Below are 57,671 nucleotides of genomic sequence, written 5' to 3' on the forward strand. Positions count from 1 at the left end.
CATGGCTGGCGGCACCTTCGAGAAGCAGGACGCCCTGAACGCGACCGACCGCAAGTGGGCGCTGCAATCGGTGGTCTATGATCCGGTCGCGAACACGGTCTCGGGTCCCGACCTGTCGACCTACACCCCCGGCGGCCGCTTCCGCACCAACGCCTTCTATTACGACGAAGGCGGCCTGAAGCAGAACTTCGTCACCGCGGTGAACGGCTACGAGACCCGCACCAACGGCACGCTGATCACCCCGGCCAAGCGCTCGTCCGGCGCGCTGAAGGTCGCCTACGACGTCACGCCCGACCTCAAGATCTGGGCCCAGTTCCAGGCCTCGCGCGTGACCACCAACTCGGTTCGCGAGCCCTACGGCCTCTACAATTCGACCACCTACGGCGTGAACGACGAGTTCACGATCGGCAACATCTCGCGGACCAATCCGTACGTCCCGGCCGCGATCTATTCTGCGGCGACCACCACGATCAACTTCCGCCGTCGTATGACGGAAGTCGGCGAGCTGGAAATCTACAACCGCCGCACCACGCTGCGTGGCTGGGCCGGCGCCGAAGGCAAGGCGTTCGGCGACTGGGACTGGGGCCTGACCTACGGCTACGGCGAGTACGACGGCTATCAGGTCCGCCGCAACGGCCTGAACATGGCCAACGTCAAGAACGCCCTGAACGCCGAGCGCACCTCGGCCGGCGTGATCCAGTGCCGGGACGCCGCCGCGCGCGCCGACGGCTGCGTGGCGCTGAACCTGTTCGGCATCGGCTCGATCACGCCGGAAATGGCCAGCTATATCCGCGCCAACGTCTGGTACCGGCCGCAGAACCGCCAGGACACCGTCGAAGGTCACATGACCGGCGAGCTGTTCCAGCTGCCGGCCGGCCCGATCCAGACCGCGTTCGGCTTCGAACTGCGTCGTGACAAGACCCGCACGACCACCGACGAGCTGACCCAGAACGGCCTGACCAACTTCGCCTACATCCCCGAATACAGCGGCGTGGTGAAGACCAAGGAAGCCTTCGTCGAGGCCTCCGCGCCACTGCTGAAGGATCTGCCGTTCGCCTACCGGCTGGAGATCGACGGCGCCGTGCGCGTCGCCGACTACAATCTGCAGAACGTCGGCACGACGCTCAGCTATCGCGGCGGTCTGCAATGGGCCCCGGTCAAGAGCCTGCGCTTCCGCACGGCCTGGAGCCGGGCCCAGCGCGCGCCCGACACGACCGAGCTCTACTCGCCGCCCCGCGACGACTTCGACGCGATCGTCGACATCTGTTCGGGCGTGACGGCCAGCTCCACCGGCCAAGTGGCGCAGAACTGCCGCTCTAACGCGGGCATCGCCGCGACCATCGCGGCCAATGGCGTGTTCGTCTCGGACGTCACGAGCGTCAACGCGCCCAACGGCGGCAATGTCGACCTGAAGGAAGAGACCGCCGACACCCTGACGCTGGGCTTCGTGCTCCAGCCGTCGTTCCTGCGCGGCTTCGACCTCAGTGTCGACTACTACGACATCAAGGTCACCGACGCGATCTCGTCGCTGTCGAACGCCCAGCTGATGGCAGAGTGCTACGGCTCGACCGGCGGCATGGACAACCGGTTCTGCAACGTCATCACCCGTGACGCCGAGGGTCAGATCACCAGGATCCTGAACCTCGAGGAGAACCTCGACGACCTGCGCGCCAGCGGCGTCGATGTGGCCCTGCGCTATCGCTTCGACCTTGACCGCTGGAATGTGCCGGGCGACTTCACCTTCCGCGCCAACTACAGCCGCCGCCTGAAGCTGGAGACACGCTACTCGGGCATCAACGGCACGAGCGTCGCCGACGACCTCGGCGAAGTCGGCTCGTCCGAGCACGAGGGCAAGGCCAGCCTTGCCTGGCGCAATCGCCAGTGGAACCTGCAGTGGACGGCGACCTACACCGGTGAAGCCGTGGACGACAACGACTCGCCCGCCGCCAACCTCGCCAATCCGCTGTACTTCAACGTCGACGCCTTCTGGCGCCACGACCTGTCGGTGCGGTTCTACCCGGACCCGAAGAACAAGGACCTGCGCGTGTTCGGCACCGTGCGGAACGTGTTCGACAACGAAGGCCCGTTCCTGCCCAGCGGCACGGAGTCGGGCAACGACTACAACTACAGCGCCGTCTACGGCGTCACTGGCCGGACCTTCACCATGGGTCTGCAACTGGCGTTCTGACGCATCTCGCCGGCGCCTTCGGGCGCCGGCGAACCTATTTCCCGGAGCTTCCCATGACCCTTTCCCGCCTGGCGGCCCTGGCCGCCGGAGGCCTGCTCGCGCTCGCCGCACCGATCGCCTGGTCCGCCCCGCGCGTCATGACCGCCGTCGATCTGGTGGGCCTGGAGAAGCTTTCCGATCCGCAGGTTTCGCCCGACGGTCGGTTCGTCCTCTATTCGGTCGGCCGCGTCGACTGGAAGGCCAACGCCATGCAGAGCGACCTGTGGCGCATCGGTCTCGATGGCTCGGACGCCCGCCGCATGATCGAGGGACCGGTCTCCGGCGCGGCCTGGGGTCCAGACGGGAAGGGCTTCGCCTTCGTGGCCAAGCGCGACGGCGACGGTCTGCGCCAGATCTACCTTTCGCCAATCGACGGCGGCGAGCCGCGTCGCCTGGGCAAGCTGCGCACCAGCCCCTCGTCGTTGCGCTGGTCGCCCGATGGCTCGGCGATCTATTTCCTGGCCGCCGCGCCCGACGGCAAGGCGATGGCCAAGCGCAAGCGCGAGAAGGACGACATGCTGTCGTTCGAGACCCCGCAGGGCCGCGGCCGGCTGTGGCGCATCACCCTCGCCGATGGCAAGGCAGAGCCGGTGATCGAGGGCGAGTTCGAGGTCGAGGCCTATGACCTTTCCGCCGATGGTGAAACGATCCTCTATCGCCGCGCTCCATCCGACCTGCTGGACGATAATCCCAAGTCCGAGCTTTGGCTGAAGGACGGGAAGGGCGCCGACCGCCGCCTGACCGACAACGACTTCCAGGAAAGCAGTCCGCGCCTGTCGCCCGACGGTCGCTCGGCGCTGTTCCTGGCCACGGCCGAGAACGGTCGCTACGGCACGGTCAATCCCAACCTCTTCGTAATGCCGGCCGCCGGCGGCGCGCCGCGCGAACTGGCCCACGGCCTGCCCTACGAGATCGAGGACGCCGTCTGGTCGGCCGACGGCCGCGAGATCTACATCACCGCCACCACCGGCGTCCGCCGCGAGCTGTTCGCCGTCGACGTCAAGAGCGAGGCCGTGCGGCCACTGGCCCGCGGCGACCACGCGGCAGGCGACGTCAGCTTGACCCGCAATGGCAAGACCATGGTGTTCTTCAAGGCTTCGGCAACCTCGCCGGGCGAGGTGTTCCGGATCGATCCGGCGCGGCCTGCGCCGGTGCAGGTGACCCATCTGAACGACGACATCGCCGAGCGCTTCCGCCTGCCGCGCCAGGAGGCGATCCAGTGGACCGCGCCCGACGGCCAGGCGCTGGAAGGCTTGGTGACCTATCCCCTCGACTTTCAGCCGGGCCGCCGCTACCCGCTGATCGTCCAGAGCCATGGCGGGCCGCGCTCGTCCGACGTGTTCAACATCTTCGCCTACAGCCGGTTCAATCCGCTGCTGGCGGCCAAGGGCGTGATGACGCTCAGCGTCAACTACCGGGGCGGCACCGGCTATGGCGACGAATTCCTGCAGGGCATGAACGCCGGCTACTTCCGCCATGCCGACAAGGACGTGCTGTCGGGCGTCGACAACCTGATCGCCAAGGGGCTGGTCGATCCGGACAGGCTGGGAGTCATGGGCTGGAGCGCCGGCGGCCACATGACCAACCGCCTGATCACCGTCACTGACCGTTTCAAGGCTGCGTCGTCGGGCGCTGGCGCAGTCGATTGGCCGTCGATGTACCTGACGTCCGACACCCGCTGGCAGCGCAGCGAGTGGTTCGTGACCCCGCCCTATGGCTCGGCGGCGCGACGCGACCTCTATGTCGATAATTCTCCGCTCAGCCAGCTCGACAAGGTCAGGACGCCGACCCTGATCCTGGCCGGCGCCGAGGACGAGCGCGTACCCTGGACCCAGTCGGTCATGCTGCACCGGGCGCTGAAGGCGCTAGGCGTTGAGACCGAGCTCTACCTGGCTCCGCGCGAGCCGCATAACTTCCGCGAACTGCGCCACCGTCTGTTCCAGGTGAACGTGCAGATGGACTGGTTCAGCAAGCGCGTCCTTGGCCGGGACTACGACTGGAGCCGAGCTCCCGACGCCAAGGACGACATCGACTGACGAGCTACTGCAGCGGCGGCTTGTCATAGGGGCGAGGATCGCCCGGATCGAGGGGCGGCGGTTGCGGCGGGTCGACGAAGGGCACGACCGGCTCTTCAATCTCCGGCGGCGGGCCGTCGGGCGGAATCTCGAGAGGCGGCGAGCCGGGCGTGGGGTCGGGTTGCGGCGGCGCGATCGGGTCGGTCATGAACATTTGCATGATCGACCAACGCGTGGACCCATGGCCCAGGTCCGCCGAAATCTATTGGCAAGGCGCGGTTTCGCCGCTCTCGAAGTCGACGCGGAAGCAGTGCTCGACGCCGGTTTCGACGTCGCGGACCACGACCGACGCCTGGCCGTAGGAATCCACCTCCGGATGCCAGGCCTCCATGAAGGCCACAGCGGCCTCCTCGAACGTCTCCGCATCGACGCCATGGGCGTGGTCGCAGCCGTCGTGCAAGGCGTGGACGCGAAAGGTGCGGGTCTCGATCATGGCGTTTCCTCCAGACATTCAACGCATGGCGAGCGCGGAGGATTCAACGCTCTTCCACGCGCGGCGTCCAGACCTCGCCCGGAACGTCCGCGGCTAGTCGTCGTCCCGGCGTCGGCCGCTGAGGTCGGCGCCGGCGTCGGGCGCGAACCGCCGGTTCCAGATCGTCGCCGAGGCCGAGATCGCCGTGACGATCAGGAAGGCCAGGGTGAAGTCCGCCAGCCGTGGGCCCGAATGGCCGCGTGCCAGCATGCCCAAGTGCAGGGCCAGCGCCCCGGCGCACACTCCCAGCGACAGCATCAGCTGCTGGAAGGTGGCGTAGAAGCTGGTCGCCGCGCTCATCCGCTCGGGCGGGATCTCGTCATAGGCGATGGTGTTGTAGGCGGTGAACTGGAACGACATGCAGAAGCCGCTGATCATCAGTGTCAGAAAGATCAGCCAGGTCGGCCAACTGGGCCGGAATAGGCCGCAGACCGCATAGCCGGCGCTGGCCGCCAGCCCGCCGACGATCATGCTGTTGCGGAAACCAAAGCGGCGCAGGACGCGCGGGGCCAGGCTCTTCATCGCCAGCGAACCGATGGCGCCGGCGATTGTGATCGTGCCGCTGGCCGCCGCGGTCATGCCAAAGCCCAGCTGCAGCATCAGCGGCAGCAGGAACGGCTGGGCGCCCTGGGTGATGCGGGTCAGCGAGCCGCCGATCACCGAAAGTCTGAAGGACGGCACGGCCATCAGCGACAGATCGAGGATCGGGTCGGCCCTTCGCTTGGCATGACGCAGGTAGAGACCGCCGGCGACCAGGCCCACGGCGATCAGCGCAAGGGCCATGGGCAGCTCGCCGTCGCGACTGGTCATTTCGAAGCCGAACAGCAGGCATCCCAGCGATACGCCCGACAACAGGAAGCCGACTGGATCTGCGCGCACCGGTGTCTCGCCTCGCACCTCGTCGATGAACAGGGTGACCAGCGCGATGCCCAGGATCCCGATCGGGATGTTCAGGTAGAAGATCCAGCGCCAGTCCAGATAGGTGACGATGAAGCCGCCTATCGGCGGTCCCAGTATCGGGCCGATCAGGGCCGGGATGATCAGCCACGACATCGCCGAGACCATGTCCTGCTTGGCCACCGATCGCAGCAGCACCAGGCGTCCGATCGGGATCATCATCGCTCCGCCGACGCCCTGCAGGAAGCGGGCGAAGATCAGGAAGGGCAGGCTGGTCGCCTGGCCGCACAGCACCGAGCCGCCGACGAAGATGGCGATGGCCAGGCGGAACACGGTCTTGGAGCCGAAGCGGTCGGCCAGGCGTCCGCTGGCGGGAATGAAGATCGCCAGGGCCAGCAGATAGGCGGTGAGGGCCGAGCTCAGGCTAGTGGCGGGCACGCCGAAGTCGCGGGCCATGGTCGGCAAGGCCGTGGCCAGCACCGTGGCGTCCATCTGCTCCATGAACAGCGCGCAGGCGATGATAACGGCGACCAGGCGATAGGGCGGCCGCTTGGCGGTGTCGATCTCGGGCGCGGCGGGCGCCCGGGTGACGCCGTCGGCGGCGGGCAGGATGCCGTCGCGGACCTCGGAATTGATCGAGGCCAGGCCGCGCCGTCTCAGCCTCGTCACGCACACGTCTCCTGAAGGACAGTCGTGGGCATCGCGGCGAGGAGGGGAAGGCTTGTGGGCACAGGCGGTCCTGGACGGTCGAACGGGCGGCCGCAAACTCGTGCGTAACGACGAGCCCGGTCAAGTCGTCAGGCGGTGTCGGGCGAGGGAAGGGGGTTCTACGCCCCCAGCATGTTGCCGTAGCCGATGACGACGGTGGCGCCGACCAGCAGGGCCACGCCGGTCCAGACCATGTTGCGCACGGCGGGGCGGGCGTCCCTCCACTCCTTGAAGGCGAAGCCCCACAAGGTGCCGAAGATGATGATGCTGGCCATGTGCAGGGTCCAGCTGGAGAAGCCGAACTTGCCCATCTGGCTCTCGCCCATGGTGTAGAAGAAGAACTGGAAGTACCACGCCACGCCCGCCAGGGCGCTGAGCAGGTAGTTGGCCAGCAGCGGCGGCCGGTCCTCGGACTCCTTGCCGACGGTGCGGCCGATCCACTGTCCGGCGCTGCGGTTCTTGACGATCAGCATGGCGCACCAGACGCCGTTGGTGATCAGGCCGCCGAACATGACCAGGCACAGCACCGGCAGGCCGGTCCACAGCGGGCCGGTGCCCGCCGCCGCCGAGATCGCCTTGATCGGCTCGCCGGCCGCCAGGCCGAAGGCGAAGCAGGCCGACATGATCCCGGAGAAGATCGCCACGGCCAGGCCCTTCTTGAAGTCGAACTCGGCGACGGCCGCGCGCTTCGCCTCCGGCGACAGGTCGCCATCCTTCTTGGCGCCGGCCCAGGCCACGACGACGATGCCAGCGACGGTCATCAGCAGACCCAGCAGGATGATGCGGCCAGAAGTGGTGGTCAGCAGTGCGTCGGCGAAGGTCCCTCGCACGAGCGGCGGGATCAGCGTGCCGAAGACGGTGCAGAGGCCCAGCACCACGGCCATGCCCAATGAGAGGCCCAGATAGCGCATGGTCAGGCCGTAGGTCAGGCCGCCGAAGCCCCACAGCACGCCGAACAGGATGCACAGACCGGCGATGTGCGGGGGAACCTGACCCATCACGCCCAGAAGGTCGCGGGTCTGGAGCGAGGCGAAGAACCAGGGCGCAAACAGCCAGGAGAACACGCCCCCGGTCAGCCAGTAGATTTCCCACGACCAGCGGCGCACGCCGCGGAAGGGCACATAGAAACTGGCGGAGGCCAGGCCGCCTAGCCAATGGAAGAAAACGCCCATAAGCGGATTCATTGGCGTCAACTCCCATATATCAGAATGATTTTCTAATTATTGGGATCATCGCGACCGAGCGCGGCTTTGTCAACGAACCGGCCCGAGCGTCGCCGCAAGGACACGGTTCAGGACGTTTCTTTCCGGAAACACTGTGTGGCGCTCGACATGCGCACGATTTCGCGGTTATCGTCCCGATTATAGGGAATTAATCCCATAATATGAAATTTGTCGACCTTGGCGTCACCGGATGGCCCTGAGCAACGACAAGTCGCAACTGGAGAGGAAACATGAAGACCACCATCAGCGCCCAGCTGCGGGCCAGCGCCTCGCGCCTTGCCGTCGCGGCCGTCCTGCTTTCGGCCCCCGCCATCGCCCACGCCCAGGCCGCGCCGGCCGCCGGCCAGACCGTCGAGCCCGACGCCGTCGAGGAAATCGTCGTCACCGGCATCCGCGCCTCGCTGCGCAGCGCCATGGACGTCAAGCGCAACTCGCTGCAGGTGGTCGACACCATCTCGGCCGAGGACATCGGCGACTTCCCCGACAAGAACCTCTCCGAAGCCCTGCAACGGGTGACCGGCGTGCAGATCAGCCGCCAGGACGGCGAAGGCCGCGGCGTCAGCATCCGCGGCGCCGATCCCAGCCTCAACCGCGTCGAGATCAACGGCTCGTCGGCCCTCTCGCTGACGGTCGGCGGCGGCGACCGCGCAGTCGACTTCCGCGATATTCCCGTCGAGTTCGTCTCGCGCCTGGACGTGGTCAAGTCGCCGACGGCCGACATGGCCGAAGGCGGCATCGGCGGCACCGTGCGGGTCATCACCCGCCGGCCGTTCGACAGCAAGAAGCCCTTCGTCGCCGGCTCGGTGCAGGGCGTCTACTCGAACCTCGCCAAGGAATACGACCCCAAGCTGGCCCTGATCGGCAGCCGCACCTTCTTCGGCGACACCCTGGGCGTCCTGCTGTCGGGCACCTGGGAGAACCGTCACCTCAACAGCAACAACGCCCGCACCACCGGCTGGATTCGCCGGGCCGCCACGGCCACCGGCGCCGGCGCGACCCCGGGACGCAGCACCGACGTCAATGGCGACGGCACGCTGGACTGGATCCCCGAGATCCCGCGCCTGATCATCGACCGCCGCGAGACCGAGCGCAAAGCGTTGAGCAGCGTCGTGGAATGGCGTCCGAACGATAGCTTCAAGGCCTATTTCGACGCCACCTACGCCACCGCCAAGGAAGAGGTGAACAGCTCGTTCCTGCAACTGGGGGCATCGGGCGGCCTGATCGACTACAGCAAGACCACGCTAGGCGCCGACAACACGGTCAATCACATCGAGCTGACCAGCAGCACGGCCTTCCCGATGGACCTGGCCTACCGCAACATCCTGGGCGATCTGGAGCGCACCCAGTACACCACGGCCCTGGGCGGTGAGTGGAAGGTCGGCCAGTGGGTGTTCGACGCCCGCCTCGACTACTCCAACGCCGAGGTCCAGAACAACGAGATCAACTCGACCGCCACGGTGTTCGGCGTGCCGCGCGCCGTCGTCGACTACACCGGCGGCCAGCGGGCTCCGAACTTCTCGTTCCCGGGCCTGGACGTCACCACCGGCCAGGGCGTCAACCGCATCGATGCGCTGTTCAATCCCCGGAACAACACCTCCGAGGAGACGGCCCAGCAGTTCAACGTCACCTACAAGCCGAACATCGCCTGGCTGACCTCGATCAAGGCCGGCATCCAGGGCCGTCAGTTCGAGACCGACCAGATCCTCTACCAGCGCACCACGCGCCTGACCTGCCGCGGCGACACCAGCAGCGGCGCGATCATCGCCGTGGCCGCCCCGTGCGCGACCCTCGAGACGATCGTCAACACCAACTCGGTGGTCAACAGCATCCCGTTCTTCAAGACCGGCGACCTGGGCTATTCGGGCGGCATCCGCCAGTGGAACGACAACACCATGGCCACCTACGCCGCCACCCTGGCGACGGCGGGCCTGGTCAACGACGTCTACGCGGTCAACCCGAACGCCAATACTGCCCAGAATGCAGGCGGCCCGGGCAGCTTCCAGGCCTTCCTCGATACCTGGTCGGTCGAGGAGAAGACCAAGAGCGGCTACGTCCAGGCCAATTTCGACTTCCAGGATCTGCCCGTCCGCGTCAGCGGCTCGCTCGGCGTGCGCGTCGTCGACACCCAGACCACCTCGACGGGCTACAACCGCGTCCAGAGCGGCAGCACGGTGAACTTCGTGCAGGCCTCGCAGGACGGCGGCTACACCAAGACCCTGCCGTCACTGAATCTGCGCTTCGAGCTGATCCCCGGCACGCTGATCGGCCGCGCCGCCGCCAGCAAGGTGATGGCCCGCGCCGCGCCGGCCCAGCTGGCCCTGCGCCGCAGCATCGACGTCGTCGGCCTGACGGGCTCGCGCGGCAATCCCGACCTGCAGCCCTTCGAGGCCACGGCCTACGACGCAGGCCTGGAATGGTACTTCGCCAAGGACAGCTTCATCTCGGCGACCTACTTCCGGAAGGAGATTTCGTCCTTCATCATCAACCAGGCCTCGGCCGAGGTGATCGACGGCACGACCTACAACATCACCCGTCCCGTCAACGGCACCGACGCGGTGACGATCAACGGCCTGGAAATCGGCGGCCAGTACGCCTTCGACTTCCTGCCCGCGCCGTTCGACGGCTTCGGCGTCCTGGCCAACTACACCTACCAGAAGGACCAGGGCTTCAAGGGCACGAACCTTTTGACCGGCGAGATCCTGCCGTTCCCGGGCCTGTCTCGTAAGAGCTACAACGTCTCGCTCTACTATGAGAACGAGAAGTTCAGCGCCCGCGCCTCGTACAACTGGCGCGACCAGTGGCTGATCACGGCCGCCGGCCGCGGCAGCCTGCCGGAATTCAACGAGGCCTACGGCTCGCTGGACGCCTCAGCCAGCTACAACATCAACGACAACTTCACGGTCTTCCTCGAGGGCGTGAACCTGACCGACGAAGTGCGGATCGAGAACAACAACGCCGTTCGCCGCATCGGCAACGAGACCTTCGGCTCGCGCGTGTTCTTCGGCGTCCGCGCGAAGTTCTAGGGCAAAGCGACGATCAGCCCGGCTCGGTCAGCTTCAGGAAGTTGGCCAGGGTCGGGCTGATCTCGCCCTTGCGCCAGGCCAGGCCCGTCTCCAGCTCGGGGGCGGCGCCGGCCAGCGGCACATAGGTGACGCCCGTGCGCGCCAGGTTGCGCAGCGAGGCGGGAACGAGCGCCACGCCCAGTCCGCTCGACACCAGGCTGATGATTGTCTGCATCTGGATGGCTTCCTGGGCGATGCGCGCTTCGCCGCCCAGCAGACGGTAGTGGCCGGTGACCAGGTCGTGGAAGTTGGGTGCCACATGCTTTGGAAACAGGATCAGCGGCGAGGCCAGCAGTTCGTCGGCCGACAGCACCGCGTCGCTGGCGATGCGTCCCTCGTCGATCCAGGCGGTGGGCACGGCCGCCACCAGCGGCTCGCGCAGCAGCCGTCGGTAGGAGAGGGCGGCGGGCAGGGGCTGGTCGGTCGGCGGGATGATGATGCCCGCGTGCCGCTCGCCCTCGACCAGGGCCGGCAACTGCACGTCGCTGGTGGCTTCGAACAGGCGGATCTCCACCTCCGGATAGGCCTGCGAATAGCGCCGCACCAGCGAGGGCAGCACGCTGTAGTCGGCGGTGCTGACGAACGACAGCGCCAGGAAGCCGCTCTGGCCGTCGCGCATGCGCCGCGCCGCGCCCGGCAGGGCGTCCAGCGCTGCCAGCGCCTCTTGGACCTGCGGCAGCCACTGCTCGCCCAGCGGCGTCAGCCGCACGTTGCGCTTGGTGCGCACGAACAGCGCCGCGCCCAGTTCCTTCTCCAGCGCCATGATCGACTGGCTGAGCGGCGGCTGGGTCATGCGCAGCCGCTCGGCGGCCCGGCCGAAATGCAGCGTCTCGGCCACGGCGGCGAAATGACGAAATTGCCGGACGTCCATCTAATATCTCGTGCGACTTAATGATCGCCTTTTAATATATTTTGCTCGCGCGGTCAGCGGCGGTAATAACCCCACAGCCGACACTGAGATTTTCCCATGCCTCCTTATCGTTCACGCACCTCCACCCATGGCCGCAACATGGCCGGCGCCCGCGGCCTGTGGCGCGCCACCGGCATGAAGGACAGCGACTTCGGCAAGCCGATCATCGCCGTGGCCAACAGCTTCACCCAGTTCGTTCCGGGCCACGTGCACCTGAAGGACCTGGGCCAGCTTGTCGCCCGTGAGATCGAGGCCGCCGGGGGCGTGGCCAAGGAATTCAACACCATCGCCGTCGACGACGGCATCGCCATGGGCCACGGCGGCATGCTGTATTCGCTGCCCAGCCGCGAGCTGATCGCCGACGCGGTCGAATACATGGTCAACGCCCACTGCGCCGACGCGATCGTCTGCATCTCCAACTGCGACAAGATCACGCCGGGCATGCTGATGGCCGCCATGCGCCTGAACATCCCGGTGGTCTTTGTCTCGGGCGGTCCGATGGAGGCCGGCAAGGTGCAGATCAAGGGCGCGATCCGCTCGCTCGACCTGGTCGACGCCATGGTCGTCGCCGCTGACGACAAATATACCGACGAAGAAGTCGAGGCGATCGAGAAGGCCGCTTGCCCGACCTGCGGCTCGTGCTCGGGCATGTTCACCGCAAACTCGATGAACTGCCTGACCGAAGCCCTGGGCCTGTCGCTGCCCGGCAACGGCTCGGTGCTGGCCACCCACGCCGACCGCGAAGCCCTGTTCAAGGAAGCCGGCCGCCTGATCGTCGATCTCTGCCAGCGCTGGTACGAGCAGGAGGACGTCACGGCCCTGCCGCGCGGCATCGCCACGCGCGAGGCGTTCGAGAACGCCATGAGCCTGGACATCGCCATGGGCGGCTCGACCAACACCGTGCTACACCTCTTGGCGGCGGCCAGCGAGGGCGGCGTCGAGTTCTCGATGGCCGACATCGACCGCCTGTCGCGCCGCGTGCCCTGCCTGTCGAAGGTGGCGCCGGCCAAGGCCGACGTGCACATGGAGGACGTCCACCGCGCCGGCGGCGTGCCCGCCATCCTGGGCGAGTTGGAGAAGGGCGGCCTGATCGACGCCAGCCAGCCTACCGTCCACGCCGCCACCATGGCCGAGTCCCTGGCCCGATGGGATATCGGCCGCACCAACAGCGGCACGGCCCAGGAGTTCTTCCGCGCCGCGCCCGGCGGCAAACCGACCCAGGTCGCTTTCAGCCAGGCCGCCCGCTGGGAAGAGCTGGACCTGGACCGCGAGAAGGGCGTCATCCGCTCGGTCGAGCACCCGTTCTCCAAGGATGGGGGCCTGGCCGTCCTGTTCGGCAATCTCGCCCCGGAAGGCTGCATCGTGAAGACGGCAGGGGTCGACGAGTCGATCCTGACCTTCCGCGGCACGGCCCGCGTGTTCGAGAGCCAGGAAGACGCCGTCAGCGGCATCCTGGGCGGCAAGGTCACGGCTGGCGAGGTCGTGGTCATTCGCTACGAAGGCCCCAAGGGCGGGCCGGGCATGCAGGAGATGCTGTACCCGACCACCTACCTGAAATCGAAGGGACTGGGCGCGGCCTGCGCCCTGATCACCGACGGCCGCTTCTCGGGCGGCACTTCGGGCCTGTCGATCGGCCACGTCTCGCCTGAAGCCGGCGAAGGCGGCCTGATCGCCCTGGTCGAGACCGGCGACAGCATCCTGATCGATATTCCCAATCGCGGCATCCAGCTGGAAGTCTCCGAGACGGTCCTTGCCGAGCGCCATGCCGCCCAGCTAGCCCGGGGCAAGGACGCCTGGAAGCCGAAGGATCGCAAGCGCGAGGTTTCGCCCGCCCTGCGCGCCTACGCGGCCATGACCACCAACGCCGCCCGTGGCGCGGTGCGCGACGTCAGCCAGGTCGAGCGCCAGAACTAGGACGGAGCGCGGCCGGGTTCGCCAGGGCTCGGCCGCGCAATCCTGGGGTGAGTTTTTCTGCCCGCGCGGCGAGAATATCGGTCGTGCGGAGGAGGGCAGGACGGGTCAGGTTTTCGGCATCGACGTAAAAAGCTTCAGGAGAAGCCGATGTCCGACCGAAAGCTGCATCCCGAGACCCTGGCCCTGCACGCCGGCTGGCGGGCCGATCCGACCACGGGCGCCGTGGCGCCGCCCATCTACCAGACCACGTCCTATCAGTTCCAAAGCGCCGAGCACGCGGCCGACCTCTTCGCGCTGCGCCAGCTGGGCAACATCTACACCCGCATCGGCAATCCCACGATCGACATACTGGAGCAGCGCCTCGCCGCGCTGGAGGGCGGGGCGGCGGCCCTGGCCGTGGCTTCAGGCCAGGCCGCCTCGGCCTTCGCGATCCAGAACCTGGCGCGGGCCGGCGACAACATCGTCAGCTCCACCGACCTCTATGGCGGCACCTGGAACCTCTTCGCCAACACCCTGCGCGACCAGGGGATCGAGGTTCGCTTCGTCGACCCCGAGGATCCCCAGGCCTTCGCCCGCGCCACCGACGAGCGCACGCGCGCCTACTACGCCGAAACCCTGCCCAATCCGAAGCTGACGGTCTTCCCGATCGCCGAGGTCGCCGCCATCGGCCGGGCGCACGGCATCCCGCTGATCGTGGACAACACCGCCGCGCCCCTGCTGGCCCGGCCGCTGGAGCACGGCGCTGCGATCGTCGTCTATTCGACCACCAAGTACATCGGCGGCCACGGCACCTCGATCGGCGGCGTCATCATCGACGGCGGCAATTTCGACTGGGAGGCCCATCCCGACCGCCAGCCCCTGCTCAACACCCCCGACCCCAGCTATCACGGCGCGGTCTGGGCGCAGGCGGCCAAGCCGCTGGGTCCCATCGCCTACATCCTGCGGGCCCGCACCGTGCTGCTACGCGACCTCGGCGCGGCCCTGTCGCCGTTCAACGCCTTCCAGATCCTGCAGGGGCTGGAGACGTTGCCGCTGCGCATCGCCCGCCATTCGCAGAACGCGCAGGACGTGGTCGACTTCCTGGCCAAGCGTCCGGAGGTGATCCAGGTGATCTACCCCACCGCCCAGGGCGGCCTGCGCCGCGAGCGGGCCGAACGCTACCTGTCGGGCGGCTACGGCGGCCTGGTCGGCTTCGAACTGGCTGGCGGACGCGAGACCGGCAAGCGGTTCATCGACAGCCTGCGGCTGTTCTACCACGTGGCCAATATCGGCGACGCGCGGAGCCTGGCCATCCACCCGGCCTCGACCACCCACTCCCAGCTCAGCGCCGAGGACCAGGCCGCCACCGGCGTCTCCGAAGGTTATGTGCGCCTGTCGATCGGCCTGGAGCACATCGACGACATCCTGGCCGACCTCGACCAGGCCCTGGCCGCCTCGGCAGGTCTGCGGGTCGCAGCCGAGTAAAGAAAAGCCCGCCAGATCAGCGATCTAGCGGGCTTTCCTGATATTGGTTCAGTGCTTCGAGGTCTGCTCCACGGCGCGGAAGACGCGCAGGTAATTGCCGCCCCACAGCTTGCCGATGTCGGCCTCCGAATAGCCGCGCGCCACCAGCTCGGCGGTGACATTCCCGGCCTCGCCCTCATTGGCCCAGCCGATCACCCCGCCGCCGTGGTTGAAGTCCGACGATAGCCCCACATGGTCTACCCCCACGCGCCTCACCGCATAGTCGACGGAGTCGACCAGGTCCTTGACCGTCGCCTTGGGCAAAAGGTCGGTGACGGCGTGGCTGTAGTCCTTGCGCTTGTCGGGCGACAGCGCCTCGGTCCCATCGGCGGCTCGCGTGAAGGCGGCCGGCAGGCCGTACTGGACTCGCAGCGCCGCCACCTTCGGACGGAGTTCGTCGGTCAGCCGCACCAGATAGGGCCCGAAGGCGACGACTTGCACGACCCCGCCCTGGGCGGCGATGGCGTCGAGTTCGGCGTCCGACAGGTTGCGTGGATTGTCGACCACGCCCTGAACGCCCGAATGGCTGGCCACCACCGGCGCGCGGCTGATCGCCAGCACCTGCTTCACCCCGTCGGGCGTCAGCTGGGAGACGTCGATGATCACGCCCAGGTCGTTGAGCTTGCTCACGGCCTGCTTGCCCAGGGGCGACAGGCCGCCCCATTCGACCTTGGTCCCGCCGCTTGGGCGCGAGGAGTCGGCGAAGGCGTTGTTGCCGGCGTGGACGAAGCCGAAGCTGCGCACGCCCGACGCGTAGTAGGCGTCGATCGGCGCCAGGTCCTCGCCGAACGGATAGGCGTTGAGGAAGCCGACCACGATCGCCCGCTTGCCGACCTTGGCGGCGGCCTCGACGTCGTCGGCCTTCAGCGCCAGGACGGCGCGGTCGGGGTGGCGCTCGGCGACGCCGCGGATGGCCGCCAGCTTGGCGTCCGCCTCCTTGCGGGCCTGGGCGTAGCCGTCCGGCGTGCGCGGACCTTGAGCCACGAACACCGCCAGCACGGCCGCGTCGACCCCGCCGCGCTCGAGCTTGGGCAGGTCGATCTGGCCGTCGCCGTCGATGGCGGCCTCGTGCGCGCCGACGCCCAGGTCGGCCGGCACGTCGACGTGGCTGTCGAGCACCAGGGTGCGGGCGTGAACGGCGGCGGCGTCGAGACCGGCGGCCGCAGCGGGGCTGGCCAGGGTCAAGGCGGCGGCCGTGGCCAGGAGAACGGGGCGAAGCATGGCGTCGTCTTTCTTGTCGTTGGTTGGGTAGGGCGCCTCGCCGCGCGCCGGGCCCCTCGGCGCGTTGGTCGGCGCGATCTGACGCTAGCCGCCGCCGGGCCGCGCCGACCAACGCGGTGTTCTCATGCTCGATATTGCCGTCGGTAAAGCTTGCGCTCGGCGTCGTGCGCCGGTCATCTCCGGCGTCCTGTTCGAACCGAGAGTGCGTTTTCCATGCTCGACGACCGCAAGCCCCACGAACCCCGCCCGCTCGGCAAGAGCGGCCTTTCGGTGTCGCCGCTGGCCTGGGGCATGTGGCGCTTCAAGGGCGAATCCGTCGCCGACGCCCGCCATCTGGTCGAGACCGCCCTGGAGAGCGGCATCACCCTGCTCGACACCGCCGACATCTACGGCGCCGACACGCCCTACGGCTTCGGTTCGGCAGAGGTGCTGCTGGGCAAGGTGCTGCACGACGCCCCGCAGCTGCGCGAGAAGTTCGTCCTGGCTTCCAAGGGCGGCATCGTCCTGGGCGTGCCCTACAACTCCAGTGCAGATTACCTGGTCACCGCCTGTGAAGCCTCGCTGCAGCGCCTGGGCGTCGACAAGATCGACCTCTACCAGGTCCACCGTCCCGACGTTCTGGCCCATCCGGCCGAGGTGGCCGCCGCGCTGGTCAAGCTGCGCGAGCAGGGCAAGATCGATGCTGTCGGCGTCTCCAACTACCTGCCCAGCCAGGTCGCGGCCCTCCAGGCGCACCTGCCGTTCCCGCTGGCCAGCATCCAGCCTGAGTTCTCGCCGCTGGCCATCGAGCCGCTGTCGGACGGCGTGCTCGATCAGGCGCTGGAGCACGACATGGCCGTCCTGGCCTGGTCGCCGCTGGGCGGCGGGCGCCTGACGGGCGAAGGGATCGATGATCGCGGGCGGGCGGTGATTGACGCCCTGGACGCCGTGGCCCGTCCGCAGCATGTCGACCGCGCCGCCGTGGCGCTGGCGTGGATCATGGCCCACCCGTCACGGCCGGTCCCGATCGTCGGCTCCCAGACGCCCGAGCGCATCAAGGCCGCCGCTGACGCCCTGCGCGTCTACATGACCCGCACCCAGTGGTACGCGATCCTGACCGCCAGCCGGGGTGTTCCTCTGCCCTGATCGCGCGGTCGCCTTTGACGGGCGGCGGCGAGATCGCTAGATCATGGCGCGGTAATGAGAATCGTTCTCATTCGGGGTGGCGTGATGCGATCTGGCCAGAGGGGACCGGCTTCCGACCTGACCGGTTTGCTGGAGGCTCATTACGAGGACCTCCGCCGCTTCGCCGCCCGCAAGGCCCGCTCGGCCAGCCTCGCCGACGACGTCATGCAGGACGCCTGGCTGAAACTGTCGGACCTGACCCGCGCGCCGGGCTTCGACGGCGCGGCGGTGCGCAACCCGCTGAGCTACCTGCGGCGGATCATCGCCAATCTCGTCGTCGACCGTCAGCGGCAGGCGGCGGCCCAGGCCCGGCGGGTCACGCCCGGCGACCTGCCGCTGGATGCCGGCAGCGACGCGCCCTCGGCCTTCCAGGTGCTGGCCGGCCGCCAAGAGATCGCGGTCGTCCAGGCCGCGATCGCCGAGCTGCCCGACAAGTGCCGCCAGGTGATCCTGCTCTATCGCGGCCACGACCTGACCATGCAGCAGGTGGCCGATCGGCTTGGGATCTCGCCGCGCACCGTCGAGAACCACCTGGCCAAGGCCATGAGCCACTGTCGCCGTCGGCTGAAGGAAGCGCACGGCGATGAGTGAGACTAGGGGAAGCGCGGGCGCCGGTTCGTCCTGTCCTTTGGGAGGACCAAAGCCCACATGAGCGACAAGGACAAAACCGGGGGCGAGGCGCAGTTCGAGGCGGCGGCGCGGCGAACGCTGCGTCTGCGCGACGGGGCCGACGCAGTCGAGCACGCCGCCTGGCTGGCGGCCGATCCGGCCCGCGCCCAGGCGATGGCCGAGGCCGACCACGTGCTGTCTCTGATCGGGGCTGCCACGGCCCCTCAGGTGAGCGAGCCGTTCCAGCCACGCCGCAGCCGAAGTGCTGCGCCGTCTGTGCGGCCAAGTCGCCGAAGCTGGCGGATCCCTGCCGCGGCCGCCGCTTGTCTGGTGCTGGCCCTTGGGACCGGCGTCGCCTTCAGGGCCTTCGCGCCCGCGGATCCCAATCATCTGGTCGCCGAGGTCGGACAGGTGCGCAGGGAGGTGCTGGCTGACGGCAGCACGGTCACGCTCAACACCGGCGCGGTGCTCGACGTCCGCTATGGCCCGGAAGGTCGCAAGGTGCGGCTGGTGAGGGGGGAGGCCTTCTTCGACGTGGTCCACGATCCGTCGCGGCCGTTCGTGGTCGAGAGCCGGGCCGGCAGCGCCCGGGTGCTGGGCACGGCCTTCGACGTGCGCCTCAAGGGCGATGCGGCACGGGTCAGCGTCCTGCGCGGTGCGGTGCGGGTCGCGCCGGCCAGCGGGCAGGGCGTGGCCGTACTGCGGGCGGGGCAGGGCGCCTGGCTTGACGGCGCCGCGCCCTGGGCCGTGGCGCTGGAGGATCCCGCGGCGGTCGACGCCTGGCGTCAGGGTCGGCTGGTCGTCTATCACCGCCCGCTGTCCGAAGTGGTCGACGAGATCGGCCGCTACCGGCGCGGCAAGGTCTTGGTGCGCGGACAGGCCCTGGCCGCCCGGCAGGTGTCGGGCGTATTCGACGTCGCCAGGCCCGACGACGCCATCGACGCCCTGGCTGCGTCGCTGAGCCTGCGCACCGCGCGCCTGGGCGGTTTGGTCCTGCTCTACTGACCGCAGTCACGGCTTCGCAAAAAAATCTTCGCGACCGCTAGGGGATCGCACGGCCGGAGTTCGTCTCACCATCATAAGATGCAATTGAGTGTCGCTCGCAATAATGGGCGACCCACGAGACGAGACCGACCGAAGACATGACGACGCCTGCCACCCCTTCCGGCCTGCTGCCCCGTATCCGCCGGCTGTCGTTGTGCCTGGCGCTGGCCTCGGCCAGCCCGCTGGCCCTGGGCGCGCTCCCTGCCGCCGCCCAGGAGAGCGCGGCCTACTCGGTCGATATCGCCGCCCAGCCGCTGCCGCAGGCGCTGAGTCAGTTCTCGCTGCAGACCAAGGTCCAGATCGTCTACGCCGTCGAGGCTCCCTACGGGCGCCGCGCCCCGGCCGTGCGTGGCCGCTTCAGCCAGGGCGAGATTCTGTCACGCCTGCTGGCCGGCAGCGGCGTCACCTGGCGCGAGGTTCGCCCGGGCGTCGTCACCCTGGAGGCCGCGCCGAGCGGCAAGGGGGCGGTGGTCACCGACGCCCTGCGCGTCGAGGGCGCGACCGGCGGCGCCGAAGCGCTGAACACCCGCGACGCCCTCGGCTACGACAGCGTCTACGATCTCGACGGCGCCTCCACCTATGCCGGCAAAAGCCAGGTCGAGCGCTACAAGGGCGTCAGCCCCGCCGACGTGCTCAAGGGCATGGTCGGCGTCTACAGCGGCGACGCCCGCAACAGCGGCGCGCTCGATCCCAGCGTCCGTGGCGTCGAGGGCCCGGGCCGCGTTCCGGTGATCATCGATGGCGGCGAGCAGGCCCTGACCGTCTGGCGCGGCTACAACGGCGCCAACAACCGCAGCTACATCGACCCCAGCCTTGTTGGCGGCGTGCAGGTGCTGAAAGGTCCATCCCTGACCGCCGGCGTCCATACCTCGGTCGGTGGTGCGGTGGTCATCGACACCCTGTCGCCGCGCGATATCCTGCGCGAAGGCGAACGCTACGGCGCCGAGGTTCGCATCGAGGGCGGGAACAACTCCACCAAGCCGCGCCTGCCGACCCTGCTGACCGGCCGCGACTATCGCGACGTGCCCGGCTTTCCCGGCTCGACCGGGACCGCGGGCTTTCCCAACAGTCCCTATAACGATCCCTACGTGCAGGTGACGCCCCGCACCTCGGGCGACAACGACACCGTTTCGTTCGGCGACCGCGCCGCCCGCCTGGCTGTCGCCGGCCGCAGCGACGACTTCGAATGGCTGGCCGCCTACGCTTGGCGCGAGCGCGGCAACTACTTCGCCGGCGAGGGCGAGGCCGACTACTACCGCCAGACCAACCTGCCCACGCCTTCGGGCCCGCAGGACCTGATCAAGCGCCTGGCCTTCAACTACCAGCCCGGCAACGAGGTGCCCAACACCTCCAGCGAGATGAGCTCGTGGCTGGGCAAGCTGGTCTGGAAGATCAGCGACACTCAGCAGCTGAAGTTCGGGGTGCGTGACACCGTCTCGACCTATGGCGAGGTCATGCCCTCGCGGATCATCTCGGTCGGCGCCAACGGCATGGGCAAGGTGCAGTGGCCGCTCAGCGAGGTTCACGCCACCGCCTGGAACGTCGACTACCGCCTCAAGCCTGGCGGCCGCTGGGTGGACCTGAAGTCGTCGGTGTGGCTGACCCGCACCAACAGCCACACCTACAGCGCTGGAGGCTTCCCCAACTGGGCCCAGAACGCCGCCAACCCGATCACCAAGAACACCGCCCTGGCCAACGCCAAGAACGATCGCTACGGCCTGTCGCTCAGCAACAAGACCCGCCTGGCCTCGACCCTCGACCTGGTGGTCGCCGGCGACTGGCAGCACGAGAAGCTGACCTCGCCCGACGTATGGGGCGGCACGTTCGACGGCTGGCGGCAGTATCCCAGGGCCGGCCGGCGCGAGGAATACAACGTCCACGCCAATCTCGAATGGCGGCCGGTCAGCGAACTGACGCTGACGGCGGGGGCGCGCTATTCGCACTATTGGGCTTTCGACGACTTCCTGGACGCACAACTGGCCAAGGGCGTGGTGTTCACCAACTACGTCTTCACCGACGCCACGGTGGCCTATCGCGCCCTGGTCAACGGCCGCACCGTCACCACCCGCATACCCTGGGAGCGTGACAGCACCGGCAAGCTGACCCGCGCCACCAACCCTTGCGTCAACGGCTTCCTCAATACCGTGGCCGGGGCCACGGGCTACTGCGTGGCCACGGTGAACCAGGCGCCGGTCACGGCCGTCAGCCGCACCCAACGCGGCGACGGCTGGACGCCAGCGGTCTCGGCCACCTTCAACTTCACGCCCAACGCCCGGGCCTATGTCCGCTACGCCGAGGCCTATCGCTTCCCCAGCCTGTTCGAGAGCACGGTCGGCTTCTCGGCCGCCATCGACCCGACCCGGCCACTGAAGCCCGAGCACGCCCATACCTGGGAGGCGGCCTATGTCCACGACCTGTCGGCTCTTCTGTCGCTGCCCGAGGGCCAGCGCGCCGACGTCAAGCTGACCTGGTTCCGCAATCGCACGGACAACATCATCGAGCGCGGCACCCAGCTGCAGCTCTCCAACATGGAAAAGCAGATCATCGAGGGGCTGGAGCTGCAGGCCCGCTACGATAATGGCCGGGTGTTCGCCGACTTTTCCGCCGCCCACAACTTCAAGAACAAGGTCTGCGACCGCCAGCAGGCGATCCTGAAGGCGCCCAACACAGGCATCGTGCCCGACTGCGTGAACTTCGGCTTCGTCGGGGGCTATCTGCTGACCCAGGCCACGCCCGAGAACTCGGCCAACCTTTCGCTCGGCGCGCGGTTCCTGGAGCGTCGCCTGGAGATCGGGGTGAGGGGCGCCTACTACAGCGCCTACGACAATCCCGAGCTCGACCGCTTCATCGGCGGGGCCACCGCCACTCGCGTCGACGGCTGGGCGCTGAACACGCCCTACCTGTGGGACGAGATCGTCACGGTCGACGCCTACGCCAACTTCAAGCTCAACGAGAAGGTCCGGTTCGAGCTGGTCGGGACCAATCTCAACGACCGCTACTACACCGATCCCCTGACCCGCACGGCCCAGCCGGCCCCCGGGCGCACGCTGAAGCTCAGCATGACCGCCCGCTACTGACCCCAATTCACGGCTTTTGGCGCGTCGGCTCCCTACCGACGCGGCGGACGCCGCTGGATGAGCCCGGGCCTCCATCGAAGAGGCCCATTTAACTAAGCATCGGAGAAGACGAGATGTCCCGTTCGACCTTCAAGACGCTGATCCTGGCCTCCATCGCCGCCGCCGCCCTGACCGGCGTCGCCCATGCCGGCATCGTCGGCGAGTCCACCGACGAAACCCACCTGAAGGTGGGCGCCAGCGTGATCAACGCGGGTCCGCACACGGCCGGCAAGGCGGGCGTCGCCGTCGCCTCCATCGGTCTGTCGGCCTATGTCGACTTCCAGGGCCTGTCGGCCTCGGCCCCGCCGTCGGGCGGCGTCAGCACGATCAACAACCCGTCGACCGCGCCGGGCAGCCACAACGGCATGGGCGTGTTCAACTTCGCCAAGGTCAGCACCGGCGACCTCTGGTTCGGCGAATGGTCCGACACCGCCAACGCCAATGACGGCACCCACACCGTCTACTACGTCGGCGACGACACCGGCGCGACCGCCGGCACGGGCACGGCCAGCTACACCGTGAAGGGCCTCAGCGACTACGCCACTAACGGCATCCTGGAAGGCACGTTCAACGCCGACTTCACCGGCGGCACGCTCAGCGGCTACGTCCAGAGCGCCTCGACCGGCTACAAGGTCGATATCGGCTCGGTCGGCATCTCGGGCCTGAACATCGCCAGCACCACGGCCAACGCCACGGCGACGCAAGGGACCACGACCCTGGCCTCGGGCGGTGAAGTCAGCGGCAAGTTCTTTGGCGCCAACGCCGCGGCCCTGGCGGGTCTCGTCACCTTCGGCGGCAACAGCGTCTACGACACCGCCTTCGGCGGCACGAAGAACTGAGGACGCGAGGGGCGGGGGCCGGTCGGCCTTCGCCCCAAGCCCCTGTGATGACCAGGTCGTCCGCTCACCAGCGTTTTCCGTTCCGCCTAGCCGCCGGCTGCGCGGCTTTCGTCGTTCTGGCCCTGGCCGGCGCAGCCCACGCCCAGGTCGACGAAGACACCCGCCTGCGTCTTGACCAGGACCTGTCGCGTCGCGCCGCCGAGCGCGAGGCCCAGACCCGCCAGGAGACCGCGCCCGACGTGCTGGTCATCGATGGTCAGGCCTATGCCGTCGGACCCGGCGTCGACGACGTCGGCAAGGCGCTCTACCTGTCGCTGGCCCGCCGCCAGTGGGGCGACGCGCGCCGCTTCCTGAGGGCCTATCTGGCGCTGCCCGAGCGCGATCCGATGCTGGTCCTCTACGCCAAGGGTCAGCTGGCCCGCCAGGACGGCGACCTCCGCGGCGCCGAGCGCAGCTTCCGCCAGCTTCTGGCCTTGCAGCCCGATTTCCAGCCGGGCCGGATCGAACTGGCCCGCGTGCTGTTCGAGAACCAGCGCGACCGTGAGGCCGAGACGATGTTCCGCGCGATCCTCGCCGAACTGCCGGCCAGCGACCCCCGCGCCGCCGGCGTTCGCCGCAGCGTCGAGACCTTCCTGGCGGCCCTCAAGCGCCGGCGCGGCTGGACAGGCCAGTTCGCGTTGGGGCCCGGCTGGAACTCCAACATCAATCAGGCCTCGGGCAGCTATGCCTGTCTGCTGCCGGGACCGGAAAGGATCTGCTTCTTCGACCGCAAGACGCCGGACCCGGTCGGCGCGGCGACGGTCAGTTTCGAGAGCGTGCTCAATCGCCGCCTGCCGCTGCGGGGCTCCGGCGGCCTGACCTTTCGCGGCATGGCCTATGGCGAGCTCTATCCGGAGGAACAGCGCTACAATCAGGCCACTTTCGTCGCCCAGGCCGGCCTCGACTATCGCACCGCGCGGCTGGCCTTCGGGCTCGCCCCATCGCTCGACATGGGGACCATGGGCGCTGTGCGCCTGTACGAAGCGCCCGGCCTGCATGCCGAGGTCAGCCGGGTGATCGGCGTCTCGACCCTGGTCAAGCTGGAGGGCGACTACAAGGTCATGCGCTACCGCCAGGCCTCGTTCTCGGCGCTGGACGGCGACCAGGCCTCGCTGTTCCTGACCGCCTGGCGCGGCCTTTCCGGCGGCTGGACGATGTTCGGGGGCATGGACCTGCTCGACAAGGACGCCGATCATGCGGTCAACGCCTACCGCCAGGCAGGCCTGCGCCTGGGCGCGGCTACGCCAACCCTGAAGGGACTGAACGCCACCCTGTTCGCCTCCGCCCGCCGCAAGCGCTGGGACGCCGTCAACGAGACGCTGGAGGCCCGCCGCCGCGACGACGAGCAGAGCTTTACCGCCATCCTGCGCACGCCGCGCTGGAAGACGCCCGGCGGCTTCACGCCCAGCCTGACCTTGCAGTACGCCAAGGTCGCCAGCAGCATCGACTGGTTGTTCTCCTATGAGAAGACCGCTGCCAGCCTGAAGCTGGAGCGGGTGTTCTGATGCTGGCGTCCCTGCCCATGGCCGTGCTGGAAATTCCCTGCGAGGCGCCCGCCGCCAGCGGCCGCAAGCGCCGGTGGAGCCTGGCCTTCACGGTGGCGGTGGCGCTGCATGTGGCCTTGCTGCTGGGCGCCTACCTGCGGCTGTCCCGGCCAGAGGCGCCGCCGGCCGCGCCGATCGAGGCCATCTCGGTCGAGTTCGCGGTCGAGCCCGTCGCGCCGCTGCGGCCCAAGGACGAGCGGCCGCCAGGACCGGAGGCCAGGGCCAGCGCGGCCGCCATCGCCACGCCTGCGCCGCCCAAGGCGATCGACCGCCCGCCAGACCCGCTGGGTATCCTGCCGGCGGTGGTCCGATCCGCCGCCAAGGCTTCGGAAGGCGAGGCCTCGGCCAGGCCCTCGGCGCCCAGCGAGGCTGCGGCGCCGCCGACCGCGCCGGCGCCGCCTGCGCCAGTGATGGCCGCGCCCCGCACCTCCGCCGCCAGCGCCCGCGACGCGGCGATCAGTTGGAAGGGCCTGATCCTGGGCCGCCTGCAGGTCTACAAGCGCTATCCCCGCCGCGCCCAGAGCGCCGGGCAGGAGGGCGTGGTCCATATCGCCTTCACCGTCGATCGCGGGGGCAAGGTGTTAAGCGCCCGGATCGCCAAGGGCTCTGGCTATCCGCTGCTCGACGACGAGGCCCTGGCCACGGTCAGGCGCGCCTCGCCGATGCCGCCTCCGCCTGGCGATGTGCCGGGCGACCCGGTCGAGGTGCTGGCGCCCGTCGAATTCTTCGTCAGGTGAGGGCGATGTGGGTGATCGGTCGAATGTCACCGGTTACGGCTAGCCAAGGCCGCCTCACGCTGTAGAGTTGAGTCGAGTGTTCGCAGTCGGGTTTCGCCCCGGCGGCGAAAGGGGGCGAATGCGGGTTTCCGGCGCGTGACAGTTTCCAGAGGAGCGTCTGACGACGCGGTCGTCGCGGCGCACGCACGGCTGGTCAAGGACGCCGGATTCCAGTTCGACAAGGCGGTCTTCACCCCGCCCAAGGTTCCCGAATGGCTGAGCCATGTCGGTGATTTCGTGGCGTTTCTGGCGCCTTACCTGAAGTGGGTGTTCTGGGGCGCCATCGCGCTGTTGGCGGCGCTGATCATCTACGCCATCGTGCGCGAACTCCTGAGGATCTGGGCCCCAGCCCCGCGGGCGGTCAAGCCGCTGGTCGTGGCCGAGGCCGGCTGGCGCCCAGACGTCGCGGACGCGCGCGACCTGCTGGCCGCCGCCGACGAACTGGCCGCCAAGGGCCTGTTCGTCGAAGCCGCCCACTTGATCCTGCTGCGCAGCGTCCAGGACATCGAGAAGCGCCGCCCCCGCGCGGTGAAGATATCGTTGACCGCGCGCGAGATCGCCGTCCTGCCGGCCATTCCGGAGGCGGCTCGCCCGGCCTTCGTGGGCATCGCCCGCCTTGTCGAGCGGGGCCTGTTCGGAGGCCGGCCGGTCGGCGCCCAGGACTTCGCCGAATGCCGCGCCGCCTACGAAGCCTTCGCCCTGCCTGACGGATGGCGCGGATGAGTACGCCCCAATCCTCGGGCAAGTCCTCGGGCATGTTCTCGCCGATGACCATGCTGGTGCTGGTCCTCGTCGGCGTCATCTCGTTCACGGGCCTGGCGGTGCTTTCGGCCTATGCGCCAGAGCTGCGCAAGGGCGACGACGGCGGCGGCCACGCGCTGTCGCGTTCGTCGGTGGGCTTCGGCGCTCTTTCGCGCCTGCTCAGCCTGATGGGCGAGCCCGTGCTGACCAGCCGCGGCGACCTGCCGACGTCGGCCGAGGAAGGGCTGCTGGTCCTCACCCCGTCGGCGGGCATGTCGCCCGTGCCGCTGGAGCGCAACGACCACATCGGTCCGACCCTGATCGTGCTGCCCAAATGGATGAGCACGCCGCATCCCAAGCACCGGGGCTGGGTGACCACCCTGGGCGGCAACGAGGCGGGCCAGGCGTTGTCGGTGCTGCCCGCGGCCTTGCGCAAGGACCTCAAGCTTAACGAGGCCGGGGGCAGGCGCACGATCCGCCTGCGTCGCCCGAATGGCGAGGCCTTCGGCGCGCCGGTGACCATCCAGGCTTCCCGCACCCTGACGGGGCCAGGCTGGACGCCGGTGCTGCTCGACCAGAACGGCGCGACCGTACTGGCCATGCATGGCGACAGCTGGACCTATGTGCTGGCCGATCCGGACTACCTCGATACGCAGGGGCTGAAGACCGCCGAAGGCGCGCTCACCGCTGTGGCCATGCTGAACCTGATCCGCGACGAGGGCTCTCCGGTTGTCTTCGACGTCACCCTGCACGGCTTCAAGCGCACGCGCAGCCTGATGCGCCTGATCCTGGAGCCGCCGCTGGTGGGCGCGACCCTGGTGGCCGCCGCCCTGGCCCTGCTGGCCGGCGCCCAGGCCTTCGCGCGCTTTGGTCCGCCGCTGCGCTCGCGTCGCGCGGTGGCCCTGGGCAAGGCGGCGCTGGCCGACAACACCGCGGGCCTGGTTCGCCTGGCCCGCCGCGAGCATCGCATGGCGCCGCTCTATGCGCGCCTGATCCAGGCCTCGGCAGCGCGCGCCATCGGCGCGCCGCGCGGCCTGGACGAGCTGGAACTCGAAGCCTTTCTCGATCGCGTCAGCCGCATCGTGGGCGCGACCCACACCTATTCGGCCTTGGCCGAGCGGGCGCGAGCGGCCTCGCCGTCCGACCTGATGGCCGTGGCGCGCGATCTCCATACTTGGAAGCAGGAGCTCATCCGTGGACGTCAGTGAAGTCGGGGCGCTCGCCGCGCGGATCCGCTCGGAGATCGGTAAGGCCGTCGTGGGGCAGGACGACGCCGTCAACCTGCTGCTGACGGCGCTGTTCGCCGGCGGCCACGTGCTGCTCGAAGGCCCGCCCGGCACGGCCAAGACCCTGCTGGCCCAAAGCTTTGCCCGCACCGTCGCGCTGGACTATGGCCGCATCCAGTTCACGCCCGACCTGATGCCCGGCGACGTGATCGGGGCCAACCTGTTCAACTTCCAGACCTCGACCTTCAGCCTGACGCGCGGTCCGGTGTTCTGCGAGCTGCTGCTGGCGGACGAGATCAATCGCACGCCGCCCAAGACCCAGGCGGCCCTGCTGGAAGCCATGCAGGAACGCCACGTCACCATCGACGGCAAGTCGCACCCGCTCAGCCCGCGCTTCACCGTCGTGGCCACCCAGAACCCGATCGAGCAGCAGGGCACCTATCCGCTGCCTGAAGCTCAGCTCGACCGCTTCCTGTTCAAGCACGTGCTCGACTATCCCAGCGCCCAGCAGGAGCGTGCGATCATCGTCGGCCACGGCTCGCGCACCGGCCAGATGGATCCCAAGAGCTTCGGCGTCGAGGCCGTGGCCGAGCGCGCCGCCATCGACGCGGCCATCGAGACGGTGGCCAAGGTGCGCCTGACCGACGAGGTAGTCGGCTACATCGTCGACCTGGTGCGGGCCACCCGCGAGTCCACCGACATCGAGACCGGCGCCAGCCCGCGCGCCGGCGCCATGCTGGCCGTCGCTTCGCGGGCCCGCGCCGCGCTCGACGGCCGCGACTATGTTATCCCAGACGACGTCAAGTCGCTGGCCGCGCCGGCCCTGCGCCATCGCCTGATCCTCTCGGCCGCCGCCGAGATCGAGGGCCGCAAGGTCGACCACGTCCTGTCGGGCCTGGTCGAGCGGGTGGCGGCTCCCCGGTGATCTATCCCACGCGCCGCGCCGTCGTCGCTGTCGCTGCCGGGGTTCCCGGGGCGCTGGTCGTCGGCGTGCTCGCGCCGGCAGGCTGGCTGGCCGGACCGATCTGGATCGGGGTCATGCTGCTGGCCATGGCCGCCGACGCCTTGTCTGGCGGCTCGCGCTCGCGCCTGACCCTGGATGAGCCAAAGCGGCCGTTCCTGTCGGTGGCGCGCACGGCCGCGATCGCCTTCACCACGCGCTTCGGCAAGGGTCCGGCGCCCGATCGAGCCGAGGCCGCCCTCGACGCCGACGATCGCCTGGGACTGCAGCCCCGCTTCGTCCGCGCCGAGGTTGCCGATCGCGTCGCCGCCTTCGATTTTTCCCTCACGCCCGAGCGGCGCGGGGAAGGGCGCCTGCATCGCCTGTGGGTGCGCTGGACCGGGCCGCTGGGCCTTGTCTGGAAGCAGCAGACCTTCACGCTGGAACTCGATGCGCCGACGGGCACCGACCTGCAGGGCGTGCGCGAGGAAGCCGTGAAGATGCTGGCCCGGGACGCGGCGATCGGCAGCAAGACCCAGATCGAGCGCGGCGAGGGCTCGGAGTTCGAGGCGCTCAAGGAGTTCCAGACAGGCATGGACCCGCGCGCCATCGACTGGAAGCAGTCGGCGCGTCACCAGCATCTGCTGGCCAAGGAGTTCCGCACCGAGCGCAATCACCACATCGTGCTGGCCATCGACGGCGGCCGGGCCATGTGCGAGCCGGTCGGCGGCGCGCCCAAGGTCGACCGGGCCATCAACGCCGGCCTTCTCCTGGCCTATGCCTGCCTGCGCGCCGGCGACCGGGCCGGCTTCTACTCGTTCGATTCCGCGCCGCGGCTGCTTACCGGCGTGGTCAGCGGCCTGGACGCCTTCCGCCAACTGCAGCACGCCGCCGGTCGCATCGACTATTCGGCCGAGGAAACCAACTACACCCTGGCCCTCAACACCCTGGCGGCCAAGCTGCGCCGGCGCTCGCTGGTGGTGGTGTTCACCGACTTCACCGATCCCACTGCCGCTCAACTGATGCTCGAAGCCTCGGCCCACCTGCTGCGCCGTCACCTGGTGCTGTTCGTGGTCATGCAGGACGAGGAGCTTGAGGCCATGGCCGCCGCCGAACCGTTCGAGCCGGCCGACATCTCGCGCGCCGTCGTCTCGGCCAGCCTGCTGCGCGAGCGCGAGGCCGTCGTCGCCCGCCTGCGCCGCATGGGCGCCCACATCGTCGAGGCCCCGGCCGCCCGCATCGGTCCGGCCCTGATCAACGCCTATGTCGACCTCAAGCGGAGGGATCTCCTGTGATCGACGTCAAGGTCGACGGCCGTCTGAAGAGCCAGCGTTTCCGCCAGGAGCGCGAGGCCGACTGGAAGCGCCTGGAACGGCTGATGGAGAAGGTTGAGAAGGGCTCGATGGCCAGCCTCTCCGAGGAGGAGATCCTGGCCGCGCCTGTACTTTATCGCTCGGCCCTGTCGTCGCTGTCGGTGGCTCGCGCCACCTCGCTCGACCGGGGCATGATCGACTATCTGGAGATGCTCTGCGCCCGGTCGTATTTCTTCGTCTACGGCTCGCGCGAGACCCTTCGCGGCCAGCTGGGGGCCTTCTTCGCCGGCGGCTGGCCGGCCGCCGTGCGCGGCCTGTGGCGCGAGACCCTGGTCAGCGTCGGGTTGATGGTGATCGGCGCCCTGGTCGGCGCCTGGCTCTTTGGCCAGGACGCCGAGTGGTACTACGCCTTCATGCCCAAGGAGATGACTGGCGGTCGCGATCCGGCGGCCACCACCGAGATGCTCCGCTCGACCCTGGACGGCAGCAAGAGCGGCAGCGGGCTGTCGATGTTCGCCACCTTCCTCTTCACCCACAACGCCCAGGTGGCGCTGCTGGCCTTCGCGCTCGGCTTCGCCCTGTGCGTGCCTACCGCCATGCTGGTGATCTACAACGGGGTGATCCTGGGCGTGTTCTTCTCGCTGTTCGTCAGCCGCGGACTCGGTGTCGAGGCCGGGGGCTGGCTGGCTATCCACGGGGTGACCGAGCTGTTCGCCGTCTGTCTGGCGGGGGCGGCGGGGCTGAAGATCGGCTGGTCGGTGGCCTTCCCGGGCGAGCAGAGCCGCGTCGACGCCGCGGCCGCGGCCGGCCGCCACGCCGCCACCGTCATGGGCGGGGTCGTGGTCATGCTGTTCTTCGCGGGCCTGCTGGAGGGCTTCGGCCGCCAGCTGATCACCTTCACGCCGGCGCGCTACGGCGTGGCGGCGGTCACCGCCCTTATTTGGGGCCTCTACTTCTACGGACCGCGCCGGAGGGCCAGGGCATGAGCGAGGCGGCCACGACGCTCAAGCTGACCCGTCCGTTCGTTACGCCCGAGGGCGTCGACCTGCGCCTGCAACTGGCCGACGCCAGCCAGCGTGCGGGCGCCTTCCTGCTGGATGCGGCGATCATGCTGGCGGTGCTCATCGTGCTGTCGATTGTGATTGGCCTGGTCGGGGTCGGGGCCTGGCGCGCGGCGGGCATGAAGGGCGCCGAGGTGATGGCCGTGCTGTGGCTGATCGGCTTCTTTCTGTTGCGCAACTTCTACTTCGTCGGCTTCGAGCTCAGCGCCGCGGCCGCCACCCCGGGCAAGCGGGTCATGGGCCTGCGGGTCGCCGCGCGCGACGGCGGCCGCCTGCGGCCTGGCGCCATCTTCGCCCGCAACGCCATGCGCGAGCTGGAGATCTTCATCCCGATCAGCATGCTGTTCGCGCCCGCCGGGGTCGAGGGCGGCGGGGTCGAGGGCTGGATGTACCTGCTGGGGATCACCTGGGCGGGCGTCTTCCTGCTGTTCCCGCTGTTCAACAAGGACCGCCTGCGGGCAGGCGACCTGATCGGCGGAACCTGGGTTGTCCGCGCGCCCAAGCGCAAGCTGATGCGCGACATGGCCGACGAGGGGGCCGAGCGCCTGCAGCGCTACGGCTTCACGCCCGAGCAGATCGACGCGTACGGGGCCAAGGAGCTGCATGTGCTGGAAGACGTGCTGCGCCAGCGCGAGCGCAAGACGATGCGCGCCGTGGCCGACCGCATCGCCGGCAAGATCGGCTGGACCCGCCTGGCCGAGGAAGACGACTACGACTTCCTCAGCGCCTATTACGCGGCCCTGCGCAAGCGGCTTGAGGCGCGCCTGCTGATGGGCGTGCGACGCCGCGACAAGTACGACGTCGCACGCTAGCTCTGGGCGTCAGTCGAAGATCGACGCAGTGTCCCCGGGCGCGGCGCCTTCCTTGGACGTGCGCAGCTCGTAGTACAGCGAGGCGACGCCGGCGGCGACGATCACGCCCTGCAGGCCGTTCACCAGCGACGACGCGAACACGAAGACGATCAGGCCGGCCGACATGGTTGCGTCGTTCAGGCCGAAAAGCCCGCTGGACGACACGCCCAGCGGCAGGCCGACCGCCTGGATGACGACGCCCAGGATGAAGCTGACGATCATGTAGAGCACGAACAGGCCAAGGATCGCCCAGCGACGGCCGCGGGTCAGGTCGCGGCTGCGCTTGAGGCTGCCGAAGACGCCGAGCTTCTCGACCACCAGCACCGGCGCGGATACCGCCCACATTAGGCTGACGATGACGCCCGGCACGATCAGCAGGATCAGGCCCAGCCAGATGCCGAGCGCCGAGACGATGGCCAGGCCGATCAGCGGCAGCAGGAAGCGAACGCCGGTCGAAACCGCTTCGCGGGGCGCGACCGGTGCGCCGTTCAGTCCGCCGATGGCGGCGCGGACGACGGCGCCTTGCAGGACGACGCTGCCGAGGGCCGAAAGCAGAGAGCCGCCGGCGATCCAGAGGCCGAATATCGGATCGCCCGCCCATTGCAGGCCGATGAGCGTACCGACCAGCAGCGGCGCGCTCACCAGCGCCAGGGCGCCGACGGCGAACAGCACGCCGTTGGCGGCGATGACCTGGAAGGTGCGCTGGATCACCCGTCCGAAGTCGAAGGCCTCGCCGACGGGTTCTTGAGCAGACATGAAGAAAAGCCCCCAGAATCTAAGACTGGCGAGACCTTAGGGGCTGGGCGTGGCGGCGCAACCTCTGCTTTTGCCGGCGCCGCATGATGCCTTCAGGGTGTTGATTCCGGCGTCAGGCGGCCGAGCGCAGGAAGCGCCCCGCGCGCTCGCCGACGACGGCGCCGCCGCTGAACGCCAGGGCGCCGTTGACGAACACGTGCTCGACGCCCTTGGCCGGGCGGGTGGGGGCCTCGTAGGTGGCCTGGTCGATGATCGCCTCGGCGTCGAAAACCGTCAGGTCGGCCCTCATGCCCGCGGCCACCCGGCCGCGCCCGGCCAGTCGGAAGGTATCGGCGGCCAGGCCGGTCATTTTGTGCACGGCCGCCTCCAGGCTGATCAGCTTCTCGTCGCGGGCGTAGTGACCCAGCACGCGCGGAAAGGCGCCCCACAGGCGCGGGTGCGGGCGCTTGTCGTGCGGCAGGCCGTCCGAGCCGACCATGCAGCAGGGGTGGGCCAGGATCGAGCGCATGTCGGCTTCGGCCATCTGGAAGTAGCTGGCGCCGCCAGGCATCAGCCGCTCGGCCGCCTGCGGTTGGGTCAGCTCCCAGTCGGCGGCGATCGCCGCCAGGGTGCGGCCGGCCATCTCCGGATGCGGCTCGGACCAGTTGACCAGGATCTCGACCTCGCCATCGGCCAGGTCGGGCCGGATGATCGTCGAGCCGGCGGTGTAGGGGTAGCAGTCCAGGTGGACGGGCTGGCTCTGCCGGGTCCTGTCGATCAGGCCCAGGGTTTCCGCCGCCCGGCCCCAGTTGCGCACGCCGGCGCACTTGTGGTGCGACAGGATCAGCGGTGCGCCGCTGGGGGCGGCCGCGGCAAAGGCCTCCTTTAGGGCTTCGATGATGCCCTCGCGCTCGTCGCGGATATGGGCGGTGTAGACGCCGCCGGCCTCGGCCACCGTCCGGGCCAGGGCCTGCAGTTCTTCCAGGTCGGCGGCCCAGGCCGGGGCGTAGAACACGCCCGAGCTCAGTCCCAGCGCGCCTTCTGCCATCGCCTCGCGCAGCAGGGCGTCCATCGTCTCGCGCTCGGCGGCCGTGGCGGCGCGCTCCAGGTCGCCCATGCATAGCATGCGCAGGGTCGAGTGGCCGATCAGTGCCGCCACGTTGACGCGCGGCGCGGCCGCCTCGATGGCGCGGCGATAGTCGGCGAAGGCGGCATAGGCGAAGTCCTCTCGCGCGCCCAGCAGGTTGAACGGCTCGGCTACCGCCTCGTCGAAGCGCAGCATCGGCGCCGAAATCCCGCAGTTACCCGCGATAACGGTCGTCACGCCCTGACTGATCTTGGGCAGCATGTCGGGCTGGGTGATGCAGACCAGGTCGTCGTGGGTGTGCACGTCGATGAAGCCCGGCGCCACCACAAGGCCCGAGACGTCGATCGTCCGGGCGCGGCCGGCCGGCAGCGATGGGCCGACCGCGACGATCGTGTCGCCGGCCAGTGCGACGTCGGCGACGAAGGCCGCGCCGCCGCTTCCGTCGATGACCGTGCCGCCCTTCAGGACGATGTCGGGGGCGGGGAGGGCGCTGGCCATGGCGTGCGTCAGGCTGCTCAAGGAACGTTCACTCAGAAAAAGGTCTTCAGGCCGCCCAGCACCGCATAGGCCTCGTCGACCTCCAGCAGCACCGACCACTTGTCGAAGGTCGTGCAGGGGTGGGAGATCTCGAAGCCCAGGAGGTCGCCGACGGCCAGATCGGAGTCGGGGGCGATCGTGAGGAAGCCATGCTGGTCGGCCAGCTTGGCGGTGACCACGCCGTCGATATTATGCGCCGTCTGATGCAGGCCCGGGCGGAACCAGCGGCGGGCCGTCGGCAGGTGAATGTCGAACGAGACGTCGCGCTTGCCCATCATGACCATGGCTATGTCCGGCTGCGGGCGCGAGATCACCCGCGTCCACACCTCCAGCGCCGGGCGCAGGCGCGGCGGGGCGCCGACGGCACCGTGAACCTCCTGCCGGGCGTCCATGCGGCTCAGGAGCTCGCGATAGAAGCCGCTGTCGTGGGTAACGTAGCAGCCGCTGCGCAGCACGATCGTCGCGCCGGGCGCCTCGCCGGCCAGGGAGCGGGCCACCAGGTCGTAATAGGCCGAGCCGCCGGCGGTCAGCACCACCTCGTCTTGGGCGTAGAGGCTGTCGGCGCGCAGGGCGCGGTGCAGGCCGATCAGGCCGTCGAGATAGGCGTCGACCTCCGTGGCGTCGCGCACGGCATGGTCGCTGAAGACGAGGCCCTCGTAGCCCTCGACGCCGTGCAGCTCGACGCCCGGCAGGTCGCGGATCAGGCGGGCCAGGGCCAGGCCTTCGTCAACCGATCGCACGCCGCAGCGACCGTCGACCATGCCCAGCTCGATCAGCAGGCGCGCAGGCGGCGCGTTCGGGGCCGCGGCGAAGACCTGGGCGATCCCCCTTGCGCCGGCCTCGCCGTCGACCAGCACATAGACCGGACGCTCGGGGGCGGCGGTGGTCAGGTCGCGCAGGGCTTCGACCTCTGCGCGGCCCACCAGCTGGTTGGCCAGGATCAGGCGCGGCGCGCCGATTTCATGGCACAGCTTCAGCTGAGTCATGGTCGCGGCCGTCAGGCCCCAGGCGCCGCCCTCGATCTGCCGCGCCAGCAGTTGCGGGCACATGGTGGTCTTGGCGTGCGGCGCGAGCTTCGCGCCCGCCGCGTCGACATAGGCCTGCATGACCGACAGATTGTTGTCGATCGCGGCGCGCTTCAGCACCGCGGCCGGCATCGGGATGTCGCCGCCGAGCAGCGACAGGCCGCGGCCAGCCAGGTCGCCAAGGGTGCGCACCGAACCGTCCAGCGGGACGGCCTTGGTTCCGGGCGCGAGGACCAGGGCGTCGAGATCGGCGGGCGACATCATCGGCTTCAGGCCTGCGGAACCAGGGCGATGACCTCGATCTCGACCTTGCAGTCGACCATCATCGGCGACTGCACGCAGGCGCGGGCAGGCAGGGCGTCGCCGAAATAGCTGTTGTAGACGCGGTTGAAGGCGTGGAAGTCGCGGGCGTCGTCCAGCCAGACATTGGCTTTCACCACGTCCTTCAGGGTGCAGCCGGCCTTGGCCAGGATGCCGACGATGTTCTCGATCACCTTGTGGGTCTGGGGCACGACGCCGCCGTCGACCAGCACGCCGTTCTCATCCATCGGCACCTGGCCCGAAACGAAGACGAAGCCGTTGGCCACGGTGGCCTGGCAGAAGGGCAGGGCGTTGCCGCCAGTGCCCGTGGTGGCCGCGCCGATGCGTTGGATGGACAAGGAAATCTCCTGACTCAAGGCCCAGTTCAGACCTTCAGGAGCCACGTCGGATGTAATCGTGTCAACGAAAATGTAGCAAAACTATCATTCCTGATGTGGGTGCGCGCTCTGCCTTGATTGCGGGGCGAGATCGTTGCCGGTATCAGTCGTCGGCTAGGCGCAGTTTGGTGAAGGGGTCGGGGGATGAATCAGTCTGAAAGCGCCGTGGACGACGGCGACCTGATCCCGCGCATCGAGGCGATGATGGAGTCGATGACGCGCTCCGATCTCAAGATCGCCAAGCTGATCCTGAAGTCGCCGCACGAGTTCGTCCGCGCCAGCGTCCGCTCGGTCGCCACGGATCTTGGCGTCAGCGAGCCGACCGTCCTGCGCTTTTGCCGCACGATCGGCTGTGAGGGCTTCAAGGACCTGAAGTTCCGCCTGATCCAAGAGCTGGCCCACGCCCAGGCCGTGACCGACCAGCGCGAGCGGGCGGCGCGGCCCGCGCCAGCCAGGGCCGAACCGGTCGCTGCTTCGGGCGCCGACGCCGCGGTGGCCGATCGCCTGTTCGAGACCATTATCGACGCCTTGGGCCGCACTCGGGAAACCTTGAACGAAAAGGACTTGCAGGCCGCTGCCCTGGCCATCGCCAAGGCAGCACGCGTGGTGGTGTACGGCATCGGCGGCAGCTCGGCGGCCTTGGCGAGCGAAATCCACAACCGTCTGTTCCGCCTCGACGTGCCGGCCATGGTGTTCACCGACGGCTACGCCCAGCGGATGTCGGCCGCGATCCTGTCGCCGGGCGACGTGGCGGTGTTCCTGTCCTCCACTGGCCGTCCGCGAGAGCTGCAGGAGAGCATGGAGCTGGCCAAGCACTACAAGGCCGTCTGTATCGCCATCACCGACGCGGACTCGCCGCTCGGTCGCGACGCCGACATCTGCCTGCACGTGGGCTTGTCGCCGTCGGGCGTCGAGGAGTTCCAGCCCAACCCCATGCGCTTCGCACAGCTGTTCGTCATCGACCGGCTGGCCTATGCGGTGGCGGCGTCCCTGGGCGAGCGGGCTCACCAGATGCTGCGTCGGGCGCGTGGCAGCGTCGCCTGGCTACACGGTATCGCGCCCCAGCAGCCGATCGGCGACTGATCCGAACGCGGCTTCGCCATGTGGCGGGGAGGGGTGTCGGTGCTGTTCTTCGTCGTGCGGCGCGCAGATGCTTGTAGGCGTGGCGTCATCGCCTATTCGGTCGCTCGGAATTCAAACTTCATTTGATAGTGGTCTCATGTGGTCCGCGTGTGCGCCAGAGGTTGCTCGCGCCGGTTTGAAAGCGGGTATTTCATTGGCGCCATGTTTCTGGGCGCCGTTCTTGTCATTGAAAAATATGAGTCTTTCTGAGGGCCGTGATGCCGTCATAGGCAGCTCTTTTATGATTGCTACATAAATGAATGTTTTGTGATTGACGTTATGTGGGGCCTGTGACAATCCTTCTTGCGTCCTGAACAGGGCGAGAAATGAAGGAGACAGCGCGGTTCGCAACAGTATCCGCGCATGCTTGTCCGACATTCGAAAACATAAAGAGCATCCCTGTGCGAGCAGGGAAGTAATAACACTTACCTGGAGTCGGGTTCAGTGAGCGCCACCAGTGCGCCCGGGCTCGAAATCCACGAGCAAGGGGGCTGGAAGTTGTTGAAATTGAATCGCCGAACCTATGCCGGCACGGTCTCGGTTATGGCGCTGTTGTCCTGGGGGGCGATGGCCAACGCGGCTCAGCAGGCGCAAGCGCCCGCGGCCGAGGGGGACGCCACCGTCTCGGAAGTCGTCGTCACCGGCTCGCGCATCGCCTCGCGCGGCTTCACCCAGCCGACGCCGACCACCACCGTCACCGCCGAGGATCTGGAAAAGGCCTCGCAGCCCAACGTCTTCCAGGCCATCGTCCAGATGCCGGCCCTGCAGGGCAGCACCGGCAAGACGGTCTTCGTCAACAGCACCAGCAGCGGCATGCAGGGGCTCAGCTCGTTCAGCCTGCGCGGCCTTGGCCCCATCCGCACCCTGACCCTGCTGGACGGCCAACGGGTCACCCCCGCCAACATCAACGGCGTGTCCGACGTCAGCCAGTTCCCGCAACTGCTGATCAAGCAGGTCGACGTGGTGACCGGCGGCGCCTCGGCTTCGTACGGCTCGGACGCTATCGGCGGCGTGGTCAACTTCGTCACCGACAAGACCTTCGAGGGCTTCAAGGCCCGTCTCGAAGGTGGCGAAAGCAAGTACCGCGACAACGACACCTTCGTGGCCCAGGCCGCCTTCGGCGACGCGTTCATGGACGACCGCCTGCGCGTCATCGGCAGCGTCGAGTACAGCCGCGAGGCCGGCGTCCTGGCCGGCGGCTTCGGCGAACAGCAGGCCGGCGGCCGTGACTGGTATGAAACCCCCGCCATCCAGGTGCGCCCGCTGGCCTCGACCACCGACGGCCTGCCGCAGTACCGCGTCATAAAGGGCGCCCAGCAGATACAGTACGCCAAGTACGGCCTGATCACGAACGGCCCGCTGCAAGGCATCGCCTTCGGCCCGGGCGGCGCGCCCTACCAGTTCCAGTACGGCTCGGGCGGCGCGCCCAACGGCGCCGGCGGCGTCACCGGCTGCTTCGCCCCGTTCTGCGTCGGCGGCGATCTGTCGGGCGGCATCGGCGCCTCGCCGACCCTGGCCGCGCGGCTGAAGCGAAAGGTCGCCTACGGCCGTGTCAGCTACAAGTGGGGCGACGACGACGAGATCTACCTGACCACCAACTTCGCCCAGGTGAATTCGCTCAACCAGCCCAATGTCGGCGCGGAGCGCACGGGCCTGACCATCCAGTGCGAGAACCCGTTCGTGCCGGCCGCCATCCGCACGGCCTGCGCCAGCAACAACATCACCAGCTTCCAGATGGGCACCAGCAACGGCGCCTTCGGTCCCATCGACGTCAACGTCAAGCGCGAGCAGGAACGCTTCGTGCTGGGCGCGACCGGCAGCCGCGAGGTGCTGGGCACGTCGTGGAGCTATGACGCCTACTATGCCTACGGCATCAACCGCATCAGCATCGACGTCGACAACATCACCCTGACGCCGCGCTACAACGCCGCCATCGACGCCATCGCCGGTCCGAACGGCACGGTGATCTGCCGCGATCCGATCGCCCGCGCCGCAGGCTGCGTGCCGCTGAACATCATCGGCAACGTCACGCAAGATCCGGCCGCCCTGGCCTACGTCATGCCAGGCAACGGACCGCGCCAGCGCTCCAAGCAGAACCAGTCCGTCGCCGCCTTCAACGTCACCGGCGAGCCCCTCCAGTCGTGGGCCGGCCCGGTCGCCATCGCCGCCGGCCTGGAATGGCGCGAGGAGAAGTACAAGACCATCGGCGACCCGTATGGCGACGGCGCCACGGCCGACAACGGCTACACCGACGACTACAAGGCCGATCCGCTGCTGCGCGTCGCCGGCAACAACTGGTACGCCGGCAACTATCACGGCGGCCACGGCTCCTATAACGTCGTCGAGGGCTATATCGAGGCCAACGTGCCGATCCTCCAGTCGGAGACCCTCGGCGAAGCAAACATCAACGGCGCGGTTCGCCAGACCAAGTACAGCACCTCGGGCAACGTCACGACGTGGAAGCTGGGCGGCGTCTGGAAGACCCCCGTGCAGGGCCTGCGCCTGAGGGCGGTGACTTCGCGCGACATCCGCGCCCCGAACCTGGGCGAGCTGTTCGCGCCGCCGGTCGTGACCAACGCCACCGTCCTCTATCGCGGCACGGCGGTGAACGTTCTCCAGGAGATCGTCGGCAACAGCAACCTGCGTCCCGAGATCGCTCGCAACACCGAGGTCGGCGTCGTCCTGGCCGAGCCGGCCTGGCTGCCGGGCTTCAGCTTCTCGGCCGACTATTTCGACATCAAGGTCGACGGCGCCATCAACTCGCTGGCCGCTCAGGACCTTGTCGACCTGTGTGTCGCTGGCAACCAGGAGATCTGCGGGGCGATGCTGCTGACCAGCACCCAGCCCAACACCAACTTCGTGCGGGTGCAGGCCTTCAACGTGGCCACCATGCGCACCAAGGGCGTCGACCTGGAGGCCATCTACCGCAAGAACCTGGAAGACTGGGGCCTGCCGGGCACGCTGTCGATCCGGGCCCTGGCCACCCACGTCATGAGCTTCAAGACCACCTCGGGCGTGCTGGGCACGATCCCCGTCGAGAGCGCCGGCGTGAACCTGTCGAACACCCCTGACTGGAAGGCCACCTTCAGCCAGACCTGGGCGCTCGACCGTCTCAGCCTGACCCTCTACCAGCGCTGGATCAGCGACGGCGTCTACAACAACGAGTACATCGAGTGTCAGACCAACTGCCCGGTCTCGACCGTGCAGCGCCGCACCATCGACAACAACAGGATGAAGGGCGCGACCTACGTCGATGTTGGCGGCACATACGACGTCAACGACAACGTCACCGCCTACTTCAAGGTCGACAACCTGTTCGACGAGGATCCGGTCGCCGCGCCGACCACCAACGTCAGCCCGGGGGTCAATCCCTACCTCTACGACACCATCGGCCGGATGTACCGCGCGGGCGTTCGCCTGCGGTTCTGACCGCCAAGCTGGGGCGCGCTTCTGCGAGCGCGCCCTTCACCGGCCGCGAAGCCACTCCCTCCCCGGTAAGCGGCCGGGCCTCAGCCCCAAGGCGGATCCCCTGCCTTGTCCGGCTTTAGATTCCCCGGCGCCACAAAACCCCACGGCGCCGGGGAATCGCTCTTTCCTTCCCGCAGCGGAGCGAAACGTCGCCCGCGTGCTCTAGGGTGGTGGCTTGGTCATGATGGTGCTCGCCGTTGTCGCGCTGATCGCGCTGCTGGTCGTGCTGATCGCCTGGGGCAAGGTCCCGCCATTCCTGGCCTTCCTAGTCGTGGCGCTTGGCGGGGCTGTGCTGTTCGGCATGCCGCTGGCCCAGATCCCCAAGTCCCTGGAGAAGGGCGTCGGCGACATGCTCGGCGGCCTCGTCGCCATCATCTGCCTGGGGGCCATGTTCGGCCGCGCCATCGCCGACAGCGGCGCCGCCCAGAGCATAGCCCGCGCCCTGATCGGCGCGGTCGGCCTGCGCTTTATCCTCTTTGCCATGGCCATGACCGGCCTGATCGTCGGCATCCCGCTGTTCTACAGCGTCGGCTTCGTGGTCATGATCCCGCTGATCTTCTCGATCGCCAAGCGGGCGAACCTGCCGCCGGTCTATGTCGGCCTGCCGCTGCTGTCGGGCCTGTCGGTGGCCCATGGCTACCTGCCGCCGCACCCGTCGCCGGCGGCCCTCGTCACCCTGTTCGGGGCCAGCACGGGGCTGACTCTCGGCTATGGCCTGATCGTCAGTCTCGCCGCCCTGATGGTGGGCGGACCGCTGCTGACCCTGGTGCTCAAGCGCGTGAACCTGCTGCCGCTGGGCGGACCGCCCGCAGACTCGCCTTTTGGCGCCGAGGAGTCCTCCGGCGCCAGGGCACCCGGGCCGATCAACAGCTTCACGACCGCGCTCCTGCCGGTAGTGATGATCGCCGCCACCACGGCGCTGCTGGTCGCTTTCAAGAGCCCGTCGCCGACCCACGACCTGATCGGCTTCATCGGCAATCCCGCCGTCGTCCTGACCCTTTGCCTGATCTACGCCACCGTCAGCCTGGGCGTGCTGCGGGGGATCGGCATCCCGGTGCAGATGCAGCGCTATGGCGACGCCCTCAAGGACGTGGCCTCGATCCTGCTGATCCTGGCCGGGGCGGGCGCGCTGAAGCAGGTCTTCGTCGACAGCGGCGTCAGCGCCACGCTGGGCGGCTGGCTCGGTTCGCTGCCGCTGCACCCGCTGGTGCTGGGCTGGCTGATCGCCATGGTCATCCGCGTCGCCCTCGGCTCAGCCACCATCGCAGGCCTCACCGCCGCTGGCCTGATCCAGCCGGTGATGGCGACCACGGGCGTCGACCCCAACCTGATGGTGCTGGCCATCGGCGCCGGCAGCCTGATGTTCTCGCACGTCAACGACCCGGGATTCTGGCTGTTCAAGGAGTATTTCGGCCTGACCCTGAAGGAGACCCTGCTGTCCTGGACGGTGATGGAGAGCGTGGTCGGGGTCGTCGGGCTGATCTGCGTGCTGGGGCTCAGCCTTGTCGTCTGATCGCGCCATTCATCGTCGAGCCTTTCTCGCCGGCGCGGTCACCGCCGTCGCCACGCCCGCAATGGCCCGCGCCGCCGACGGCTGGTCGTGGCTGAATGGACCGCGGACCTGGGCCTGGAAGGACGGCGTCCTGGTCTGCGAGGCCGGGGCCGGAACCGATTTCTGGCGGCGTACGGCCGGCGGCCCGCTGATCGACAACGGCCATTTTTGGTTCCTCCGCCAGGCCGGCGACTTCGAGATGACCGCCGACCTGGCCGGCGACTACGCCGCCGACGCCGACCAGACCGGCCTGATGCTGCGCGTGGCGCCCGACCTCTGGATGAAGACCGGGGTAGAGCGCCTGGGCGGGCAATTGCACTCGGCCACCGTCTTCACCCGCGACTGGTCGGATGGATCGTCGCTCGTGATCCCCACCGCGCCGTCCGTGCGGGTCAGGCTGCGCCGCTCGGGCCAGACCCTGTTCTGCGCCCACGCGGTGGGGCAGGGGGGCTTCGTCGACACCCGGCTTGGCCACCTGCCGATGCCGGACACGGTCGAGCTGGGGGTCATGGCCGCCTCGCCGGCCGGCAAGGGCTTCGAAGCCCGGATTTCAAACATAACGATCAAGAGTCTCTGAAAAGAGGCCGCTGGGAGCTGACCATGCCTTTCGCCCTCCGACCCGCCCTGGCCGCCGTCGCGCTGGCCGCCGTGCTTCCCGCGCCGGCCCTGGCCGCGCAGGCCTTCGCCGTCACGCCGGCCCCGGCCAAGATTGCGCCGGCCCACGGCTCCCTGGCCCTGCGCGCAGGCGACGCGGTCTGGATCGCGGCCGGCGACGCGGAAGCCAGGATCGCGGCCCAGTGGCTGGTCGACACCCTGGCGGCCACGCGCGGCGTACGCCTTTCGATCAGGGAGGGCGAGCCGACCGGCTCGGGCGGCGTGGTGCTGTCGCGCGGCGGTCCGGCTGGCGAGGCCTACGTCCTGGACGTCTCGTCCCAGCGCGCGCAGATCCGCGCCCAGAACAAGGCGGGCCTGTTCTACGGCGCGGTGTCGCTGTGGCAGCTGGCGGCGCAGGAAAAGGCCGGCGCGCCCGTCCGCGTGCAGGCCGTGCGCATCGAGGACGCCCCGCGCTTTTCCTGGCGCGGCCTGATGCTCGACAGCACCCGCCACTACCAGAGCCTGCCGACGATCAAGCGGATCATCGACGGCATGGCCAGCCTGAAGCTCAACACCCTGCACTGGCACCTGACCGACGACCAGGGCTGGCGCTTGGAGATCAAGAAATACCCCAACCTCACCGACCACGGCGCCTGGCGGCGTCCGGCCGGGGCGGCGGGCTACAAGGCCTCAGGCGAGGAGGTCCGCTACGGCGGCTTCTACACCCAGGATCAGGCGCGCGAGATCGTCGCCTACGCCGCCGCCCGCAGCATCGTCGTCGTGCCCGAGATCGAGATGCCAGGCCACGCCCAGGCGGCGATCTCCAGCTATCCGCGCCTCGGCACGCGCCCGGCCGCCGATCGCGTGATGGCCGACTGGGGCGTCTATCCCGACATCTTCAACGTCGACGACGAGACCTTCGCCTTCCTGGAGGACGTGCTCGACGAGGTGATGGCGATCTTCCCTTCGGAATACATCCATGTCGGCGGCGACGAGGCGCTGAAGGCCCAGTGGGAGGCCAGCCCGAAGATCCAGGCCCGCATGAAGGAACTGGGCCTGGCCGACGAGCACGCCCTGCAGAGCTACTTCATCCAGCGCATCGAAAAGCATCTCAACGCCAAGGGCCGCCGCCTGGTCGGCTGGGACGAGATCCTTGAAGGCGGCCTTGCCCCCAACGCCACGGTCATGTCCTGGCGCGGGCTGGAGGGCGCCGTCGCCGCCGCCAAGCAGGGCCACGACACCGTGCTGGCGCCGGGACCGGTTCTGTATTTCGACCATCGCCAGAGCACTTCGCCCGACGAGCCGCCCGGCCGCGGCAAGCTCTCGACGCTGAAGACCGTCTACGCCTTCGACGCCGAGCCGTCGGAGCTGACGCCCGAGCAGCACAAGCACGTGCTGGGCATGCAGGCCACGATGTTCAGCGAGCACATCCGCACCGACGAGCGGGCGGTGACCATGCTGTTCCCGCGCCTGGCGGCTCTCGCCGAAAACGCCTGGACCCCGCGCGAGCGGCAGGGCTGGGCCGGTTTCGAGGATCGCCTGCCGGCGACGCTCGGCCGCCTGTCGGACCTGGGTCTGGCCTACGACGCCGTGCCATTCGAGCCGCAGGCCACGTTCGACTGGCCCAGGGGGAGCCAGATCGGCGCCAGCCTCGACACCGGCCTGCAGGTCGGCGAGGTGCGCTACACCACCGACGGCTCCGAACCGACTGCGGCATCGCTGCGCTACGCTGCGCCGCTGAAGCTGTCGGCCGGGTCGCAGTTGAAGGCCCGCACCTTCCAGGGAAAGCATCCGCTGGGCCGTGTGCGGGCCTGGAACGTCACCGCCGACACGGCGCTGACCCGTCGTTCACACCAGCTGACCCGGTGCACCGAGGGCCTGATCCTCAATCTCGAAGACGATGGGGCCAATGCCAAGGGCGAGCGCGCGACCTTCCTGCTCGACATCCTCAACCCGTGCTGGATCTGGAAGGACGCCGACCTCTCGGCGGGCGCAAAGCTGACCGTCACGGTCGGCCAGCTGCCCTACAACTTCCAGCTCGGCAACAAGCTGGAGCCGCTGCCGGTGCGGCCGCCCTCGCGTCCCGAGGGCGAGCTTGAGGTGCGCTTCGGCTGCAAGGGGCCGCGCCTGGCGACCGTGCCGCTGACGCAGGCGGCCAAGAACTCGGCGCTGACCGATATCGTCGTCGACGTCCCGCCGCGCGGTCTGGGCGACATCTGCTTCACCTTCGCCAGCAAGGCCATCGAGCCGATGTGGGCCTTGCACAGCGTGCGCATCACGCCAGGCATGGTGGCGAAGGCTGACTGAGGCTAGCTCGTCATCCCGGGCGAGGGCCGGGATGACGAGCGCCTTGGCGGCGCCGGGAGGGGGCCGAGGCGCCGCCGGTCGGGCCTGTCCTAGAACAGCGCCCGCAGACCCAGCACCACGTTGCGCCCGCGCAGCGGGGCCGAGGTGCTGACGAACGAGGCGTGGTTCAGCGCGCGCTCGTCCAGGAGGTTGGTTCCGCGCAGGAACAGCTGGCCGATCACCGGACCCATCGGCAGGTCGTAGGCCACGGTGGCGTTGACCATGTTGTAGCCCGGGGTCTGGCTTTCGAAGGCGGCGATGCGGTCCTGGTCGAAGACCCGGACATATTCCACATTGCCGCTCCAGGCCCCGCTCTTCAGGTCGCTGCGCGCGCCCAGTCGTCCCGCCGGAACGCGGGGCAGGTCGCCGCCGCCGTCCTTCAGCTTGGCCCGCACGTAGTCGCCGAACGCGGTCACAGACAGCCAAGGCTTCAGTTTCTGGGTCAGTTGCCCCTCGATGCCGGTGAAGCGCGCGTCGTCCTGGGCGTAGCGCACAAGGCGGAAGTCCTCGTAGCGGTCCAGCGTGTCGGCATAGATGTAGCCGTCGTATTCGTAGCGATAGACGCTGGCCGAGAAGGTCGTCGACCCTTGCGTCTTGCGCAGGCCCAGCTCGACCGAGGCGGCGGTCTCCACGTCGAGGTCGGCCGAGCCGATCTCATAGGTGTTGGTCGCCAGGTGCACGCCGCGGGCATAGAGTTCCTGGGCGCTGGGCGCGCGCTGCGAGCGGGCGACCGACAGCGAGGCCACATAGCCCGGCGTGAAGGTCCAGCTCGCCGCCGCCGAGGCCGAGAACGGCTTGTGCTCGGCGTCCGCGCGGCCAAGCGCGCTGGCGTCCTGCCATTCCTGGCGAAGGGCGCCTTCGAAGCGCCAATCGCCGGCGACATATTCCTCGACCACGAACAGCGCCGTGGTCTTGGTGCGGCTCTGCGGGATGAAGGCCTCCTCACCGACGGCCGAGAAGTCGCTCTTGCCCACCTGCACGCCGACCACGCCGCGCACCCCGCCGATCGGCGCGTGCTGGGCCTCGATGCGGGCGTCATAACCCTCGTTGCCGAAGGTGGTGGCGATGACGCCTTCCTCCTTCTCGTGGTGGCGATAGTCGGTGTAGCCGGCCCGCAGGCGGATACGCTCGATACCGGCGAACGGGTCGTTGATCTCGCCGCGCACGTCCAGCCGCTTGCTCAGCAGGTCGACGATCGGAACGCCGTGGTCTTCGCCCTCATGGTCGTGATCGTGGTCGTCCTCGTCGCCGTGATCGTCGTGGCCGCCGCAGTGCAGGGTCGAGCCGTGCGGGTGGCAGGACTCGTACTCGTGAGTGTGGCCTGGCAGGCCGTATTTGCTGTTCTGCTGGGTGTAGGCCGCGCCCAGATAGCCGCGCGAGCCGATCCACGAGAGGCCCAGGGTCGCCGTCGAGGTGCGGTTGAACGAGCCGGCCACGGTCGAGCTGTCGAAGTCGGGAACCTCGTAGTCGTCGGTCCGACGCTCGGCCGCCTCGATGCGCACCGCGAACTGGCCGACGCCCGCCGTCAATCCGACCACGCCGGCCCGCTCGTTGTCGGCCGAGCCGAAGCGTACTTCGGCCACGCCGTCGCCGCCCAGCGGCGGGATCTGGGTGGGGATCTTGCGGTCGATCAGGTTGACCGCACCGCCGATCGCGCCGCCGCCATAGAGCAGGGCGCTGGGGCCGCGCAGGATTTCCACGCCCTCCAGCAGCAGGGGCTCGCCCGAGACGGCGTGGTCGGGCGAAACCTCCGAGGCGTCCATCAGGGCCGCGCCCTCGCTAAGCACCTTCACGCGCGGGGCCGTCTGGCCCCGGATCACTGGCCGGCTGGCGCCGCCGCCGAAGGTGTCGGAGTTGACGCCCGGAATACCGTTCAGGGTCTCGCCCAGCGTCGACTGGCGGCGCTGCACGAACGCGTCGCCGTTCAGCACCGCCACGCTGGAGATCACTTCCTTGCCCGAGCGGCCCAGCGGGTCGGCGGTGACCACCACGCCCTCGACGTCGGTCCCGCCCGGACCCGATTGTGCCGCCAGCGCCCAGGTCGGAGCGACCAGCGCCGTAAGGCTGCCGGCGGTGAGAAGGATGCTTCGAAGTTGCATGGAACGCTGACCCCATCTAACAATAGTCTAAGGTCAACTATGTTATAACGTAACAATAAGCAACCCACGGTGGGCCTATTTTTCATCCAAACTGGTTGATGTCAGGCGCGTTGGGCGCTGGGCGGCTCGCCGATCAGGCGCGCGCAGATGGCTTCGGCGGTTTCAGGGTCGCGGTCGACGATGGCCTGGGCGAGCGCCCTGTGCAGCACCACGTCGGCCATCTGCTCTCCGGGGGTCTGTTTCTCCATCTGCCAGATCCAGAACCGTGTCGCGACGTTCTGCAGGGCGATGACGAAGCGGGCTAGGGTGGGGTTCTGGGCGGCGAAGGCCACTGCACGGTGGAAGGCATGGTCCATGGCCAGCATGGCCCGGAAGTCGCCAGCCTTGATCGCCGCTTCGGCCCCCTCGAAAGCGGCGGTGATGGCTACCAGGTCCGCCGGGCGGCGGTTGCGGGCGGCCAGCGCCGCCGTGCGGCCTTCCAGCATCCGCCGCACCTCGAAGGCATGCTCGATCTCGGTGACGTCCATCGGCGCGACGATGGTGCCGACGCGCGGCCGGCGCACGACCAGGCCTTCGATGGCGAGGCGGCCCAGCGCCTCGCGCACGCCCGCCACCCCGCCGGCGTAGCGGGCGGCCAGGGCCTTCTCCTCCAGCACCTGCATCGGCGGCAGCTCGCCCAGGATGATATCCTGCAGGATCAGTTCGTAGAGCCGCGCCTTCTGCAGTCCCGGCGCCCAGTCGCCATGGGGCTCGACGCTGTTCAGGGGGCCCTTCATGGCCGGTTCAAAGGCTGCGCGCGCATGCTCACGCTCGTAGGCGCAAAACGCGCCGCCGTCATTTCCCGTGGGCTCTAACATGTAAGAGTTTCGAAAAGCGACCAACGCTTGGCGAGGGTTAGGAGGGCGGCCTAACTGCCCGCCATGACGGCTCTTTCGCCTCCACCGCCGGCCATCGCCCGGGCCTTCCGCCTGGCCCTCGACGCCGCCTCCGCCTGGGCGGGCGCCACCGCGCCGAACCCGCCGGTGGGCTGCGCCGTGCTGGCCGTCGACGGCGAGGTGCTGGCGGTGCGGGCCCATCGGGGCGCGGGCCTGCCGCACGCCGAGACCGCCGCCCTGGACGCCTGCCGCGACCGCTGGGACGCGGTCCACAGCCTCGTCGTCACCCTGGAGCCTTGCAACCACCACGGCCGCACGCCGCCGTGCAGCGAGGCGATCCTGGCCAGCACCGCACGCGCCGTCTGGATCGGCGCCCGCGATCCCAACCCTGCTGTCGCGGGCGGCGGGGCGGAGCGTCTGTCCGCGGCCGGCCTTGACGTCGCCTTCGTCGAGGGACCGCTGGCGGCCGAGAGCGCCCGCCTGGTCGCCCCCTTCGCCATGCGCGCCACCCGGGGCCGTCCGTGGCTGACGCTGAAACAGGCCTTCACCGCCGACGGTTCGATGATCCCGCCGCCGGGCCAGAAGACCTTCAGTTCGGAGGCCTCGCTCGATCTCGCACACGCCCTGCGCCGCCGCGCCGACGCGATGATCACCGGCTCTGGCACGATCCTGGCCGACGCCCCGCTGCTGACCGTCCGCCGCACGCCCGACCCGCGCCGCACGCCCCGTCGCCTTGCTATCCTCGACCGTCGGGGGCGCGTACCCAGCGCCTACCTTGCCGCCGCCCGCGAGTGTGGCCTCGAACCTTCCATCCACCTCGATATCCCTGCGCTACTGGCGGATCTAGCTGACGGCGGCGCGCTGGAGGCCCTGGTCGAGGCGGGGCCGACCCTGTCGGCCGCCTTCCTCGCCGCTGGCCTTTGGGACGAGCACGTCACCATCACCAAGGTCGCCCGGCCGGGCGATCCCGACACCGTCGAGACCGTCCTGCGTCGACCGGTCGTCTAGGAGCCCGCATGTTCTCCGGCATCATCGAAACTCTGGGCGAGGTCGTCGCCGTCGCCCCCGAGAACGGCGCGCTGCGGCTGTCGCTGGCCACCGGCTTTCCCGATCTGGCCCTGGGCGAAAGCGTCGCCGTCAACGGAGTCTGCCTGACCGTCGTGCGCCACGACCCCGGCGGCGGGGCCGACTTCTTCGTCAGCCCCGAGACCCTGGCCCGCACCAGCCTGGGCGTGGCCGGCGTCGGAACGGTGCTCAACCTCGAACGGGCCGTGACCTTGTCGACCCGCCTGTCGGGACACCTCGTCCAGGGCCATGTCGACGGCGTCGCGCGCCTTGTCGAAGCGATCGACGACGGCGGCTCGCGCCGGCTGACGCTCAGCCTACCGGGGTCCTTGCGCCCCTTCTGCGTCGAGAAGGGCTCGATCGCGCTGGACGGGATCAGCCTGACCCTCAACAGCGTCGGCCCGCCCGACGCCGAGGGACGCTTTCCGGTCGGGATCACGATCATTCCCCATACCTGGACCCACACCAACCTGCAGCACGCCCTCATCGGCGCCTCGATCAATGTCGAGGTCGACGTGCTGGCCAAATACGTGGAGCGGCTATGTCACGCCTATCTGACGCCCTCGAACGCCTGAAGTCCGGCGGCATGATCATCCTCGTCGATGACGAGGACCGCGAGAACGAGGGCGACCTGGTGCTTGGCGCCCAGTTCGCCGACGCCCCCGCCATCGCCTTCATGGCCAAGGCCGCCAGCGGCCTGATCTGCCTGGCCATGGAGCCCGACGCCATCGATCGCCTGGGCCTGCCGCCGATGGTGGCCGATAATCGCACACGGCGCAGCACCGCCTTCACCGTGTCGATCGAGGCGGCGGTCGGGGTCGACACCGGCATCTCGGCCTTCGATCGCGCCCTGACCATCCAGGCCGCCGTAGCGCCTAGCGCCAAGGCCGCCGACCTCGTCTCGCCTGGTCACGTGTTCCCGCTGCGGGCCGTGCCCGGCGGCGTGCTGGCCCGCGCCGGTCACACCGAGGCTTCGGTGGAGTTGATGCGGCTGGCCGGGCTTAACCCCGCCGCCGTCATCTGCGAGGTGATGAACGACGACGGGAGCATGGCCCGCCGCGACGACCTGGAGCACTTCGGCGGCCGTCACGATCTGCCGATCCTGACCATCGCCGAATTGGTCGAGCACCTGCGCGGGCAGGGCGTGGAACCGGTCGCCGTGGCGCATCTGCCCTCGACGCACGGTGGCGAGTTCGAGGTTCGCGCCTTTCGTGACCGCGCCACCGGTGTCGAGCATCTGGTCCTGATGAAAGGGACGCTGGGCGATACGCCGCTGGTGCGGGTGCATTCTGAATGCCTGACCGGCGACGCCCTGGGCTCCCAGCGTTGCGACTGCGGCGCCCAGCTTCAGGCCTCGATGCGCCGTATCGGCGAAGAGGGCGGGGCGATCGTCTATCTGCGCGGCCACGAGGGCAGGGGCCTTGGCCTCGCCAACAAGATCGCCGCCTACGCCTTGCAGGACGAGGGGCTGGACACCGTCGAGGCCAACCGGGCCCTGGGCTTCGCCGACGACCCGCGCGACTACGCCGCCGCCGTCGCCATGCTCAAGAGCCTGGGCGTCGATCGCCTGCGCCTGCTCAGCAACAACCCGCGCAAGGGCGCGGCCCTCCGCGCTGGCGGGATCGAGGTGGTCGAGCAGGTCCCCCTGCTGGCCCCCGTCACCCCGCACAACGCCGCCTATCTCGCCGCCAAGCGCGACAAGCTGGGCCACGGCCTGGCCCGCGCCTCCTGACCTGGATCACTTCCATGACCCATCACGTTCCTCGCATCGCTGTCGTCGTCAGCGGCTTCAATCCGGAGGTCACCGGCGGCCTGCTGAGCGGCGCCCTGGCCCAGCTGCAGGAGGGGGGCGCGCCCGTGGCCGAGGGCGACGTCATCGACGCGCCGGGCGCCTTCGAGCTGCCGCTGCTGGCCCAGGCGCTGGCCCGCACCGGCCGCTATGACGGCGTCGTCTGCCTGGGCTGCGTGATCAAGGGCGACACCGCCCATTTCGAGTTCATCAGCCTGGGCGCCAGCATCGGCCTGATGCAGGCGGGCCTGGCCACCGAGACCCCGATCACCTTCGGCGTGCTGACCACCTATGACGACGACCAGGCCATCGTCCGCAGCCGCGACGACGCCGCCAACAAGGGCCGCGAAGCCGCGGCGGCGTGCCTGGGCGCGGTAGGGGCGCTGAGGAAGATCAGGGCGTAAATCCTCCCCCTGAAGGGGGAGGTGGCCCGGAGGGCCGGAGGGGGAAGTACCTGCTGAGGCCTGTGTCGCCTCAAAGACAGCAGTCACTTCCCCCTCAGTCGCTCCGCGACAGCTCCCCCTTTAGGGGGAGCATCTCGGCTTCACCCCCACCGCCGTCAGCCCTCGGTTCCACGCCACCAGCGCCGGCCCAGGCGAGAACCCGACGGCGTCCGCCTCGACGATGAAGATCGAGTGGCTGCCGGCGTCGACCACGGCGTCCAGGCGGCACACCGCCCGCGCCACGCCGCCGGCGAATACCGGCGGCGCCGGGCGATGCAGCCGCCAGCGGCTCGGATCAAAGCGCTCGTGCGCCCGTGACCCGGAGGCGAAGCGCAGGGCCTCGTCCTCGTCGGCCGCGCCCAGCAGCGCCACCGACAGGTCGGGGCGCGCCAGCAGCGCGTCGTGGCACCCCGCCTCCTTGCGCACGCAGAACAGGAAGCGCGGCGGCGCCACCGAGAGGCCGGTGATCGAACTAACCAGCAGGCCACGCGGGGCCTCGCCGTCCCAGCAAGCGATGATGGCGACGCCGCTAGCCAGGTGAGCCAGCACGTCGCGGAAGTCGGTCCCCGGCTGTTGTGCTGGCGCGCCGGCGTCGTACGGGGCCATGGCGTCAGCTCGCCGCCGCCGCCGGGGCGGCCTCGCGCTCGGCCACCAGCCTGCGCACCAGCGGCAGCAGGTCGCGGCCGTAGGCGACGGCGTCCTCGACCGGGTCGAAGCCCCGGATCAGGAAGGTCGTGACGCCCAGGTCGTAATAGTCGAGCAGGGCCTCGGCCACCTGTTGCGGCGTGCCCACCAGGCCCGTGGAGTTGCCGGCCGCGCCGGTTACGGCCGCGACGCCCGTCCAAAGCCGCTTGTCGAGGCGCGAGCCCTGGGCGGCCGCGTCCAGCAGGCGCTGCGAGCCGGCGTTGGGCGGGCGGTGGCCGCTGGTCGGCAGGCCTGCGGCCTCGCGCAGGGCTTTGGCCTTGGCGACGATCTCGTCGGCCCGGGCCCAGGCGGCTTCTTCCGTGTCGGCGATGATCGGGCGCAGCGACAGCGAGAACTTCACCTGGCGGCCGTGCTTGGCGGCGGCGTGGCGTACCCGGGCGATGGTTTCGGCGACCTGGGCCTGGGTCTCGCCCCACAGCGCGAAGATATCGGCGTGCTTGCCCGCCACCGGGATCGCGGCGTCGGACGAGCCGCCGAAATAGACCGGGATCTGGGGGTTACGCAGCGGTTTGACCGCCCCGAAGCCCTGGTCGACCTGATAGTACTCGCCCTTGTAATCGAAGGGTTTTTCGCTGGTCCATTCGGCGCGCACGATGTCGAGGTATTCGCTGGTGCGGGCGTAGCGCTCGTCCTTGGTCAGGTGGTCGCCGTCCTTGGCCAGTTCCTCGTCCGAGCCGCCGGTGATGATGTGCACCGCCACCCGGCCGCCGGTGAAGTGGTCCAGCGTCGCCAGCTGCCGCGCCGCCAGGGTCGGCTGGGTGAAGCCCGGTCGGTGGGCGATCATGAACTTCAGCTTCTTGGTCACCGAAGCCGCGTGAGCCACCACCAGCTGGCTTTCCGGACCGGTCGAGTGGAAGGCCACCAGGGCGCGGTCGAAACCGCCTTCGTCATGGGCGCGGGCGATCTTCTCGACATAGTCGACGTCGATCACTGGGCCTGCCGGCGGATGAATCTCGGACACGTTCTGGGTGTGGATGATGCCGATGAATTCGACGCTCATGGGGAATGCTCCTGAGGGTTCGAGAAATGGGAGTCAGTGGGCGTGGGTGGCGGCCTGGGCCGTCTCCTTGCGCAGGGCGCGCACGACGGAGGCGCGGGCGAAGGCGCGGGCGGCCTTGGCGCTCCAGGCGGGATAGGTCGAAAGGTCGATCTGGCGGCGCTCGGCCCAGCGCCAGATCACCAGGGCGTAGGCGTCGACGGCGCTGAAGTGCTCGCCCAGCAGCCACGGGCCGGGCGCCTGGGCCAGACGCTCGATGTCGGCCAGGGTGCGGGCGAAACGGGCCTCGCCGGGCGTGGCCAGGGCGGCCTTCACCGCTTCGTCGTCGGCGTAGCGCTCGGGCCGGGCGATCTGGGCGAAGGCCACGTGCACCGTGCTGGCGAACCAGCTCATCACCTCGTAGGCGTGGGCCAGCTTCAGCGGCTCCAGCAGCGGCAGCAGCTCGCTGTGTGGGTAGCGGTGGGCGAGGTAGGTCAGGATCGCCAGCACCTCGGTCACGGGTTCGGCGCCGACCAGCAAGGTCGGGATACGGCCCTTGGGATTGACCCGCAGGTATTCCGGCCGTCGCTGGTCGCCGGCCGATAGGTCGAGCCGGCGAACGTCGTAGGCGACGCCGATCTCTTCCAGGGCCACGAGCGGGGCCAGCGAGGAGCTGCCGGGCGCGATATAAAGGGTCAGGGTCATGGCGGGCCTCAGATCACGTAGAAGCCGTGGCTGCCGTCGCGGGCCAGCTGGTCGACCAGGCCGAACTCCCAGTCCAGATAGGCCTGCATGGCCTCGGCGGCGTTGTCGGTCCCCTCGTAGGGGCGCTTGTAGACGTCGGTCGGATCGCTGGCGGCGCGGGGCAGGCCCGTTTCCAGCGCCCGGCCGGCGGCGACCCAGGCGGCCGTGCCGCCGTCGAGCACCCGCACCGGCCGGTCGGCGATCTCCTCCAGTTCCGGCGCCGCCAGGCGCGCCAGCACGCCGTCGGGCGAGGTTAGGACGATCGGCTCGCCTTCCGGTATCCGCTCCAGCGCCTCGGCCAGCTGGGCGCGGATGGCGAACCAGGCGCCGGGCACGTGTCCCTTGCGATGGATGGGACTGGGCGCGAGGTCCAGAACCACGACAGCATCATTGGCCAGGGCCTCGGACAGGGCGCGCGGCAGGATGGTCTCGACCACCGGCAGGTGCGGCGGCTGGGCCGGCGTCCAGGCCCCGGTCGCCAGCTCGCCCTCGAAGGCGCCCTCCAGCACGTAGACCTCCCAGCCCAGCTGCGCCAGCCACGAGGCGGTCATGTCGGCACGAGGGCCAAGGTCGTCGGCCAGGACGATGCGGCCGCCGCGCACGGGGGCGAAGACGTCGGTCTCCTGCACCAGCTGGCCGCCGGGGGCGCTGCGGAAGCCGGGCAGGTGGCCGGCCGCGAACTCGTCGGGCGTACGCACGTCGAAGCGATAGAGGGTGCGCTTGCGGTCGGCGGCTAGGTCGGCCAGCCCCTCGGCGTCAAGGCGGCGCACCCCGGCGCGATAGGCGACGTCGCGGGCCTTGGCGCGGGCTTCCTCCAGGGTCTGGATCGAGACGTCGGGGAACTTGCGCGACTGGCCGTGCTCCAGGCTCTGCTGGGCCAGGGTCCATCCGATGGTGCCGTTGCGCAGGGCGAAGACCGGGTTGGGCACGCCCGCGTTGACGAGCGACTGGGCGCCGATAAGGCTGCGGGTGCGGCCGGCGCAATTGACGATGATCGTGGTCGACGGATCCGGCGCCAGCTCCCTGGCGCGCAGCACCAGCTCGGCCCCCGGCGTGCTGACCCCGCCCGGGATGCTCATCACCGCATATTCCTCGAACCGGCGGGCGTCCAGGATCACCTGGTCGGCCTTGGCGTCGATGCGGGCCTGCACCTCCTGGGCGGGCAGGGACGGAGTGTGCCGCCGGGCCTCGACCAGTTCGCCGAACGCCTTGCTGTAGGAATTGACGTCCTGGAACAGCTCGTAGCCGGCGTCGGTCCAGCCCTTCAGCCCGCCCGCCAGCGCGCGGACATTGGTGTAGCCCAGGGCCGCCAGCCGCTTGCCGGCCGGCGAGACCAGGCCCTCGCCGTTGTCGTACAGCACGACCTTCGTCTCCTTGCGGGGCACGCGGTCGAGGATTTCGATCTCCAGTCGCGAGAGCGGCAGTTGCGAGGCGAACAGCGGGTGGCCCTTGGCGAAGGGGTCTTCCTCGCGCAGGTCCAGAAGGGCGATCTCGCGGCGGGCGATCAGGTCCTGGCGGACCTCGCGGGGCGTGACGACGGGCAGGGTCATGGCGCGGCCTCGGCGGGGACTGGCCGGGACCGGTCCCACAGGTTGGGGAGGGTGTCGTTGGAGTAGCCGGAGACGAAGGGCTTCCCCCGTCCGTCGGCGTCGTAGGTGGAGCGGCGCACCGCCCCGATATTGGCCCCGTAGACATGGATGCTGATCGAGGCGCGGTCGTCGTAGGCGTTGGCCACGCGGTGCACGTCGCCGACGGTCGGCGACACGGCCTCGACCTCGCCGCGCTCCAGCCGGTGCACAGGACCGTGCGGGGACAGGGCCTCGCCCTCGCGGCGATAGGGCTGCGACAGTTCGGCTCCGCGCAGCACGCCCACCAGGCCCCAGACCGTGTGGTCGTGCACGGGCGTGGTCTGGCCCGGTCCCCACACGAAGCTGACGATGCTGAACCGCTCGCGGCTGTCGCAATGCAGCAGGTACTGCTGGTAGCGGGCCGGGTTCGGGACGGCGTAAGCGTCCGGCAACCAGTCATCGGTGGCGATCAGGGCGGCCAGCAGGCCGCCCCCCTCGCGCAGGATTTCCGCCTCGTCGTCCGTGCGGTCGAGGAGAGCGCCGAGCTCTCCGATGAAGCCGGCCAGGCGGGAAAGGTTGGGCGCGCCGCTCATGACGTCACAGCGCGTACTTCAGCGTGACCAGCCAGGTCCGCGGGTCGGGGAAGTTCAGGTAATAGACCCCGGTCGACGGCGTGTAGGTCGAGGTCACCGGCTTGTCGCTGTCGAGGATGTTGCGGGCCGAAAGCTGCACGGCCCAGTGTGGATCCGGCGCGGTCCAGGTGATCGTGCCGTTCAGGAAGCCCTGGGACGGGATATTGTTCTGGCCGCCGGCCGACGGGGTGGCGCTGCTGACCACGCCGCTCTGCCATTGGGCGTCGAGACCGGCGCGCACGGAGCCCGGAACCGAGAGCGGCACGTCCCAGGTGATGCCGCCCGACAGGTTCCAGCGCGGCGAGTTGAGCAGGCGGTTGCCGTCGGCGTTCACCCCAGCGCCGCCGGCGCCCTTGTAGTCGTCATAGACCGCGAACAGCCAGCCGACATTGAAGTTCAGGCCCACCCGCTCGGTCGGCCGCGCCTCGGTCTCCAGCTCGACGCCGTAGGTGTGCGCCTGGCCGGCGTTGCCCCGGCGGCTGCCCACATAGGCCGGGTCGTAGAACGACACCTGCAGGTCCTGGTAGTCGTTGTAGAAAGCCGCGAGGTTCGCCCGCAGGCGCCGGTCGAAGGCTTGAGTCTTCAGGCCGGTTTCGAAGGTGGTCACGTCCTCGGGCGCGAAGGGCAGGGTGGCCAGGTCCAGGCGCGTGGCCCGGTTGTCGAAACCGCCCGACTTGAAGCCCTTGGAATAGCTGACGTACTGCGAGACGTCCGGCGTCCACTGGAACTGGGCGGTGAACTTGGGCGTGATCGCCGACCAGGTCTTGTCGGCCCGTCCCGCGATCGACTGGCCGATCACCTGGCCTGCCAGGTTCAGCACCTTGTTGTCGAAGACGAACTCCTTCTCCTCGTTGGTCCAGCGCAGGCCGCCGGTGAGGCTCAGGCGATCGGTCACCGCATAGGTCGCCTCGCCGAACAGGGCGTAGGCGTCGGTGTTGGTGATGTTGTGGGCGCGGGCGAAGTTGTAGTTGCCCGGCGTCACCGTCGGATCGGTCGCCTGGGCGTTGCGGCGGCTGTAGCCGTCGCGCTCCACGAAGAACCGTTCGTGCAGGTAGAAGAGGCCGCTGGTGAAGGTCAGCTTGCCGTAGTCGCCGTTCAGCTGGACTTCCTGGGTGACGTACTGGTCGTTGTAGTGGATCAGGTTCTTCTGGATCAGCGCCGCCTCGCCGTCGTTGTCGTAGTTGACGGGATTGAGGTTGAAGCCGCCGTAGGCGGTGATCGACTTGATCTTCAGGTTGTCGTTCAGGGCATACTGGACGCGGATCGAGCCGCTGATCTGGTCGAGGTCCTGCTTCGGCTCGACCTCGGAATAGGACCGGCGCTTGTCGAAGCCGCCACCGGGCTGGTTGACCGGCACGTAGCTGCGGCTGTCGCTGCGGTCGCGCAGGGCGTTCAGCGTCAGCAGCACGTCCAGCTTCTCGGTAGGCGTCCAGCGCAGCTTGCCGCGCCAAGCGTCCAGGTCGATGCGGTTGACGTCGTGGTTCAGCGTCGGGTCGAAGGTCACCCCGTCGCGCTTGTGGTGGATGTACGAGAGGCTGCCGGCCAGCTTGCCCTCGACGATCGGCCCCTCGACCAGCGCCCGCACGTCGACGGCGCCGTAGCTGCCCAGGCCCACCTCGGCCTTGGCCCGGAAGGCCTCGCCCGGATCGCGGGTGATGATCCGCAGGGCGCCGGCGCTGGAGTTGCGGCCGTACAGCGTGCCCTGCGGGCCCCGCAGCACCTCGATGCGCTCAAGATCGTTGAACTCGATCATCGAGCCGATCTGGCGGGGCACGTAGACGTCGTCGACATAGACGGCCAGCACCGGCTCCTGGATCGGATCGCTCTCGCCCACGCCCCGCAGGGCATAGGTCTGGGTGGTGTGGCTGATGGTGACGCGGCTGATGCTGAAGTTCGGGATCTGCCCGGCCAGGTCGCGGATGTTGTCGACCTTGCGGTCGGCCAGCACCTGCGGGCCGAAGGCCGAGATGGCGATGGCGGTCTTCTGCAGGTCGGTGGCGCGGCGCTCGGCGGTGACGATCACCTGCTCGACGGCGGCCGGGCCGCTGTCGTCGGTGTTGGTAGCCGGCGCCGGTTCGGCCGCCAAGGCCCCGCTGGCGAAGGCGAGGCCGGAGGTGAAGGCGAGAAGTTGAAGCT

At 69.0% G+C, this 57,671-nt stretch carries 45 protein-coding genes (2 of these 45 cut by a window edge); 27 read left to right on the plus strand and 18 right to left on the minus strand.

The genetic code is table 11. The features are described 5' to 3' along the window. Positions 1-2,188: the 3' portion of a TonB-dependent receptor gene (locus DDF67_RS24725; RefSeq protein WP_109455384.1), read on the plus strand. Its footprint begins 914 nt before the window's first position; only the last 2,188 of its 3,102 coding nucleotides appear in the window; its start codon lies off the left edge, out of view; it ends in the stop codon at positions 2,186-2,188. A gap of 53 nt (positions 2,189-2,241) precedes the next feature. Continuing rightward, entirely contained in the window at positions 2,242-4,263 is a 2,022-nt protein-coding gene (locus tag DDF67_RS24730; RefSeq protein ID WP_109455385.1) for a S9 family peptidase, read from the plus strand. Between the two features lie 4 nt (positions 4,264-4,267). Here DDF67_RS24730 and DDF67_RS24735 read toward each other — a convergent pair whose 3' ends face one another. From DDF67_RS24735 to rhaT, 4 genes are all read right to left on the minus strand, one after another. Then, positions 4,268-4,450: a hypothetical protein gene (locus tag DDF67_RS24735; protein ID WP_146198094.1), complete on the minus strand. Its 183-nt coding sequence runs from the start codon at positions 4,448-4,450 to the stop codon at positions 4,268-4,270. A 54-nt stretch (positions 4,451-4,504) separates the two neighbouring features. Continuing rightward, positions 4,505-4,735 carry a DUF5961 family protein gene (locus DDF67_RS24740; protein ID WP_109455387.1) on the minus strand — a complete coding sequence of 77 codons (231 nt, stop codon included), beginning with the start codon at positions 4,733-4,735 and terminating at the stop codon, positions 4,505-4,507. Between the two features lie 93 nt (positions 4,736-4,828). Next, positions 4,829-6,340, minus strand: coding sequence for a DHA2 family efflux MFS transporter permease subunit (locus DDF67_RS24745; RefSeq protein ID WP_199229335.1), 1,512 nt, complete (start codon positions 6,338-6,340; stop codon positions 4,829-4,831). 158 nt (positions 6,341-6,498) lie between these two features. Beyond that, entirely contained in the window at positions 6,499-7,563 is a 1,065-nt protein-coding gene (gene rhaT / locus DDF67_RS24750) for an L-rhamnose/proton symporter RhaT (protein WP_233247764.1), read from the minus strand. 269 nt (positions 7,564-7,832) lie between these two features. Here rhaT and DDF67_RS24755 point away from each other — a divergent pair, with 269 nt between their 5' ends. Beyond that, positions 7,833-10,625, plus strand: a complete 2,793-nt coding sequence (locus tag DDF67_RS24755; protein ID WP_109455389.1) for a TonB-dependent receptor — start codon at positions 7,833-7,835, stop codon at positions 10,623-10,625. A 13-nt stretch (positions 10,626-10,638) separates the two neighbouring features. Here DDF67_RS24755 and DDF67_RS24760 read toward each other — a convergent pair whose 3' ends face one another. Beyond that, entirely contained in the window at positions 10,639-11,535 is an 897-nt protein-coding gene (locus DDF67_RS24760) for a LysR family transcriptional regulator (RefSeq protein WP_109455390.1), read from the minus strand. A gap of 96 nt (positions 11,536-11,631) precedes the next feature. On the opposite strand from DDF67_RS24760, the gene ilvD reads away from it, so the two are divergent. After that, positions 11,632-13,488, plus strand: coding sequence for a dihydroxy-acid dehydratase (ilvD, locus tag DDF67_RS24765; RefSeq protein ID WP_109455391.1), 1,857 nt, complete (start codon positions 11,632-11,634; stop codon positions 13,486-13,488). Between the two features lie 147 nt (positions 13,489-13,635). After that, entirely contained in the window at positions 13,636-14,952 is a 1,317-nt protein-coding gene (locus DDF67_RS24770; protein WP_109455392.1) for an O-acetylhomoserine aminocarboxypropyltransferase/cysteine synthase family protein, read from the plus strand. Between the two features lie 48 nt (positions 14,953-15,000). Here DDF67_RS24770 and DDF67_RS24775 read toward each other — a convergent pair whose 3' ends face one another. Beyond that, positions 15,001-16,212: a dipeptidase gene (locus DDF67_RS24775; protein WP_109455393.1), complete on the minus strand. Its 1,212-nt coding sequence runs from the start codon at positions 16,210-16,212 to the stop codon at positions 15,001-15,003. Between the two features lie 213 nt (positions 16,213-16,425). On the opposite strand from DDF67_RS24775, the gene DDF67_RS24780 reads away from it, so the two are divergent. The 13 genes from DDF67_RS24780 (at position 16,426) to DDF67_RS24840 (ending at position 31,436) form a co-directional block, all read left to right on the plus strand. Next, complete coding sequence (locus tag DDF67_RS24780) at positions 16,426-17,337, plus strand: aldo/keto reductase (protein WP_199229336.1); 912 nt, start codon at positions 16,426-16,428, stop codon at positions 17,335-17,337. 84 nt (positions 17,338-17,421) lie between these two features. Beyond that, complete coding sequence (locus DDF67_RS24785) at positions 17,422-17,967, plus strand: RNA polymerase sigma factor (RefSeq protein WP_158278116.1); 546 nt, start codon at positions 17,422-17,424, stop codon at positions 17,965-17,967. A gap of 57 nt (positions 17,968-18,024) precedes the next feature. Continuing rightward, entirely contained in the window at positions 18,025-18,990 is a 966-nt protein-coding gene (locus tag DDF67_RS24790; RefSeq protein ID WP_109455395.1) for a FecR family protein, read from the plus strand. Between the two features lie 137 nt (positions 18,991-19,127). Then, entirely contained in the window at positions 19,128-22,106 is a 2,979-nt protein-coding gene (locus tag DDF67_RS24795) for a TonB-dependent receptor (RefSeq protein WP_109455396.1), read from the plus strand. 113 nt (positions 22,107-22,219) lie between these two features. Continuing rightward, positions 22,220-22,984 carry a Slam-dependent surface lipoprotein gene (locus tag DDF67_RS24800; RefSeq protein WP_109455397.1) on the plus strand — a complete coding sequence of 255 codons (765 nt, stop codon included), beginning with the start codon at positions 22,220-22,222 and terminating at the stop codon, positions 22,982-22,984. 47 nt (positions 22,985-23,031) lie between these two features. Then, positions 23,032-24,528, plus strand: a complete 1,497-nt coding sequence (locus DDF67_RS24805) for a surface lipoprotein assembly modifier (protein ID WP_109455398.1) — start codon at positions 23,032-23,034, stop codon at positions 24,526-24,528. After that, entirely contained in the window at positions 24,528-25,304 is a 777-nt protein-coding gene (locus tag DDF67_RS24810) for an energy transducer TonB (protein ID WP_109455399.1), read from the plus strand. Before DDF67_RS24805 ends, DDF67_RS24810 begins: the two co-directional genes overlap by 1 nt. A gap of 135 nt (positions 25,305-25,439) precedes the next feature. After that, entirely contained in the window at positions 25,440-26,066 is a 627-nt protein-coding gene (locus DDF67_RS24815) for a DUF4129 domain-containing protein (protein WP_109455400.1), read from the plus strand. After that, positions 26,063-27,292 carry a hypothetical protein gene (locus DDF67_RS24820; protein WP_109455401.1) on the plus strand — a complete coding sequence of 410 codons (1,230 nt, stop codon included), beginning with the start codon at positions 26,063-26,065 and terminating at the stop codon, positions 27,290-27,292. Before DDF67_RS24815 ends, DDF67_RS24820 begins: the two co-directional genes overlap by 4 nt. Beyond that, entirely contained in the window at positions 27,279-28,235 is a 957-nt protein-coding gene (locus DDF67_RS24825; protein WP_109455402.1) for an AAA family ATPase, read from the plus strand. The genes DDF67_RS24820 and DDF67_RS24825 overlap by 14 nt, the downstream gene beginning before the upstream one ends. After that, positions 28,232-29,545 (plus strand): DUF58 domain-containing protein, encoded by a 1,314-nt coding sequence (locus tag DDF67_RS24830; protein ID WP_109455403.1) that lies wholly within the window; start codon positions 28,232-28,234, stop codon positions 29,543-29,545. Before DDF67_RS24825 ends, DDF67_RS24830 begins: the two co-directional genes overlap by 4 nt. Next, entirely contained in the window at positions 29,542-30,549 is a 1,008-nt protein-coding gene (locus tag DDF67_RS24835) for a stage II sporulation protein M (RefSeq protein ID WP_109455404.1), read from the plus strand. The genes DDF67_RS24830 and DDF67_RS24835 overlap by 4 nt, the downstream gene beginning before the upstream one ends. Then, a complete protein-coding gene (locus DDF67_RS24840) occupies positions 30,546-31,436 on the plus strand; it encodes an RDD family protein (RefSeq protein ID WP_109455405.1) in 891 nt (296 codons plus the stop codon). The genes DDF67_RS24835 and DDF67_RS24840 overlap by 4 nt, the downstream gene beginning before the upstream one ends. A gap of 9 nt (positions 31,437-31,445) precedes the next feature. On the opposite strand, the gene DDF67_RS24845 is transcribed toward DDF67_RS24840, so the two are convergent. The 4 genes from DDF67_RS24845 to DDF67_RS24860 all read right to left on the minus strand — a co-directional run bounded on the left by DDF67_RS24845 (position 31,446) and on the right by DDF67_RS24860 (position 35,518). Further along, positions 31,446-32,231 carry a YciC family protein gene (locus DDF67_RS24845; protein ID WP_109455406.1) on the minus strand — a complete coding sequence of 262 codons (786 nt, stop codon included), beginning with the start codon at positions 32,229-32,231 and terminating at the stop codon, positions 31,446-31,448. Between the two features lie 112 nt (positions 32,232-32,343). Then, on the minus strand, positions 32,344-33,816 hold the full coding sequence (locus DDF67_RS24850) for an N-acyl-D-amino-acid deacylase family protein (protein ID WP_233247765.1): 1,473 nt from the start codon (positions 33,814-33,816) through the stop codon (positions 32,344-32,346). 11 nt (positions 33,817-33,827) lie between these two features. Next, positions 33,828-35,120, minus strand: a complete 1,293-nt coding sequence (locus DDF67_RS24855; RefSeq protein WP_158278117.1) for a type III PLP-dependent enzyme domain-containing protein — start codon at positions 35,118-35,120, stop codon at positions 33,828-33,830. A gap of 8 nt (positions 35,121-35,128) precedes the next feature. After that, the gene (locus tag DDF67_RS24860; protein WP_058347523.1) at positions 35,129-35,518 is read right to left on the minus strand and encodes a RidA family protein; all 390 of its coding nucleotides are present in this window, start codon (positions 35,516-35,518) and stop codon (positions 35,129-35,131) included. A 183-nt stretch (positions 35,519-35,701) separates the two neighbouring features. Here DDF67_RS24860 and DDF67_RS24865 point away from each other — a divergent pair, with 183 nt between their 5' ends. From DDF67_RS24865 to DDF67_RS24885, 5 genes are all read left to right on the plus strand, one after another. Next, positions 35,702-36,640: a MurR/RpiR family transcriptional regulator gene (locus DDF67_RS24865; RefSeq protein ID WP_109455408.1), complete on the plus strand. Its 939-nt coding sequence runs from the start codon at positions 35,702-35,704 to the stop codon at positions 36,638-36,640. Positions 36,641-37,186: 546 nt separating this feature from the next. After that, the gene (locus tag DDF67_RS24870; protein ID WP_233247766.1) at positions 37,187-40,108 is read left to right on the plus strand and encodes a TonB-dependent receptor domain-containing protein; all 2,922 of its coding nucleotides are present in this window, start codon (positions 37,187-37,189) and stop codon (positions 40,106-40,108) included. 223 nt (positions 40,109-40,331) lie between these two features. Beyond that, positions 40,332-41,660 carry a GntP family permease gene (locus DDF67_RS24875; protein WP_109455478.1) on the plus strand — a complete coding sequence of 443 codons (1,329 nt, stop codon included), beginning with the start codon at positions 40,332-40,334 and terminating at the stop codon, positions 41,658-41,660. Beyond that, complete coding sequence (locus DDF67_RS24880) at positions 41,650-42,276, plus strand: DUF1349 domain-containing protein (RefSeq protein ID WP_146198095.1); 627 nt, start codon at positions 41,650-41,652, stop codon at positions 42,274-42,276. Before DDF67_RS24875 ends, DDF67_RS24880 begins: the two co-directional genes overlap by 11 nt. Positions 42,277-42,299: 23 nt before the next feature. Continuing rightward, positions 42,300-44,600 (plus strand): beta-N-acetylhexosaminidase, encoded by a 2,301-nt coding sequence (locus tag DDF67_RS24885; protein ID WP_109455411.1) that lies wholly within the window; start codon positions 42,300-42,302, stop codon positions 44,598-44,600. A gap of 89 nt (positions 44,601-44,689) precedes the next feature. Here DDF67_RS24885 and DDF67_RS24890 read toward each other — a convergent pair whose 3' ends face one another. Then, positions 44,690-46,738 (minus strand): TonB-dependent receptor domain-containing protein, encoded by a 2,049-nt coding sequence (locus DDF67_RS24890; RefSeq protein ID WP_109455412.1) that lies wholly within the window; start codon positions 46,736-46,738, stop codon positions 44,690-44,692. A gap of 101 nt (positions 46,739-46,839) precedes the next feature. Further along, positions 46,840-47,514 (minus strand): GntR family transcriptional regulator, encoded by a 675-nt coding sequence (locus DDF67_RS24895; protein ID WP_109455413.1) that lies wholly within the window; start codon positions 47,512-47,514, stop codon positions 46,840-46,842. A gap of 144 nt (positions 47,515-47,658) precedes the next feature. On the opposite strand from DDF67_RS24895, the gene ribD reads away from it, so the two are divergent. From ribD to ribH, 4 genes are read left to right on the plus strand one after another with little or no spacing between them, the layout of a single operon-like run. After that, complete coding sequence (gene ribD, locus DDF67_RS24900; protein ID WP_109455414.1) at positions 47,659-48,621, plus strand: bifunctional diaminohydroxyphosphoribosylaminopyrimidine deaminase/5-amino-6-(5-phosphoribosylamino)uracil reductase RibD; 963 nt, start codon at positions 47,659-47,661, stop codon at positions 48,619-48,621. Positions 48,622-48,629: 8 nt separating this feature from the next. Then, complete coding sequence (locus tag DDF67_RS24905; protein WP_109455415.1) at positions 48,630-49,253, plus strand: riboflavin synthase; 624 nt, start codon at positions 48,630-48,632, stop codon at positions 49,251-49,253. After that, on the plus strand, positions 49,220-50,410 hold the full coding sequence (ribB, locus tag DDF67_RS24910; RefSeq protein WP_109455416.1) for a 3,4-dihydroxy-2-butanone-4-phosphate synthase: 1,191 nt from the start codon (positions 49,220-49,222) through the stop codon (positions 50,408-50,410). The genes DDF67_RS24905 and ribB overlap by 34 nt, the downstream gene beginning before the upstream one ends. A 14-nt stretch (positions 50,411-50,424) precedes the next feature. Continuing rightward, positions 50,425-50,871, plus strand: coding sequence for a 6,7-dimethyl-8-ribityllumazine synthase (ribH, locus tag DDF67_RS24915; RefSeq protein WP_109455417.1), 447 nt, complete (start codon positions 50,425-50,427; stop codon positions 50,869-50,871). Between the two features lie 120 nt (positions 50,872-50,991). Here the strand turns inward: ribH and DDF67_RS24920 are convergent, their stop codons facing one another. The 6 genes in view from DDF67_RS24920 to DDF67_RS24945 are tightly spaced (at most 33 nt apart) and all read right to left on the minus strand, a layout consistent with a single transcriptional unit that may run on beyond the window. Then, positions 50,992-51,516, minus strand: a complete 525-nt coding sequence (locus DDF67_RS24920; RefSeq protein WP_109455418.1) for a flavin reductase family protein — start codon at positions 51,514-51,516, stop codon at positions 50,992-50,994. Between the two features lie 4 nt (positions 51,517-51,520). Beyond that, positions 51,521-52,615 carry an LLM class flavin-dependent oxidoreductase gene (locus tag DDF67_RS24925; protein ID WP_109455419.1) on the minus strand — a complete coding sequence of 365 codons (1,095 nt, stop codon included), beginning with the start codon at positions 52,613-52,615 and terminating at the stop codon, positions 51,521-51,523. 33 nt (positions 52,616-52,648) lie between these two features. Then, on the minus strand, positions 52,649-53,296 hold the full coding sequence (locus DDF67_RS24930; protein WP_109455420.1) for a glutathione S-transferase family protein: 648 nt from the start codon (positions 53,294-53,296) through the stop codon (positions 52,649-52,651). An 8-nt stretch (positions 53,297-53,304) separates the two neighbouring features. Continuing rightward, entirely contained in the window at positions 53,305-54,885 is a 1,581-nt protein-coding gene (locus DDF67_RS24935; RefSeq protein WP_109455421.1) for a rhodanese-like domain-containing protein, read from the minus strand. Then, entirely contained in the window at positions 54,882-55,496 is a 615-nt protein-coding gene (locus DDF67_RS24940; RefSeq protein ID WP_109455422.1) for a cysteine dioxygenase family protein, read from the minus strand. The genes DDF67_RS24935 and DDF67_RS24940 overlap by 4 nt, the downstream gene beginning before the upstream one ends. 4 nt (positions 55,497-55,500) lie before the next feature. Beyond that, positions 55,501-57,671, minus strand: partial view of a TonB-dependent receptor gene (locus DDF67_RS24945; RefSeq protein WP_109455423.1) — the 3' portion only. 13 nt of this gene lie beyond the right edge of the window; 2,171 of the gene's 2,184 nt are visible here — the last part of the coding sequence; its start codon lies off the right edge, out of view — the gene reads right to left on this strand; the stop codon is at positions 55,501-55,503.

This window comes from Caulobacter endophyticus, assembly GCF_003116815.1.
Classification (GTDB): domain Bacteria; phylum Pseudomonadota; class Alphaproteobacteria; order Caulobacterales; family Caulobacteraceae; genus Caulobacter; species Caulobacter endophyticus.

Excerpts from the sequence above, each read along its gene's own strand:
- rhaT (WP_233247764.1), bottom strand. The coding sequence starts at position 7,563 with ATGAATCCGCTTATGGGCGTTTTCTTCCATTGGCTAGGCGGCCTGGCC.
- DDF67_RS24925 (WP_109455419.1), bottom strand. The coding sequence starts at position 52,615 with ATGAGCGTCGAATTCATCGGCATCATCCACACCCAGAACGTGTCCGAG.
- ribD (WP_109455414.1), top strand. The coding sequence starts at position 47,659 with ATGACGGCTCTTTCGCCTCCACCGCCGGCCATCGCCCGGGCCTTCCGC.
- DDF67_RS24780 (WP_199229336.1), top strand. The coding sequence starts at position 16,426 with ATGCTCGACGACCGCAAGCCCCACGAACCCCGCCCGCTCGGCAAGAGC.
- DDF67_RS24735 (WP_146198094.1), bottom strand. The coding sequence starts at position 4,450 with ATGACCGACCCGATCGCGCCGCCGCAACCCGACCCCACGCCCGGCTCG.
- DDF67_RS24805 (WP_109455398.1), top strand. The coding sequence starts at position 23,032 with ATGACCAGGTCGTCCGCTCACCAGCGTTTTCCGTTCCGCCTAGCCGCC.
- ribB (WP_109455416.1), top strand. The coding sequence starts at position 49,220 with ATGTCACGCCTATCTGACGCCCTCGAACGCCTGAAGTCCGGCGGCATG.
- DDF67_RS24740 (WP_109455387.1), bottom strand. The coding sequence starts at position 4,735 with ATGATCGAGACCCGCACCTTTCGCGTCCACGCCTTGCACGACGGCTGC.
- DDF67_RS24730 (WP_109455385.1), top strand. The coding sequence starts at position 2,242 with ATGACCCTTTCCCGCCTGGCGGCCCTGGCCGCCGGAGGCCTGCTCGCG.
- DDF67_RS24785 (WP_158278116.1), top strand. The coding sequence starts at position 17,422 with ATGCGATCTGGCCAGAGGGGACCGGCTTCCGACCTGACCGGTTTGCTG.
- DDF67_RS24760 (WP_109455390.1), bottom strand. The coding sequence starts at position 11,535 with ATGGACGTCCGGCAATTTCGTCATTTCGCCGCCGTGGCCGAGACGCTG.
- DDF67_RS24810 (WP_109455399.1), top strand. The coding sequence starts at position 24,528 with ATGCTGGCGTCCCTGCCCATGGCCGTGCTGGAAATTCCCTGCGAGGCG.
- DDF67_RS24755 (WP_109455389.1), top strand. The coding sequence starts at position 7,833 with ATGAAGACCACCATCAGCGCCCAGCTGCGGGCCAGCGCCTCGCGCCTT.
- DDF67_RS24930 (WP_109455420.1), bottom strand. The coding sequence starts at position 53,296 with ATGACCCTGACCCTTTATATCGCGCCCGGCAGCTCCTCGCTGGCCCCG.
- ribH (WP_109455417.1), top strand. The coding sequence starts at position 50,425 with ATGACCCATCACGTTCCTCGCATCGCTGTCGTCGTCAGCGGCTTCAAT.
- DDF67_RS24865 (WP_109455408.1), top strand. The coding sequence starts at position 35,702 with ATGAATCAGTCTGAAAGCGCCGTGGACGACGGCGACCTGATCCCGCGC.
- DDF67_RS24845 (WP_109455406.1), bottom strand. The coding sequence starts at position 32,231 with ATGTCTGCTCAAGAACCCGTCGGCGAGGCCTTCGACTTCGGACGGGTG.
- DDF67_RS24790 (WP_109455395.1), top strand. The coding sequence starts at position 18,025 with ATGAGCGACAAGGACAAAACCGGGGGCGAGGCGCAGTTCGAGGCGGCG.
- DDF67_RS24885 (WP_109455411.1), top strand. The coding sequence starts at position 42,300 with ATGCCTTTCGCCCTCCGACCCGCCCTGGCCGCCGTCGCGCTGGCCGCC.
- DDF67_RS24775 (WP_109455393.1), bottom strand. The coding sequence starts at position 16,212 with ATGCTTCGCCCCGTTCTCCTGGCCACGGCCGCCGCCTTGACCCTGGCC.
- DDF67_RS24935 (WP_109455421.1), bottom strand. The coding sequence starts at position 54,885 with ATGACCCTGCCCGTCGTCACGCCCCGCGAGGTCCGCCAGGACCTGATC.
- DDF67_RS24770 (WP_109455392.1), top strand. The coding sequence starts at position 13,636 with ATGTCCGACCGAAAGCTGCATCCCGAGACCCTGGCCCTGCACGCCGGC.
- DDF67_RS24795 (WP_109455396.1), top strand. The coding sequence starts at position 19,128 with ATGACGACGCCTGCCACCCCTTCCGGCCTGCTGCCCCGTATCCGCCGG.
- DDF67_RS24820 (WP_109455401.1), top strand. The coding sequence starts at position 26,063 with ATGAGTACGCCCCAATCCTCGGGCAAGTCCTCGGGCATGTTCTCGCCG.
- DDF67_RS24875 (WP_109455478.1), top strand. The coding sequence starts at position 40,332 with ATGGTGCTCGCCGTTGTCGCGCTGATCGCGCTGCTGGTCGTGCTGATC.
- ilvD (WP_109455391.1), top strand. The coding sequence starts at position 11,632 with ATGCCTCCTTATCGTTCACGCACCTCCACCCATGGCCGCAACATGGCC.
- DDF67_RS24890 (WP_109455412.1), bottom strand. The coding sequence starts at position 46,738 with ATGCAACTTCGAAGCATCCTTCTCACCGCCGGCAGCCTTACGGCGCTG.
- DDF67_RS24905 (WP_109455415.1), top strand. The coding sequence starts at position 48,630 with ATGTTCTCCGGCATCATCGAAACTCTGGGCGAGGTCGTCGCCGTCGCC.
- DDF67_RS24895 (WP_109455413.1), bottom strand. The coding sequence starts at position 47,514 with ATGAAGGGCCCCCTGAACAGCGTCGAGCCCCATGGCGACTGGGCGCCG.
- DDF67_RS24920 (WP_109455418.1), bottom strand. The coding sequence starts at position 51,516 with ATGGCCCCGTACGACGCCGGCGCGCCAGCACAACAGCCGGGGACCGAC.
- DDF67_RS24840 (WP_109455405.1), top strand. The coding sequence starts at position 30,546 with ATGAGCGAGGCGGCCACGACGCTCAAGCTGACCCGTCCGTTCGTTACG.
- DDF67_RS24800 (WP_109455397.1), top strand. The coding sequence starts at position 22,220 with ATGTCCCGTTCGACCTTCAAGACGCTGATCCTGGCCTCCATCGCCGCC.
- DDF67_RS24855 (WP_158278117.1), bottom strand. The coding sequence starts at position 35,120 with ATGTCGCCCGCCGATCTCGACGCCCTGGTCCTCGCGCCCGGAACCAAG.
- DDF67_RS24940 (WP_109455422.1), bottom strand. The coding sequence starts at position 55,496 with ATGAGCGGCGCGCCCAACCTTTCCCGCCTGGCCGGCTTCATCGGAGAG.